Source organism: Shewanella sp. SW1 (genome assembly GCF_025653545.1).
GTDB classification, from domain to species: domain Bacteria; phylum Pseudomonadota; class Gammaproteobacteria; order Enterobacterales; family Shewanellaceae; genus Shewanella; species Shewanella oncorhynchi.
In genome coordinates this window covers 57,672-115,342 of sequence record NZ_JAKKSG010000008.1, presented here as the reverse complement: position 1 = coordinate 115,342, position 57,671 = coordinate 57,672, and the positions used below count along the sequence as shown (strand labels likewise).

The 57,671-nt window shown below is 46.9% G+C and carries 50 protein-coding genes, 1 tRNA gene, 1 pseudogene and 1 riboswitch (1 of these 53 only partly in view); of the genes and pseudogenes, 24 read left to right on the top strand and 28 right to left on the bottom strand.

Annotation, left to right across the window (positions count from 1 at the left end):
* Positions 1 to 137 precede the first annotated feature (137 nt).
* Complete coding sequence (locus L5M71_RS09155) at positions 138 to 1,274, top strand: FUSC family protein (protein WP_131525700.1); 1,137 nt, start codon at positions 138 to 140, stop codon at positions 1,272 to 1,274.
* A 133-nt stretch (positions 1,275 to 1,407) separates the two neighbouring features.
* Complete coding sequence (locus L5M71_RS09150; RefSeq protein ID WP_263207031.1) at positions 1,408 to 3,444, top strand: M14 family metallopeptidase; 2,037 nt, start codon at positions 1,408 to 1,410, stop codon at positions 3,442 to 3,444.
* Between the two features lie 25 nt (positions 3,445 to 3,469).
* Here the strand turns inward: L5M71_RS09150 and L5M71_RS09145 are convergent, their stop codons facing one another.
* On the bottom strand, positions 3,470 to 4,237 hold the full coding sequence (locus L5M71_RS09145; RefSeq protein ID WP_263201182.1) for a class I SAM-dependent methyltransferase: 768 nt from the start codon (positions 4,235 to 4,237) through the stop codon (positions 3,470 to 3,472).
* 270 nt (positions 4,238 to 4,507) lie between these two features.
* On the opposite strand from L5M71_RS09145, the gene L5M71_RS09140 reads away from it, so the two are divergent.
* The 4 genes from L5M71_RS09140 to L5M71_RS09125 all read left to right on the top strand — a co-directional run bounded on the left by L5M71_RS09140 (position 4,508) and on the right by L5M71_RS09125 (position 7,132).
* The gene (locus tag L5M71_RS09140) at positions 4,508 to 5,293 is read left to right on the top strand and encodes a hypothetical protein (protein WP_263201265.1); all 786 of its coding nucleotides are present in this window, start codon (positions 4,508 to 4,510) and stop codon (positions 5,291 to 5,293) included.
* Positions 5,294 to 5,602: 309 nt separating this feature from the next.
* A complete protein-coding gene (locus L5M71_RS09135; RefSeq protein ID WP_263201183.1) occupies positions 5,603 to 6,073 on the top strand; it encodes a hypothetical protein in 471 nt (156 codons plus the stop codon).
* Between the two features lie 122 nt (positions 6,074 to 6,195).
* On the top strand, positions 6,196 to 6,888 hold the full coding sequence (locus tag L5M71_RS09130) for a hypothetical protein (RefSeq protein WP_263183203.1): 693 nt from the start codon (positions 6,196 to 6,198) through the stop codon (positions 6,886 to 6,888).
* Positions 6,889 to 6,961: 73 nt separating this feature from the next.
* Positions 6,962 to 7,132, top strand: a complete 171-nt coding sequence (locus L5M71_RS09125; RefSeq protein ID WP_263220662.1) for a hypothetical protein — start codon at positions 6,962 to 6,964, stop codon at positions 7,130 to 7,132.
* Positions 7,133 to 7,490: 358 nt separating this feature from the next.
* Here the strand turns inward: L5M71_RS09125 and L5M71_RS09120 are convergent, their stop codons facing one another.
* Positions 7,491 to 8,369 (bottom strand): hypothetical protein, encoded by an 879-nt coding sequence (locus tag L5M71_RS09120; protein WP_168826941.1) that lies wholly within the window; start codon positions 8,367 to 8,369, stop codon positions 7,491 to 7,493.
* Between the two features lie 267 nt (positions 8,370 to 8,636).
* Between L5M71_RS09120 and L5M71_RS09115 the strand changes: the two genes are divergently transcribed.
* Positions 8,637 to 8,789 carry a hypothetical protein gene (locus L5M71_RS09115; RefSeq protein ID WP_263201187.1) on the top strand — a complete coding sequence of 51 codons (153 nt, stop codon included), beginning with the start codon at positions 8,637 to 8,639 and terminating at the stop codon, positions 8,787 to 8,789.
* Here the strand turns inward: L5M71_RS09115 and L5M71_RS09110 are convergent.
* The gene (locus L5M71_RS09110) at positions 8,786 to 9,244 is read right to left on the bottom strand and encodes a GIY-YIG nuclease family protein (protein ID WP_263173748.1); all 459 of its coding nucleotides are present in this window, start codon (positions 9,242 to 9,244) and stop codon (positions 8,786 to 8,788) included. The two genes, L5M71_RS09115 and L5M71_RS09110, sit on opposite strands and share 4 nt — an antisense overlap.
* 11 nt (positions 9,245 to 9,255) lie before the next feature.
* Positions 9,256 to 11,391: a S9 family peptidase gene (locus L5M71_RS09105; protein WP_263201189.1), complete on the bottom strand. Its 2,136-nt coding sequence runs from the start codon at positions 11,389 to 11,391 to the stop codon at positions 9,256 to 9,258.
* Between the two features lie 180 nt (positions 11,392 to 11,571).
* A riboswitch (FMN riboswitch) is annotated at positions 11,572 to 11,803 on the top strand.
* 190 nt (positions 11,804 to 11,993) lie between these two features.
* Here L5M71_RS09105 and ribB point away from each other — a divergent pair.
* On the top strand, positions 11,994 to 12,647 hold the full coding sequence (gene ribB / locus L5M71_RS09100; protein WP_263207029.1) for a 3,4-dihydroxy-2-butanone-4-phosphate synthase: 654 nt from the start codon (positions 11,994 to 11,996) through the stop codon (positions 12,645 to 12,647).
* Positions 12,648 to 13,081: 434 nt separating this feature from the next.
* Positions 13,082 to 16,306 carry an EAL domain-containing protein gene (locus L5M71_RS09095; RefSeq protein WP_263207027.1) on the top strand — a complete coding sequence of 1,075 codons (3,225 nt, stop codon included), beginning with the start codon at positions 13,082 to 13,084 and terminating at the stop codon, positions 16,304 to 16,306.
* Between the two features lie 73 nt (positions 16,307 to 16,379).
* Here the strand turns inward: L5M71_RS09095 and ftnA are convergent, their stop codons facing one another.
* Positions 16,380 to 16,916, bottom strand: a complete 537-nt coding sequence (gene ftnA / locus L5M71_RS09090) for a non-heme ferritin (protein WP_105250975.1) — start codon at positions 16,914 to 16,916, stop codon at positions 16,380 to 16,382.
* A 349-nt stretch (positions 16,917 to 17,265) separates the two neighbouring features.
* Here ftnA and glp point away from each other — a divergent pair, with 349 nt between their 5' ends.
* The 4 genes from glp (at position 17,266) to L5M71_RS09070 (ending at position 20,351) form a co-directional block, all read left to right on the top strand.
* Positions 17,266 to 18,519: a gephyrin-like molybdotransferase Glp gene (gene glp, locus L5M71_RS09085; protein WP_263207024.1), complete on the top strand. Its 1,254-nt coding sequence runs from the start codon at positions 17,266 to 17,268 to the stop codon at positions 18,517 to 18,519.
* 10 nt (positions 18,520 to 18,529) lie between these two features.
* On the top strand, positions 18,530 to 19,300 hold the full coding sequence (gene moeB / locus L5M71_RS09080) for a molybdopterin-synthase adenylyltransferase MoeB (RefSeq protein ID WP_263207021.1): 771 nt from the start codon (positions 18,530 to 18,532) through the stop codon (positions 19,298 to 19,300).
* A 128-nt stretch (positions 19,301 to 19,428) separates the two neighbouring features.
* Positions 19,429 to 20,091, top strand: coding sequence for a Bax inhibitor-1 family protein (locus L5M71_RS09075; RefSeq protein ID WP_168826929.1), 663 nt, complete (start codon positions 19,429 to 19,431; stop codon positions 20,089 to 20,091).
* 17 nt (positions 20,092 to 20,108) lie between these two features.
* Positions 20,109 to 20,351, top strand: a complete 243-nt coding sequence (locus tag L5M71_RS09070) for a DUF333 domain-containing protein (protein ID WP_263207019.1) — start codon at positions 20,109 to 20,111, stop codon at positions 20,349 to 20,351.
* An 89-nt stretch (positions 20,352 to 20,440) separates the two neighbouring features.
* Here L5M71_RS09070 and rlmF read toward each other — a convergent pair whose 3' ends face one another.
* Positions 20,441 to 21,541, bottom strand: coding sequence for a 23S rRNA (adenine(1618)-N(6))-methyltransferase RlmF (rlmF, locus tag L5M71_RS09065; RefSeq protein ID WP_263207017.1), 1,101 nt, complete (start codon positions 21,539 to 21,541; stop codon positions 20,441 to 20,443).
* Positions 21,542 to 21,599: 58 nt separating this feature from the next.
* Positions 21,600 to 22,028, bottom strand: a complete 429-nt coding sequence (locus tag L5M71_RS09060) for a flagellar basal body-associated protein FliL (RefSeq protein WP_105250969.1) — start codon at positions 22,026 to 22,028, stop codon at positions 21,600 to 21,602.
* A 170-nt stretch (positions 22,029 to 22,198) separates the two neighbouring features.
* On the opposite strand from L5M71_RS09060, the gene L5M71_RS09055 reads away from it, so the two are divergent.
* Positions 22,199 to 22,774, top strand: coding sequence for a chorismate--pyruvate lyase family protein (locus L5M71_RS09055; protein WP_263207015.1), 576 nt, complete (start codon positions 22,199 to 22,201; stop codon positions 22,772 to 22,774).
* Positions 22,775 to 22,855: 81 nt separating this feature from the next.
* Here the strand turns inward: L5M71_RS09055 and L5M71_RS09050 are convergent, their stop codons facing one another.
* Positions 22,856 to 25,453, bottom strand: coding sequence for an immune inhibitor A domain-containing protein (locus L5M71_RS09050; protein WP_263207013.1), 2,598 nt, complete (start codon positions 25,451 to 25,453; stop codon positions 22,856 to 22,858).
* Between the two features lie 326 nt (positions 25,454 to 25,779).
* A complete protein-coding gene (locus tag L5M71_RS09045) occupies positions 25,780 to 26,373 on the bottom strand; it encodes a YhgN family NAAT transporter (RefSeq protein ID WP_011848195.1) in 594 nt (197 codons plus the stop codon).
* 532 nt (positions 26,374 to 26,905) lie between these two features.
* On the opposite strand from L5M71_RS09045, the gene L5M71_RS09040 reads away from it, so the two are divergent.
* Both L5M71_RS09040 and L5M71_RS09035 read left to right on the top strand, forming a co-directional pair.
* Positions 26,906 to 28,558, top strand: a complete 1,653-nt coding sequence (locus L5M71_RS09040; protein ID WP_263207124.1) for a metal transporter — start codon at positions 26,906 to 26,908, stop codon at positions 28,556 to 28,558.
* Positions 28,559 to 28,619: 61 nt separating this feature from the next.
* Complete coding sequence (locus tag L5M71_RS09035) at positions 28,620 to 29,423, top strand: NRDE family protein (RefSeq protein ID WP_131525674.1); 804 nt, start codon at positions 28,620 to 28,622, stop codon at positions 29,421 to 29,423.
* Positions 29,424 to 29,462: 39 nt separating this feature from the next.
* On the opposite strand, the gene L5M71_RS09030 is transcribed toward L5M71_RS09035, so the two are convergent.
* A complete protein-coding gene (locus tag L5M71_RS09030) occupies positions 29,463 to 29,915 on the bottom strand; it encodes a YybH family protein (protein ID WP_263207010.1) in 453 nt (150 codons plus the stop codon).
* 397 nt (positions 29,916 to 30,312) lie between these two features.
* Here L5M71_RS09030 and L5M71_RS09025 point away from each other — a divergent pair, with 397 nt between their 5' ends.
* Positions 30,313 to 30,876, top strand: a complete 564-nt coding sequence (locus L5M71_RS09025; RefSeq protein ID WP_219254651.1) for a lysophospholipid acyltransferase family protein — start codon at positions 30,313 to 30,315, stop codon at positions 30,874 to 30,876.
* A gap of 26 nt (positions 30,877 to 30,902) precedes the next feature.
* Complete coding sequence (locus tag L5M71_RS09020) at positions 30,903 to 31,526, top strand: LysE family translocator (RefSeq protein WP_263207008.1); 624 nt, start codon at positions 30,903 to 30,905, stop codon at positions 31,524 to 31,526.
* Here L5M71_RS09020 and L5M71_RS09015 read toward each other — a convergent pair.
* The gene (locus tag L5M71_RS09015) at positions 31,523 to 32,791 is read right to left on the bottom strand and encodes a mechanosensitive ion channel family protein (protein WP_263147138.1); all 1,269 of its coding nucleotides are present in this window, start codon (positions 32,789 to 32,791) and stop codon (positions 31,523 to 31,525) included. The genes L5M71_RS09020 and L5M71_RS09015 overlap by 4 nt on opposite strands.
* A gap of 209 nt (positions 32,792 to 33,000) precedes the next feature.
* Between L5M71_RS09015 and L5M71_RS09010 the strand changes: the two genes are divergently transcribed.
* Positions 33,001 to 33,579, top strand: coding sequence for a porin family protein (locus L5M71_RS09010; protein WP_263207007.1), 579 nt, complete (start codon positions 33,001 to 33,003; stop codon positions 33,577 to 33,579).
* A gap of 32 nt (positions 33,580 to 33,611) precedes the next feature.
* Here the strand turns inward: L5M71_RS09010 and L5M71_RS09005 are convergent, their stop codons facing one another.
* On the bottom strand, positions 33,612 to 34,004 hold the full coding sequence (locus L5M71_RS09005) for a DUF1090 domain-containing protein (RefSeq protein WP_263207006.1): 393 nt from the start codon (positions 34,002 to 34,004) through the stop codon (positions 33,612 to 33,614).
* A 233-nt stretch (positions 34,005 to 34,237) separates the two neighbouring features.
* Between L5M71_RS09005 and L5M71_RS09000 the strand changes: the two genes are divergently transcribed.
* Entirely contained in the window at positions 34,238 to 34,867 is a 630-nt protein-coding gene (locus L5M71_RS09000; protein ID WP_263207005.1) for a DUF3157 family protein, read from the top strand.
* Between the two features lie 138 nt (positions 34,868 to 35,005).
* The gene (locus L5M71_RS08995) at positions 35,006 to 36,001 is read left to right on the top strand and encodes a DUF481 domain-containing protein (protein ID WP_263207004.1); all 996 of its coding nucleotides are present in this window, start codon (positions 35,006 to 35,008) and stop codon (positions 35,999 to 36,001) included.
* 3 nt (positions 36,002 to 36,004) lie between these two features.
* Here L5M71_RS08995 and L5M71_RS08990 read toward each other — a convergent pair whose 3' ends face one another.
* The gene (locus L5M71_RS08990; protein WP_113941252.1) at positions 36,005 to 36,436 is read right to left on the bottom strand and encodes a VOC family protein; all 432 of its coding nucleotides are present in this window, start codon (positions 36,434 to 36,436) and stop codon (positions 36,005 to 36,007) included.
* An 18-nt stretch (positions 36,437 to 36,454) separates the two neighbouring features.
* On the bottom strand, positions 36,455 to 37,093 hold the full coding sequence (locus tag L5M71_RS08985; RefSeq protein ID WP_198573375.1) for an MliC family protein: 639 nt from the start codon (positions 37,091 to 37,093) through the stop codon (positions 36,455 to 36,457).
* A gap of 452 nt (positions 37,094 to 37,545) precedes the next feature.
* Here L5M71_RS08985 and L5M71_RS08980 point away from each other — a divergent pair, with 452 nt between their 5' ends.
* Positions 37,546 to 38,874, top strand: a complete 1,329-nt coding sequence (locus L5M71_RS08980) for a M48 family metallopeptidase (RefSeq protein ID WP_263202583.1) — start codon at positions 37,546 to 37,548, stop codon at positions 38,872 to 38,874.
* A 45-nt stretch (positions 38,875 to 38,919) separates the two neighbouring features.
* On the opposite strand, the gene L5M71_RS08975 is transcribed toward L5M71_RS08980, so the two are convergent.
* From L5M71_RS08975 to fdhD, 5 genes are all read right to left on the bottom strand, one after another.
* A complete protein-coding gene (locus L5M71_RS08975) occupies positions 38,920 to 39,144 on the bottom strand; it encodes a sulfurtransferase TusA family protein (RefSeq protein WP_173496978.1) in 225 nt (74 codons plus the stop codon).
* A 20-nt stretch (positions 39,145 to 39,164) separates the two neighbouring features.
* Positions 39,165 to 40,202: a YeeE/YedE family protein gene (locus L5M71_RS08970; RefSeq protein WP_263207003.1), complete on the bottom strand. Its 1,038-nt coding sequence runs from the start codon at positions 40,200 to 40,202 to the stop codon at positions 39,165 to 39,167.
* A 10-nt stretch (positions 40,203 to 40,212) separates the two neighbouring features.
* Positions 40,213 to 40,446: a sulfurtransferase-like selenium metabolism protein YedF gene (gene yedF, locus L5M71_RS08965; protein ID WP_107946196.1), complete on the bottom strand. Its 234-nt coding sequence runs from the start codon at positions 40,444 to 40,446 to the stop codon at positions 40,213 to 40,215.
* Positions 40,446 to 41,660, bottom strand: coding sequence for a selenium metabolism membrane protein YedE/FdhT (yedE, locus tag L5M71_RS08960; protein WP_107946195.1), 1,215 nt, complete (start codon positions 41,658 to 41,660; stop codon positions 40,446 to 40,448). Before yedE ends, yedF begins: the two co-directional genes overlap by 1 nt.
* A 110-nt stretch (positions 41,661 to 41,770) precedes the next feature.
* Positions 41,771 to 42,607: a formate dehydrogenase accessory sulfurtransferase FdhD gene (gene fdhD / locus L5M71_RS08955; protein ID WP_263207002.1), complete on the bottom strand. Its 837-nt coding sequence runs from the start codon at positions 42,605 to 42,607 to the stop codon at positions 41,771 to 41,773.
* 141 nt (positions 42,608 to 42,748) lie between these two features.
* On the opposite strand from fdhD, the gene L5M71_RS08950 reads away from it, so the two are divergent.
* Positions 42,749 to 42,843: transfer RNA gene (locus tag L5M71_RS08950), tRNA-Sec, on the top strand.
* Positions 42,844 to 42,912: 69 nt separating this feature from the next.
* On the opposite strand, the pseudogene selB reads toward L5M71_RS08950, so the two are convergent.
* From selB to hutC, 9 genes and pseudogenes are all read right to left on the bottom strand, one after another.
* A pseudogene (gene selB / locus L5M71_RS23125) lies at positions 42,913 to 44,751 on the bottom strand (selenocysteine-specific translation elongation factor); the annotation flags it as partial.
* A gap of 5 nt (positions 44,752 to 44,756) precedes the next feature.
* Positions 44,757 to 46,178, bottom strand: coding sequence for an L-seryl-tRNA(Sec) selenium transferase (gene selA / locus L5M71_RS08940; protein WP_263202622.1), 1,422 nt, complete (start codon positions 46,176 to 46,178; stop codon positions 44,757 to 44,759).
* A gap of 96 nt (positions 46,179 to 46,274) precedes the next feature.
* On the bottom strand, positions 46,275 to 47,180 hold the full coding sequence (gene fdhE, locus L5M71_RS08935; protein WP_263207001.1) for a formate dehydrogenase accessory protein FdhE: 906 nt from the start codon (positions 47,178 to 47,180) through the stop codon (positions 46,275 to 46,277).
* Entirely contained in the window at positions 47,180 to 47,821 is a 642-nt protein-coding gene (locus tag L5M71_RS08930) for a formate dehydrogenase subunit gamma (RefSeq protein ID WP_105250947.1), read from the bottom strand. The genes fdhE and L5M71_RS08930 overlap by 1 nt, the downstream gene beginning before the upstream one ends.
* Entirely contained in the window at positions 47,818 to 48,729 is a 912-nt protein-coding gene (gene fdxH, locus L5M71_RS08925) for a formate dehydrogenase subunit beta (protein ID WP_263207000.1), read from the bottom strand. Before fdxH ends, L5M71_RS08930 begins: the two co-directional genes overlap by 4 nt.
* Positions 48,730 to 48,731: 2 nt before the next feature.
* A complete protein-coding gene (gene fdnG / locus L5M71_RS08920) occupies positions 48,732 to 51,746 on the bottom strand; it encodes a formate dehydrogenase-N subunit alpha (protein ID WP_173496974.1) in 3,015 nt (1,004 codons plus the stop codon).
* A gap of 675 nt (positions 51,747 to 52,421) precedes the next feature.
* A complete protein-coding gene (gene hutH, locus L5M71_RS08915) occupies positions 52,422 to 53,963 on the bottom strand; it encodes a histidine ammonia-lyase (RefSeq protein WP_173242519.1) in 1,542 nt (513 codons plus the stop codon).
* 52 nt (positions 53,964 to 54,015) lie between these two features.
* Positions 54,016 to 55,683, bottom strand: a complete 1,668-nt coding sequence (gene hutU, locus L5M71_RS08910) for a urocanate hydratase (protein ID WP_263206999.1) — start codon at positions 55,681 to 55,683, stop codon at positions 54,016 to 54,018.
* A 159-nt stretch (positions 55,684 to 55,842) separates the two neighbouring features.
* Positions 55,843 to 56,550 (bottom strand): histidine utilization repressor, encoded by a 708-nt coding sequence (hutC, locus tag L5M71_RS08905; RefSeq protein ID WP_263206998.1) that lies wholly within the window; start codon positions 56,548 to 56,550, stop codon positions 55,843 to 55,845.
* Positions 56,551 to 56,723: 173 nt separating this feature from the next.
* Here hutC and hutI point away from each other — a divergent pair, with 173 nt between their 5' ends.
* On the top strand, positions 56,724 to 57,671 hold the 5' portion of the coding sequence (gene hutI, locus L5M71_RS08900) for an imidazolonepropionase (protein ID WP_263206997.1). 279 nt of this gene lie beyond the right edge of the window; only the first 948 of its 1,227 coding nucleotides appear in the window; its start codon is at positions 56,724 to 56,726; the stop codon falls past the right edge of the window.

The following is a 57,671-nucleotide window of genomic DNA, read 5'->3' as shown; positions in this document are numbered from 1 at the left end:
CGCCATCCACTAAGCTCAATTTGCTAGATTTCGCAATTTACATTTCTTTATGGCGCTATGGCCGCAAGTGACACGGTTTTTCTGCGATACTGCCACCAGATTAACATCGCTAAATTAGCTCAAAGGAATTTTGCCCTATGTCTGTATTTGCCCCAGCCACACCCTTTGCCGACTTTATCTATCGCCATTTCCGCTCAATTCACGCCCTAAAGCTCGGGCTAGCCTTACTCGTTGCTGTCACTATTAATGCCATTTGGGCGCCACCGCATTTTATTTGGAGCATGGTCACGATAGTGATCATTATGATGAGCTTACCTCAGGTAGGCGGCGCGATTGAAAAGTCGCTACAAAGGGCGATAGGCACTTGTTTAGGCTCAGCTTATGGGGTGATGTTAGTTGCCACAGTGGACAGTTATTGGCTAATCATGAGCCTGCTGATCTTAGCCGTTAGCTTGATTTGTTTTATCTCGGCCGGACGTTACAGCTATGCCTATTTAGTGGCTGGATTTACCATCATAATCGTGGTCGGCGACGCCAACCATGACACCTCTGAGGCACTATGGCGCACGGCCAACATCCTCTCCGGCTGCGTGATTGCTATTTTGGTCTCACTGTTCATTTTTCCGATTAAAGCTAAACAAGATTGGCGCTCCCAACTCACCCATGCCATCGACAATATGGCCGAAGTCTTAGCCGAGCATCTTAAGGCGCCCGCCAATCATGAGCTCGATTTTCGCGCTAGACTGGAGGCTGCGATGAAAGCCGTACTCACTCAAAAGAAACTGTTTTTCTCCTTGGAATGGGAAAGTCAAACCCTCAAAAAACACAAAGTGCTACTGTCGCAGTTAGCCAATAAACAAGTGCGCTTAATCACCTTACTCGAACTCTTACCCTTAACCCGCTGGCAGGAAGAAGACAAAGACGCCTATCTGCAGATTAATGCGGTTGCCTCTGAGCTTGCCTTCTATTTGCAACAACTTGCAGAATTTGTAGCGGGTAAAGCTCAACAATTGCCGACACTGCCAGAATGCTTAGATCAAGAATTGCAACACAGACTCCAGCTTGCCCTAGTCGCAGCCACTCAAGCATCGACCGCAGACCCAGTGACAGCCGTAAACGACCAAGTGCCGCAGGGATTTGCGCTCACAGGTTATAGCTGGCTGATTTATCAGCTCGCGATTGCCGTCGAAGCACTTTATAAAGACATTGCCATTATCGACATTGCCTATAACAAGCGGCCAGCTTCTCAGATAACGCCCAACAAAACGGCTTAGTCGATTTTACCATTCCGCTTAGTGCTTAAATCCATGTCAGAAATACCGGATAACCCTTAGCCGCCCTTGCGTTAACGGGGCGTTTAATGAAAAGATACCGTCCTAATAAAAATTCGATAGATGGACTCTTTTCATGCGCTTGTTTTCTTTCTCCGTTATCGCCATTGCCTGTCTCTCTACGGGCAATCTGTACCCTGGGAATGCTTTTGCCAATGATGCGAAAACCACAACCCAAACAACTCCGGCAGCCACTATGGCGCAAGCCTCTACCACCGAAACATTGGCAGTTGGCTCCCCAGTAATCACAACGTCACAGGATGCAAGTCCAGCAGCGAATAGCCAAGCGACTGAAACTGCGACTAATGTACTGGCCGATATCACAGTTGCAGCGCCAGAAGCACAACCAGCGCCCATTCCTGAACGAGCCAACACCTTTGTCAACGATGCGATTTTACCGCCCAGCATCACTTGGCATGGCGCCAGCGAATCGCTCATGTTAAGTGTTGATAGCGCGTGGGCGACTCCCTTTGAGCAAAGTGGCGGTATTGAAAGTCCAAGCTACGATGCCACTATCGCTTGGCTTGACAAACTCGCGGGCGAGACAGATAAATTACAAAAGGTTAGCTTAGGTAAGAGCCCACAAGGGCGCGATATTTGGATGTATATCGCCAGCAGTGAAGGCATTAATGAATCGGCACGCCTCAAACAAAACACTAAGCCGACAGTGCTAGTGCAGGCGGGAATTCATGCGGGAGAAATCGACGGTAAGGATGCCGGCATGATGCTGCTACGTGACATTATCCAAGGCGATAAAAGTGCCCTGCTCGATAAAGCCAACCTCTTGTTTGTGCCTATTTTTAGTGTTGATGCCCATGAGCGCAGCGGCGAATTTAATCGTGTAAATCAACGTGGCCCTGTGAATATGGGCTGGCGCACTACGGCTAATAATCTCAACCTTAACCGCGATTATGCTAAGGCCGACAGCTTAGAAATGCAGCACATGCTGCGCGCCATTAACGTGTGGCAACCGGATCTGTATATCGACGTCCATGTTACCGACGGCATCGACTATCAATACGATGTTACCTTTGGTTATAACCTTGCCCAAGGCTTAAGCCCTGCGAGCTACCGCTGGCTCGAAAACAGCTACAGACCTGCGGTTGAAGCCGCATTAACGGAACAAGGCCATATTCCCGGCGCACTGATTTTTGCCGTGGATAACGCCGATATTAACAAAGGCATGTCGCTGTGGAATCCGAGCCCGCGCTTCTCTAACGGTTATGGCGATGCTCGCCATTTGCCCACCATTCTGGTTGAAAACCACAGCCTAAAGCCCTTTAAGCAAAGGGTGCTCGGCACTTATGTGATGTTAGCGCAAACCCTCAAAACCGTGGGTGAACAGGCGACAAAACTTAAGAGTGCGATTCAAGAAGATAAATACCGTGCCTCACCGCTAATCACCCTTACTTGGAAATTAGCGCCATTAGAAAAAGGCTGGGATTTTAAAGGCATTGATTATCAACTTGAAAAGAGCCCCATCAGTGGCGCTGAAGTTGTGCGCTGGACAGGTGAACCAAAACTTTACCCTAACTTGCCTGTGATGGCTGAAACAGTGCCCGACATTAGGGTCACTCGTCCGAGTGCTTACTATATTCCCGCTCAATGGACTCAAGTGATTGATCGTCTTAACGTGCATGGCATTCGCATGACCACGCTCAAAAAGCCAACCGAGTTGAAATTGCAGCAATATACTCTCAGCAATCCCGTGTTTAACACTAAGGATTTTGAGGGCCGCCAAACGGTCAAAGCCGAGTCAGAGTTAACCAAAGTCAGCACTACTCTGCCCGCTGGCACCATTAAAATCAGTACAGATCAACCGCTAGGCGATCTGGCGATTTTACTGCTTGAGCCGCAATCACCAGATTCTTTACTGCAATGGGGTTTCTTCAATCCTATCTTCACTCGCACTGAATACATTGAAGATTATGCGGTAGAGCCACTGGCGGCCAAGATGCTAAAAGATGATCCTAAGCTACAAGCTGAGTTCGACAAAGCACTGACCAATGCAGAGTTTGCCGCCGATCCTGAGGCACGCCTACTCTGGTTCTATGAACGTAGCCCTTACTACGATAACCAATACCTTAAGTATCCGGTTTACCGTAGTCGTTGATCATCGCGATTACAAAAGGTTGTGATTACGCAGGCTTACGCGCACTGATGCTATACACCAAGGGCACCTTCTGCCCTTGGTGTGTTAACACATAACGACCATCGGCTTGCGCTTCGAGCCCTTCAAAGCAGTTATAGGGGCTGAAATCAAACTCGTGGAAAAACTCCAACACTAAGCCCGCCTGTAATAACGCATTGATCACTTCAGATAAACTGTGCGACCAGCACATTAAGGTTTGCTGATCATCACCGGTATTTTCGGTATATGTGCCTTCCTGCTCTATGTCTGGCTCACCCCGATTAAAATAGCTATAACCATCGAACAACTGCTGCGCAGGATGGAACTCGGCCATGTAAAACTGTCCGCCGGGTGTTAAACAGGCAACCACCGTCTGCGCCCACAGAGTTAAATCCGGCAACCAAACAATGGCACCATAGGACGTAAACACAATATCGTGAGGCTCAACCTTGCTCGCCACACTGTAAACATCGCTACAGATAAACTCGGCGGACAACTGTGTCCGTTCTGCCAGCTTTTGCGCTTCAACAATCGCCACCGCTGACAAATCGACGCCTGTGACTCTGGCTCCCATTCGCGCCCACGACAAGGTGTCTAAGCCGAAATGACATTGCAGATGCAGCAAACTTTTACCTGCAACCTCGAGTTCACCTAGCTCAATTTCCCGCAGCGAAGTCTTACCATTAAGAAAACCCGCCACATCATAAAAATCAGAAGTTAAATGTACCCGAGTGCGCGCATCCCAAGCCGTCTTGTTCGTCGTTAAATAATCCATCTGCATCCCTTCTTATGTTTTTTGTATTTTTGATTCCGCGTGACTTACGGAGCTTAAACTAACTTAATAAATGAGCAATTTCACTAATCTATGAGTAAATCACCCATGTAGCGGACATGTCCGCACAGTGAGTCTCGGACACTTTTCAGCTTAACCAATTGATTATAAATGAAACTTAAAATTGGCATGGGCTGTGCAATGTCTTACACATCGCAAGACGACTCAGCACTCACCCAAAAAATCGAGTGCCAGATAAACAAGGAAGCTAACATGTCACTACGCCCATTTATATTCACCCTCGCTTTTATAGTGTTTTTTACTGCTGGGGTATCGCTCACTGGCTGCATTCTTAATGTGAACGCAGCAGGCATGCCAGACTTAGACCACCAGCAACGCGAACTCACACTCGATAGCCAAGACTTACAAGGCCTGATTGCAGAAACTGGCGCAGGCAGTTTGGAAATTATCGGTGTCGAAGGCCTCAGCCAAATTAAACTCGTCGCCGACATCTATAGCAATAAGGACGGCAACGATGACAGCAAAGTCATTCTCACCCTTGAGAAAAAAGCCAATAAGGCCAAGCTCAAGGCCAACTTTGAGCAAGCAGATTCTAATAATAACTCGCCCTATATAGACCTAAAACTGCAAGTCCCTGCGAACTTTACACTGGATATTGATGACAGCTCAGGGGCTATTTTGATCAGCAAGATGACGTCAGACATGAACATCAAAGACGGTTCGGGTGAACTCACTATCAACGGTGGTAACAATATCAACATAGAGGATGGCTCAGGTGATATTGAAATCAGCCAAATCAACGGCAGCCTAACCATTGAAGATGGCGCTGGTGCCATCAAGCTGACCGATATTCGCGGCAATATCGCAATTGATGACGGCTCGGGCAACATAGAGGTCGCCAATGTGCAAAGTGCTGTAACCATCACAGATGGCTCAGGCAACATTAATGTCTTTAACACTAAGGGATTAACGATTCTTGCGGCAGGTTCTGGCGATGTGAAATTTAACAAAATCGACGGCCCAGTGAGCATGCAATAACGCGCCGTTTTACCACTCTACTCCCAAAGGTTTTACCCACTTCCCGGCGTAGAGGCTGATGTTGCAACGGTTCCCAGCCAAGATGTCAGTCTTCTACCCACCCTTTTAAGCTTATGCCCGACTTATGCATTTATGCCACTAACCCCTTGTAGTGGCATTTTTTTATACCGAAATTAAGCTTGAGTTTGCAGAAATGACGTTGATTTTATTCAGACCGTTACGCTTTAACCTTGTGGATTTGCTAAGATTGTCAGCCTTCCCACTTCAATAGTCGAAAAGTCACACTGTATTGCCAGTAAGGTCGAGAATATGGATCAGTTTTCGGAATACCAAAAAGAAATTGAATCGCTTTCCCTATCGGATAACCCTAGGCAGATAATGGAAGGACTAGGGGATATTTGTTTTGATGGCGAATCTTTTTATCGCAACGGCAATAAAGCCCTAGCCAAACACATTTTCAAGCATATTTACGCCTTAGATGCGCACTCAGACTATTTCTCACACGCCAGAACTGTCGCAAAAGCCTTTCTTATAACCTTGGGAGAAATTCCCCCTATCTCCCTAGGAGAGGTTATTTTGCAGATAAATCATGAGCATGCCTCATTAGCCGCACATCAATTAAATCTGCTGATTGCAAAGCGTCTTTTTAGGGAATTTAGTCACCATCAAGACGCTATCCACATCACTATGCAATATCTCACCAAAGCCGAGGCACTTACCCCTCTGAGCAAGAGTGACCTTCGCTTTAAAGCTTTAGTCAGCTCAAATGAGAGTGAGTAAAGGGATAGCGTGACAGAATAAATCATCAGAATTTAGAGCCGTTTATCAAAAGAAATGCAAAAAATATACCGGAAGAGATCAACGTTCTGAATTCGACAACCCAATTTTAATTAAGTGATAATATGGACATTTCATCTTTTAAGAAATATATAAAGTTAGCACCAGAAAATGTTTCAGAATGGCAGAGGTGGGAAAATTCATTACCTACCTTCGATTCTATATTACCAATATTGGATTATGTATATAACACTGAGTGGCAGCGAGATGATTGGAAAGCCATAATGGCATTCATTCGGAAAGGTTATGTTGAGCAAAATGAATCATCTGAATTGGTTGACGGGATTAAGCATGTAAATATATTCAACTCCAAAGTTATTAATCTAAAAGTTGATGTCGCAATTTCATTAAACTGCTCCATTGTTCGTTCATTAGAGTCAATTAATTTATGCTCAGACTCAGTTGAATCATTAAGTGTGTCCCATGCAAGCAAACTCTCTGAAATTACCGGAAACACCCAGAATTTAAGCTACTTATCTTTAAATAAATGTCAAAAGTTAGATTTTGGTTCTATCATTTCAACGCTTGACAGCGTAAAAATTTTAGACCTCAGTGGAAACCCACAGCTGTCCAGTATTGATGAGTTGCGTGGAAATAAAAATATTTTTGCGTTATATCTTGTTGAAACAAATGTAATCAAGACTAAAGAGACAGTAGAAATCTTGGCTTCGATACCAAACTTGAAAAAACTTTGGATTAAAGCAAACAAAAAGGAGTTGGAACTTTTAAGAGAAGCCCTACCAGGGATTGTAAATTAAGCATAGAAAAAGACCGGACATGTAGTTCGAGAGCGTGAAAAGATCTGTGTAAGTGGCATTCTTAAGCTGTTGAATGGAGTTCAGAATACCAATAGCAGACAAACTTATCGCTCAGCAGAAGAAAAAATCGACTCACCCCAATAATAAATCCGGCAATAAACCGGCCAGTGGCATTTTTTTAACTCTCAATTTCTACTTCTCTAACCCCAATGCAGACCAGTCTTTGGTGACGACTAAAGCTTAACTATTTGATTTATTATGAAAGTTAATCGTTAAGCTATTAAGCACTGCCATTCCAGTGACTCGCCGCCCTTTCGTTTAACAAGAAGTGTCACTATAGGCTCGACCGTGGCATCTGCTGCATACGGAAGTGCAAATGCCGCGATCACATGGATACGAAAGAGCGGCTATGCCGCCAACGGTTACTTCCATGACAGTGCTTAATCTCATTAACCTTTGAGTATACCTGTGGCCAAATTGAACAATGAATGCCTTGATAAACTTCACATATAATGTTGCATTCAAGTATGAGCAACATTGCCACTAGCCCCCAACCTTGAACTAAAAATACCAAGCTTTAGGAATCACTCTTAAATGCTTTATTATCTTAATGACTTTCGACCAAACCTCTCATAATCATGGACAATAGCTTCAAACAGTTTTGAACCTACCACTTTATCCACATTATCAATCACATAATTTTCAATCTTTGCAAGCTGTTCTTCTGGGATTTGCTCGTATAGTTCAGATATTTTATTTGCAGCATCCCTGATATAACCATCAAAACCGTCAGGAAAGACGTACTGTCTTGGGGATATTGTTCCACCGCTAATAGCCACACGGCTAGATCGCATTTGTTTCGATTGCTTTGACTTAATTACACCTATAACAATAAACGAAGGTAACTTCGTATAAATGTACGTGCCTTGTGAGTTACCCACAATATCCATGGCAATAGCACGAAGGAAATACCGATTGATGTTTGTTGGAAGATTATCGAAATTTGTTGACTCAATAACATCAAGAGGAAATATGTGTTGCTCAAATTCGTATAAGTTTGAAGATTTACCAAGTAAGAAGTTGGCTAACCCCTCTTCAGCTTTTGCCAACATTTCTAGGTATTCTTGCGGTTTAGTTTCATGGCTATTTTTGCTGCGAACATAAGTAAGTGTTCGCCAAGACAAAGAGGCTGCAAATTTTGACAACCAATTTCCATACACTGCTACTAAACTCGAGTTTTTCATATAAGGGTGGAATATTTTAACCGAAAAAGTTCTTTCCCATGTTGAAAATAAATCTTCGCAAGCTCCACATAACCAATATTCTTTGGCTATATCTTGCTGTCGTTTACTTACTTGATTTCCATCTCTTAAATAACCCGTAATTGAAGTCTTCTTAAGCCACTTTCCTATAAATTTTGGAATAAAATGACTCAACTCAAGCTTCGCTTCTTGATTACATAATTTGCAAACGCCATGCATATAAAAAAGACCTCCATTAAGATAACCTTTGAATAGTGTGCATGCTCGCTTACCTCATTAGAGCAGAGAAAGCGTGCATCGTTAACTATTTGTATCAAAATAAATTAATCAGATTTCTATCACTTTCCTTACACAACAATCTATCAGACAGAATATCCCATGTGCGAGTTACAAACCTATCATATATTGCAATAGGATCATGCCAACTAAGATAGATAGTTCTGTCTGACATTAGGCTTAAGAGAATGCTCTAGGTAACAGGATACTATGCAGTTAGCCAGATTAAGCACTGACATGGAAGTGACCGTTGACGGCATGGATGCCGTCGTCGAGCCTATAGGGACATATTTACGGCGAGTCACTGGAATGACAGTGCTTAATCTCATTCCTCGTCACAGAACAAGTATGATGCAGTGTTAACGCTCTAGTAATCCACGCCCTGACTCAATCAACACCAACTTTTGACTACGGCTTAACTTTTTAACTGCTATTTCACGGCGCAGTGCATCGCCGTGACTGCCAACCTGCTCTTGATACATCAGCGTTAACGGACCTTTACCGCGCAAATACTTAGCGGATTTGATACCACCCGATTGATGCTCGCTAAAGCGTCGTGTGACATCTGTGGTGACGCCTGTGTATAAATGCCCGTTGGCGCAGCGAACTAGATACAAATACCAGAGGGGTGCTGATTTTATGGGTGTAGGCTTCGGTGGTGCAGGATTTAATGGTACGGGATTCAGCGAAGCTTCTGTAACAACATTTTTGGTTGCGACAGCGCTAGTCACTGGGACAAGTGTGTCTGCCACCAGTGACTCATGTTGCTGTAAAGCGCCTCTGTCAGTATTGCCTAGGTTGACGGCTGATCCAGTCACTTGCGAATGACCTACTTCGCCATACCTAATAGACTCAAGAAGAAGGCATATTCTTGGGCAGTGTCTTGGTACTGGCGATAACGACCACTCTTACCGCCGTGGCCAGCTTCCATATCCACATTGAATAACAACACCTTATCATCCATCTTGTACCACTTATTCTGTACATCGCGCAGTTTAGCGACCCACTTGGCGGGTTCAAAATACTGCACTTGGGAATCATGCAAACCTGTCGTCACTAACATGTGTGGGTATTCTTGCTCAGTGACATTGTCGTAGGGCGAGTAACTCAGCATGTAATCGAAATAGGTTTTCTCGTTCGGATTGCCCCACTCGTCGTACTCATTGGTCGTCAACGGAATCGACTCGTCCAGCATAGTCGTCACCACATCAACAAAAGGTACATGGGCTGCAAGGGCGAAATACTTGTCCGGCGCTTGGTTAGCAATCGCGCCCATTAGCAAACCACCCGCGCTGCCGCCAGAGGCAACAACCTTGTTTTTGTCGCCATAACCTTGCGCCGTTAATGCCGTTGTTACGTCAATAAAATCATTGAAGGTATTCTGCTTATTCAACAACTTACCATTGTCATACCAAGGGCGACCTAGCATTTCTGAGCCGCGCACATGGGCGATGGCATACACAAAACCGCGGTCAAGCAGACTGATAACGGATGAAGAAAAATCGGGTTCTACTGTGTAACCGTAAGATCCATAACCGTATTGATACAGAGGGTTAGTGCCATCTTTCTTGAATTTATCTTTGCGATACACCAAAGAGACGGGCACTTTCGCACCATCGCGGGCCGTCACAAATATCCGTTCGGCACGATACTGGCTGGCATCGAAGCCGCCTAAGACTTGATCTTGTTTTAATAAATCACGTCTATCGGGATTCACCAGCGAATATTCGTATACGGCTTCTGGCGTCGTTAGGCTGGAGTAGAAAATGCGTAACTTATTGCTGTCTTGCTGGGAATTAATCTCTAAACCCATCACATAAGCAGGCTCATCAAAGCTCAACTCGAAGGGCTTTTGACCATTGAGCGGCATCACTTTAATCCGCGTTAGGCCATTTTCACGGGTCTGAATAATCAGATAATCCTTGAGCACCAACTCGTCTTCGATACGGGCATTGGGATTATGCGCAACCACTTCTTGCCACTTAGATTTGTCCGCTGCATCTTTAATGGCGACTTTCATCAAACGGAAGTTAGTCGCCTGCCAGTTGGTGAGAATGTAATAAGTATCACCCAGCTTAGACACACTGTATTCGTGGCCTTCTTCCCGCGCTAATACTGGCTTGAATAAACCCAGAGGATCTTTGGCATCGAGCACCGACACTTCGCTGGTCGTGGTGCTTTCTTGGAACAACACAATTTGCGACTCATCTAAGGTTTTGCCGAGTGAGATATAAAATGAATCGTCTTGTTCTTCATACACTAAGACATCGCTCGATTGCTTAGTGCCCAGCTCGTGGCGATACACTTGATAGCCCAGCAAGGTTTTTAGATCTTTGGCGATATAGAACACATGCTTGTTGTCGTTCGCCCACACTACGCGACCTTCGGTATTTTCAAGCACGTCGGTGATCATGTCGCCCGAAGCCAAGTCTTTAAAATAGATGTGATATACACGGCGGCTGAGGACGTCTTCGCCAAAGGCCAACATGGTTTCATCTGGGCTGACACTGGCGCCGCCTAAACCATAAAACTCATGGCCCTTAGCTCGCTCGTTAACGTCGAGCATCACTTGCTCAACACCATCGGCGCCCTTACGGCTGATCAGCGGATATTCGCTGCCCTCTTGGTATCTGTGATAGTAGCTGTTCTGATGCCATTGGTACGGCACGCTCGACTCATCGGCGACTAAACGCTCTGTTAACTCTTTATAAAGACCATCTTGCAACGGCTTTAATGGTTTGAAATAAGCCGCGGTATAGCGATTCTCAGCGTTGAGATAGGCTAACACTTTAGGATCATTGCGCTCATCATCACGCAGCCAATAGTAATCATCGGTACGTGTTACGCCATGTAAAGTCATCACATGGGGAATTTTTTCAGCAACCGGGGCGGGTACTTGCCCTTTGGAGGTCGAACAAGCGGATAACAACATAACAATACCTAAAGTGAGTAGCAGAGAGCGCATTTATACGTCCTTGTGACGTCCATAACGACCGTCGAAGAATGCGACGGCAAGTCAATTAGCTTATGTGTTCAGTATGATAGTGGTCAGGTGTGCACTAGCGCAAACATTGAACGCGAGAAGTTGCCATTCGCGGTAAATAAGAGCAACATAACCGCGTTTTTGAGCGCAAATGGCTCAAAAGCAAATTCTCAGGGCGGGGTGAAACTCCCCACCGGCGGTAAATGGGTAACGACTAAGTGATTATTTTGCTGAGCGACACCCAAAGCCCGCGAGCGCCCGAAATCACTTTCGGGGTCAGCAGATCTGGTGCCTTAGATTTTGCCTAGTGCAAAACTGACTATTCCAGAGCCGACGGTAATGGACTGTTTGCTTCAATGCCGACAGTGCTGAGTCCGGATGGAAGAGAATGTAAGACAACACCTTGCGGTATTTAAGTGCAACGCGCTTATGTATTGCAGTGTTAGCCTCATGTTTTGCAATAACTTCACCCCAAGTGAAGTGATATTGCTACAGCAAAATCGAGCCTTTTGGTTTGATTACGTTGTATTTCTGCACGCCCTGATTCTGGATATTCCAATGTCGTTTATTTAAGGATATTAACCATGAATCAGTCTTTACTTGCTCCTTTTGGTACTGCTATCGAACGCGTTGAAGCGGGTCTTAATGCCCTGCGTCAAGGCCAAGGTGTGTTAGTTGTCGATGACGAAGATAGAGAAAACGAAGGCGATTTAATTTTCGCTGCCGAGACGCTGACTAACGCGCAAATGGCCATGCTCATCCGTGAATGTAGCGGTATTGTTTGCCTGTGTTTACCCGATGCAAAAGTCAAAGCCCTCGAGTTGCCCCCTATGGTGGAAAACAACTCGAGCCAATACGGCACGGCGTTTACTGTGAGTATTGAAGCTAAAGTCGGTGTGACGACTGGCGTTTCCGCCGCTGACCGCGTGACTACCATTAAAGCGGCGATTGCCGATGGCGCTAAGCCAAGTGATCTCGCTCGTCCTGGCCATGTGTATCCACTTCGCGCCCAACAGGGTGGGGTGTTGACCCGCCGTGGTCACACTGAAGGCACTATCGATTTAATGCAACTCGCGGGTTTAAAAGCCGCTGGCGTATTGTGTGAAGTCACTAACACCGATGGCACTATGGCGCGTTTACCCGAAATTATTGCCTTCGGTGCGCAGCACAATATACCCGTATTAACGATTGAAGATATTGTCGTTTATCGCAAATCATTGCTGGCCAATGTCGGCTAGATAACATGCCAATCGCCTGAATCTAGGGCATTGATTTAAATAGAAGGACGTTTAGCTGCGGCAAACGTCCTTTTTATTTAAGTAGATTTACCGTTAACAATCGCGTTCCACCTAATGCACTAAAAAACCGATGAAAGGTAAAGTTAAACAAGTCATTCTTTCGAATGATGAAATACTGCTTCACATCACAGACAAAGCAAATGCTTGTTTGATAGGTGCAAAATAGGTTAATAAAAATAGTCTCTTAGCATGATATATAACAATTTGCTTAATTTCGTGACCTAGATTAGATATCCATAAACTAAAGGTCGCGGTGGCTGGCCGCCTATGTTAAATATCCTCACCCTGTGCCTAGTCCTATTTGTAACTCGGATTCAACGTTATTACGTTGAATTTTCTTTTTCTGCCTAGGCGAACGAGTGGAGTGATCTTTAATGCCGTCAGCGCTACACCATCTCAGTTTGAAGCAAAAGCTCATTCTGTTTTCGTTAGTCCCATTATTAATGATGAGCTTTTTCATTCTGACGCGCATGCATGACTTGATAAAGGAATCACACTCGGCCAAGCACAACCATCTTGCGGTACAAACGACGGTACAAATCACTGAGCTACTCTATCAGTTGCAAAACGAATATGGTCTAAGTACAAATCAGCGACCAACCGATGAAGTGCTATTACAGCAACAAGCAACTAGGTCAAAAGCACTCGATGCGTTACTGAACAGTGAGCCTTTAGAGCATCTTCTGGAGACGCTCGACCCTAAAAGTATTGAAGCAAACAAAATGAACGCATTGTTGGATGCGCTCAAACTTACAGGCAACAAACTCGCTAACGTTCACCAAAACCACACAGACGAAACACTGAGTCAGTTTACGGAACTCTATAATCAATTCCACACTCAGCTTTTGCAGCTCATTCAGTTATTACAGTTACAAACCAACGAAATCAGTCAGTCCCGTGCCTATACCGATCTATTGAACCTGCTTATGGTGCAGGAGTTGGCCGTAAAAGAACGAAGTGCCATCAATCAATTACTGCTCAGCAAGTCACTCAATATTAATGATTACCGCACCATAATCTCCTTTATGTATGAATATGAGCGAGCCGTGATGCACGCGAGTAATGCATCAATTTCCGATAGAAGGTCCTTACTGCAAAACCTACAAGATTCACCAGAAAATCAACGCATTCTGCAAATCAGCAAGCAAATTGAACAACAAACTCGCATTAGCGCTCTGGCACAAAATATTAATGCCTACTTAGGTTACGGTGGCTTAATGGGCAGTTTTCAGGACTATTTGCTTAAGGGCGATGAGATTTCACTGCAAAAATTTAATGCAGCACTTGCGACGATTCATCTTAATTTGGATGAACTCAGTCACGAGACTCGTTCTCTACCCGAATTTAAGGCAGCGCTGAAAACCATTGAGGACAGCATAGATCAATACCAGTTCAGCATGGTCAAGTTGCAGCAACTGCAGCAGCAAGGTTTGCCGATGACGGAGATCAAAGCCATCGCGCAAGTCCCAGCCAGTGAGGACAAATTAAGCCAAGCGATGAGCCAACTATTAATGCCGCCACATCCAATTGATAGCCAGGAGTGGTGGGATCTCACCACTCAGCGTATCAATCAACTACATTTGCTGGCACAAAATATCACCAAGAACATGGCGCAGCAGAGCGAATATCAACAAAACCACACCTTAATCTTACTCGGCTTATACTTGTTCTCGGCTTTGTTCACCGCGACCATCACACTTTGGCTTGGACAAAAGATCATCCGCAATTTTATGGATAAGATCACTAAGATTGCCAATGACATGCAGCAAATGGCAGCAGATCCACAGCTCAATATTAATATCCAAGTCTCAGGCACAGATGAACTCGCCCGCATGGCCAGCGCCATGAACCGTATGATTAGCGAACGGCAAAAAGCAAACCATGCCCTAAGCCGCGCTGCAGCTGTGTTTGACTATTCTGCCGAAGGCATAATGGTGACAGATGCCGACAACCATATCGAACTGGTCAACCCCGCTTTTTGCCACATTACGGGCTATTCATTGGAAGAAGTAAAAGGCCGCAGTCCCTCCCTACTCAGCTCTAGCCGTCATCCTAAGCACTTTTATACCGCCATGTGGGAATCACTACAAAAAGAAGGGAAATGGGAGGGTGAGGTTTGGAATAAACGCAAAGATGGCCAAGTGTATCCCGAGTATCTAGCGATTACTGTGGTGCGAAATGAGCAAGGTAAAATAATCCAACATATTGGTTTATTTATGGATATCAGTAAGCGTAAGCAATATGAACAGGATCTTTGGTATCAGGCCAACTTCGATGGGTTAACTGGGCTGCCTAATCGTAAGCTGTTCAATGAACGACTGCAGCACGAAATCCATGTGGCGCAGCATGACTCTCGCAAGCTGGCTATCTTGCTGATTGATTTGGATCAATTCAAATATATCAATGATGTACAAGGCCATGCCACTGGCGACTTATTACTTAAAGATGTCGCAAAGCGCTTAGAAGGCATTGCGGGGAAAACAGATTTTATCGCACGTATCGGTGGCGACGAGTTTGTGCTTATCTTGCCACGACTGACTAACGAACTCGCCATCGAACACATGGCAACCCGAATCATTGAAACCTTAGGTATGCCATTTAACTTAAATGACCGCGAGATCCAGATTTCGGCCAGCTTTGGTATTGGCGTCTATCCCGAAGATGGGTTAGATACTGGCTCACTCACCCGCAATACCGAAACCGCCATGTATCAAGCCAAAGACGCAGGGCGGAACAATTTTAAATACTTCACCGCGGGTATGAATCAAGCCATGTTCGCTCGGATGGAGTTAGAACAACGTCTACGCCGTGCCGTGGCACAAAATGAATTTGCCCTGCATTATCAACCTATCGTGGATATGCAAACCGGAAGTGTCTGCAGCGTCGAAGCCCTTATCCGCTGGCAAGACCCCGAGCTTGGGTTGATCCCGCCGGATCAATTTATCCCATTAGCCGAAGAAACCGGATTGATAGAGCCTATGGGCGAATGGGTGCTCAACCAAGCCATGCATGATCTGAGACAATGGCAGAAAAGTGGCTTAAATATCAATGTCGCGATTAATGTTTCCAGCCGCCAATGTATCAATACACGCGGCATGGGGTTCGACCAAGTGTTGCAAGAGTGCTTCAACCGCCACCACGTTAACCCACGAAATGTGCATATTGAGATCACTGAAAGCATGATGATGGGCGATGCCAGCCATTGCTTGAGCACACTCGAGTCTATTCGTCATTTAGGCTCGCAAATCTATATCGATGACTTTGGTACGGGTTATTCTTCCCTGAGTTATCTGAAAAAATTCCCGATTTCAGTGATTAAAATCGACCGCAGCTTTGTGGAAAATGCCCTCGAAAATAACTCGAACGCCAACTTAGTCAAAGCGATTGTCATGATGGGGCAAAGCCTAGAAATGGAGTTAGTTGCTGAAGGCATAGAAACCGAAGCACAGTGGCACTTCCTACGAGATTTAGGTTGCCACTTCGCTCAAGGGTATTTGATCTCCAAACCGCTCCCCTTCAACGAGATCACTCCCTTGCTACGCATCAAGCACACAGCGCTGTTGAATGATGGCTATCAAGATAAATGCGTGAATATCTAAGCTTATAAAAAATAAAACGATAAAGAACAAAAAAGCAGCCTAGGCTGCTTTTTTTGTGGCAAATAAAACGGGTTTAAGCCTGTGGTTGGCCTTGACCGTTCATTATGCTTTCGCCACCCTTAGAGGCTAGCTTAGCTAAATCTTTATCGATAAAGAACAGTGCCTTACCATCTTCGCCCACTAAACGTATCTTATCGACAATCGACTTAAACAGCTTTTCTTCTTCGTGCTGCTCAGCGACATACCATTGTAAGAAGTTAAAGGTTGAGTAATCTTGATTCGAAAATGCGGCATGGGCCAAGGCATTGATCTGACGGGTAATAAGCTGCTCATGCTCATAGGTTAATTCAAACAACGCCAGTAAAGAATCAAACTGTGACTGTGGCGCCGCAATCGCACCTAACAAAGGTAAGCCACCAGTTTCACTCACATACGTGAAAAGACGACGCATATGGCCCATTTCTTCATCCGCATGCTCACGCATAAACTTAGCTGCGCCTTCAAATCCCTGATCTTCACACCACGCACTCATTTGCAGGTATAAATTTGAGGAGAAGAACTCCATATTAATTTGTTCATTCAACTTTTCGATCATAGTTGCAGACAGCATAGTAAATCCTCTTTTGCATTCGAACTGAATCATGGGGGACATTGTCATCAAGGGGGTCGACAAAAGCAACAAAATTTACCTTTGGATTTCTTGCTAAGTTAATGATTCATTGATAAAAATGATTTTCATTTGTTCATCGACTCGCGTTCAACCCTCGAATTAGCGCAGTAAATTGTGTAACTTCTAGCGAGGTTATCACCCAAAGTGGCAGAAAAAACTGACTGGCCTATCACAGAAACTCACATGCAAATCATAGCCATCCCAGATCACCGTGGCATAATAGCCAGTCATAATCAGGTGGAAATTCATTCAGCGTCATTACGACCCATTGCATATAAGGCAGACCCTAATGTCCGTAACAGCCGATCCTTGTTCGCAACCTAGCTTAATGCATCCAGATCAAGCTATTCCCCTTTTGCTCGAGCAAGTTAGCCCAGTGTCAGACACCGAAGTCGTATTGCTTCCCCATGCCCTTGGCCGCGTCCTAGCAGAAGATTTAGCTTCCTGCATAGACCTGCCGCCCTTTAACAACTCCTCTATGGACGGCTACGCCTTCCGTTTTGTCGACTTAAATACGCAAACCAATCAGACCGCATTGCGCCTTATCGGCAGTTCCTTCGCTGGCCATGGTTTTAAAGGTGAAGCCAAACCTAATACCTGCGTGCGGATCATGACGGGTGCGCCTGTGCCTACAGGTTATGACACAGTGCAAATGCAGGAAGAAGCCGAGGTTGAAGGAGAGATTATTCATATCCGCCATCCTAGGGCGCAAGGCGCCAATGTGCGTTGCCGCGGTGAAGAACTCACCCAAGGCACTAAAGTGCTCAGTGCTGGCATTCAAATTGGTGCCGCCGAACTCGGGGTGTTGGCCACGATTGGTGTTAGCCAAGTGCGAGTTTATCGTCAGCTTAAAGTGGCCTTTTTCTCCACAGGCGATGAACTGCGTCCCGTTGGCAGCGAATTAGCCCTAGGACAAATTTACGATTCAAACCGTTACTCGATCCAAGGCTTACTCAGCCGCGCTAACGTGGAATGGCTCGATTTAGGCGTAATAGCCGATGATCCTGAAGCCATACGTCAGGCATTTCGCCATGCGGCCAGCCAAGCCGACATGGTATTAACCTCGGGTGGCGTGTCGGTCGGTGAAGCGGATTTCACTAAACAAATTCTTGATGAGGAAGGCAAAATTACCTTCTGGAAACTCGCCATCAAACCAGGCAAGCCCTTTGCCATGGGCCGTATCGGCAAAGCGATATTCTGTGGTTTACCGGGGAATCCCGTGTCTTCTATGGTGACGTTTTACAAACTCGTTTGGCCAATACTGAACAAGATGCAGGGGTTAACCCCAGTTGCACCTTTGATGTTAGACGCTACGCTCACCACGCCTGTGCGTAAACAACCGGGCCGCGTCGAATATCAACGGGGCGTTTTAAGCCGTAATGCACAAGGTAAACTCGAAGTTGCCATTACCGGTAGCCAAGGTTCTGCCATGTTGACTTCGATGAGCTTAGCAAACTGTTTCGTTTTATTGGAGCAATTCCAAGGTGATACTCCCGCTGGCACCCAAGTGACGGTCGAGCCATTTAACAGCGTGCTTTGCTAGGAAAATCCCAATGAATGTGCCAGAAGATATTCTCAGCGACAGCGAACTCTTAAGATACAGCCGCCAAATATCCATCAAGGCTATGGATATCGACGGTCAAGAACGCTTAAAACAAGCCAAAGTGCTGATGATAGGCGCTGGCGGTTTGGGCTGTGCCGCCAGCCAGTACCTCACGGTTGCGGGTATTGGTGAACTGACACTGGTCGATTTTGATACAGTAGAATTATCCAACTTGCAGCGCCAAGTGCTGCATCAAGATACCAATGTCGGCCAGCCTAAAGTCGAATCGGCTAAACAGAGCCTCATGCAGCTCAATCCCTTTATTAAGATCAATATTATCAATGCCGTATTAGATGATTATGAGATTGACGCCCTTGTCGCCGATCACAATCTAGTGCTCGACTGCACCGATAATGTCAGTGTGCGCGAGCAACTTAATCTCAGCTGTTTTAAGCATAAAGTGCCCTTAGTGTCTGCCGCGGCAATTCGGATGGAAGGCATGGTCACTGTGTTCGATTATCACAGCGAAACGCCTTGTTATCATTGCTTTAGCGCCCTATTTGGCGAGCAACAACTGAGCTGCGTTGAATCGGGTATCCTAGCCCCTGTCGTCGGCATGATAGGTTGTTTGCAGGCGGTTGAAGCCATCAAAGTGATTACTGGCATGGGTAAAACCTTAGCAGGACGCATTTTGATGATCGATGCAATGACGATGGAGTTTCGCGAGATGAAGTTACCGAAACAAGTCCGCTGCAGTGTTTGTGGTACTAAAGAGGCTTAGGTTGTTCTCGCTTGAAAAACGGCTTTATTTACACTAGCTTAATTGCCACCGCTTAATTTGCCGTCATATAGCTCAACACTGATGACGCTTAATGGCCCGTTAAAATAAGGAAATCATAAGGAAAACATATGGATTCGGAAAACAGTGTATTTGACCGCATGACCACAGACGACCCCATAGTTGGCGCAGGTATTTACAACCTCGTTATCGGCCTCACGCTGATTTGGGGTTTTGCCGTTAACTATTGGATGGTCACCAATATCGACCCAGAGGCGATTGCCAGTGTTAATCCTTGGATTTTCTTTATCGGCTATTTCGCCTCCTGTTTCTTTGGGATTTATCTGTTCCAAAAATCGACTAACCCCGTTGTCAGTTTTATTGGCTACAACTTTGTGGTCGTGCCCTTCGGCTTAATAATCAATATGGTGGTTAGTCAATACGATCCCGAATTGGTGACTGAAGCCATTCGTATCACAGGGCTAGTGACCATAGCCATGATGTGTTTAGGCACACTCTTCCCCGCCTTTTTCCAAAAAATTTCCGGCGCCCTCACGATTGCTTTATTGCTCGTTATCGTCGTCGAACTGATTGAAGTGTTTATCTTTAATACTCACCACGGCATTTTAGATTGGATCGTCGTGCTGATTTTCTGCGGTTATATTGGTTATGACTGGGGACGGGCGAATCAAATCCCTAAAACCATAGATAATGCTATCGATAGCGCCGCCGCTTTGTATATGGATATCATCAACTTGTTCCTACGGATCCTGCGGATTTTAGGGCGAAAATAACTCACCAAGGAGTGTCTATGAAAATCCAATTCCTGCTTGTTACTGCTCCACTTCTGGCGAGTCTGGTATTCGTCGGATGCAGTGATACTGAACAAGTAAAAATAGCCAATCCCGCCTCTGAGTATTGTGTCTCCATTGGTGGCAAATTAACAATTGAGAAAACCGCTGAAGGTGAACATGGGATCTGCACCTTACCCAGCGGTGAAGCAATTGAAGAGTGGGCGTTATTCCGTCGCGATCATAAGGAAGAAAAGCCATAGTAACTGTGGCTATTTTTACTTTTAATAAAAACAGGCGCCATTAGCGCCTGTTTTGTTAGCTGTACTTAATTGGGTCATACCCAACAGTCTTAACGGGCTAAGTGTTCACCGCGCCAGATTTTGCGCTTAGCTGCTGACTGGAAACTCCACGCTAAAACCCGCGTAATTTTATTACCCTGCTGCATCTCAATCGTTTTCACAGTATCGACTTTCAACTGCGCTAAGGCTTGATAACAAGGTTTCAGGTTTTCCTTCTTCGACACTAGACTGGTAAACCATAAGCATTGATCTGCAAACATTTGGCTCTCACGGATCATAGTCGCTAGAAACTGTCGTTCACCGCCTTGGCACCAAAGCTCAGCCGCTTGACCGCCGAAATTCAGCTTAGGCGCAGCCTTTACCAAGCCACCCCGATTGAGCTGCAGATTATTCACCTTACGCTTTGTACCTTCGCTCGCCTCAGCCATAGAGGCATGAAATGGCGGATTGCACAGGGTTAACGCAAAACATTCTCCGGCTTGAATGATTCCCTTGAAGACCGCCTTGTCATTTGGCTGTAATCGTAAACTTATCTGCCCTTGCAGCACTGGGTTTTGCTCAATAATACTCTGCACATTACTGAGTGAATGGGCATTAATATCCGAGGCGACAAATTGCCAACCGTATACTTGGCAACCCAATATGGGATAAATACCGTTTGCGCCAGTGCCGATATCTAATACCCTAGTTTTATCCAAAGCAAATACATCATCGCCTTCGGCTAGAAGGTCTGCTAAATAATGTAAATAATCGACTCGACCGGGAATAGGAGGACATAACGCTCCATCAGGAATATCCCAAGATTCAATCCCATAATGGTGTTTCAGTAGCGCCGCATTAAGCATCTTAACCGCTAACGGATCGGAAAAATCGACCGATAAAGCCCCATAAGGCGTGGGTCGAACAAAGGCTTTTAGCTTAGGGAATGAACTCATCAGCGCCGGAAAATCATAGCCGTTCAAGTGTACATTTCGAGGATGCAAAGCTTTTTTGATCTCAGCACTGCGCCTGTTTTTGACCGACTTGGCTTTGCCTTTCACCTCAGTTCTAGCCTGCTTTGGTGCTTTAGTTTTTGCATGACCAATGTTGGCTGTACTCGTTAGGCGTTTCGCAGTTACTAATTGGACGGGTTTAACGGTAGGTTTTGACATAATAGCTCATGTAACGCAATGGGCCGACCTAAGTCAGCCCATAGAGTGAGGCAGTAAATTAATCGTACAGATAAGAGGTAAACAATAAGTTTACGATCAAGGGTTTACCAGCTTCTTTGGTGATCAAATTGTTAACCATTTCAAAGCACTCACGACGAATCTCTTCACGACCCGTGAGCGACTTAATCTTCTCTTCCGATTGATTGCCTAACACTTCAACAATTGCGGCTCGCAATAATGGATTATGGAGCTCAATTGTCACTAGATCATCTGGACTCTTTACCATTAACTCAACGCTAATCTTCACAAAACCCAATTTCTTGCGATTAGAAATATAGTTAGTGACAATTTCGGGTTCGAAACCATAGTAGGCATACTCACCCGTAGGTGGGGTTGCTGCTGCAGGTGCAGCTTCTTTTTCATCGGCCGCATAAACACTGAAAACACTTGTAAACAGGATAAGACAGACTGAGAGTAATTTTTTCATAGCGACTTACGGCTCCCTAAAACAATAATGGTAATGGAAGAAACTTCCCAATCTATATAGCCAAACAACCTGAAGATGCAGTGTCCGTATCTGGAAGTAGCTTGGGTATATATGCTCGCGTCGCGACATGCTAGACTGCCGACGTTTGTTTATATTGTAACGAGTATTTAATGAATGTGACTAGCTTAAGCTTTCCCTATGGTGAATCTATTCAGTGGTTTTCAGCCGATCTAGCCGACAAACTCCCCAAATCGCCCTTGAAAGAATGGTTGCTTGCCACTGGCAGCCTAACGCAAAAACTCAAAACTTGCTGCGCTCAATTTGAAGTAAAGATACTAGGCGAAGGACTGCATGCTCCCTTAGAGGGCGAATATCCCCAGCAAGGTGCTGTATGGATCCGTGAAGTCTTGCTTTGCCTCGACTCGATACCTTGGGTATTTGCCAGAACCTTGATCCCTGAAAAATTAATGGCCGAGCGCAAAATGGATTTCCTTAGTTTGGGTACTCGCCCCTTAGGTGAATTACTGTTTAGCCAAGATAACTTCATCCCCGGTAGAATCGAAGTGGCCAGTTTCGAAACCTGTAGTCGCCTTGCCCACTTAGCTGAAAGTTTAGATCAAAGTGTCGAACATGCACTCTGGGGACGCCGCCGCTATTTCCATCACGGTGAGCATGAAATGATCGTCAGCGAAATCTTTCTTCCAGCGGCCGAGCAAGCTATCCGTCAGTTTGAATCCGAGCTTTAGCCAAAGCTGCACTAATGACTGATGACAAATAAAAATGCCTCTAAATTAGAGGCATTTTTGATCTGCTATCACGCGATTCAATTAGCGAATATTTAACTGGCGACGCCAAGTCAATAAGCCAAGAAAAGCAAGGCTCAACCAACCTAGACTACCACCGCCAGAACTCTCATTCGCCGGCGGAGTCACAGGAGGTGTGACAGGGGGCGTAACTGGTGCAGTAACAGTCACTATCAAACTACTAATATCCTTAATATTTTGCGCATCAGTTACTGTAAGCGTCACAGTATAAGTGCCCGCCTTCGCATAGGTATGGTTTGGCGAAGCCGCTGTACTTGTGGTGCCATCACCAAAATCCCAAGCGTAGGTTAATGCCCCCATACCACCATTAATATTACTGGTGAAGCTTACAACTAATTGATTGACCGTATTAGTAAAACTGACTTTTAACGGCGCTACAGCATCAGAATTTGCATTTGCTAACCGAATCACCGCAGTGCTGTTATTACTGGCTTGCGATAGTACCTGCATCGTCAAACCTAACTGCTGCAATACTATGCCTGACTGGGGTTGTAGCGGCGCGCTGTAATCAAAACTATCATCGAACAGGCTAACAGCATCGAGATTATTGTCACCTGAATAGAAGGTTTGTTTTACTGTGCTAAAGGCTGCATCGCGGATTTGTACCTCGGTAGAGCGAGTGCCAATCAGGTTTTGGTCGGCATCAATCACGCCAATCAAGCCATGGCCCGCATGATCGGAGACATTATTGTCACTGTAACCAAAATCTTCTAACCAGACTAATACACCAGGCTCAAAACTTGCCACGTTTAAGCCAGCATCGACACCGTTATGGCTACGCAGTTGGATAAGATAGCGAGATGCCGCCCCAGGACGTGAGTCCTTAATCCGGCTATAACCGTAAAACGTCACTTTATCCGCGACTTCAGCGTTATCACTATAGAACTCAGCGGTATTTTGTTTAACGCTGATGTTATCGAGAGTGATACCTGACCCTCCGGTATAGTCATCGGTGACATAATTGATCTCGACCGCAATCGTTTTCCCTGAATAGGCAGATAAATCATACTCTAACGTTACCCAAGCATCATTGCCCTCCGCCTGAGCAATCGCAGACGACTCGCCAGTAATAATATGACGAGCGCTATTTACCCCATTGTTAAACTTAGTGTGATTACCCGCAATAGCCTCACCATCCACTTTCACTTGCATGTAGTCATAGTCACGTTCAATACTCCAACTGGCTTTCATACTCAGGATCAGTTTATCTGTCGTGACTGCGGGCAAAGTAACATTGAAATTCATGCTGTTATTCAGCATATCCCCTTGACCAGAATAATACTGATAACTGCCCTGATAAGGTGCTTTAAAGGGGATTGGCGTTGGAGGAAGTGGAATAGAGACTTGGTTAACCGCCTGATGATTAACCGCCTCATTCAAGGTCACATCCATGCCTGATTTAGGAATACTATCTAAGCTGATTTCACGTTCATTCAACCACTTACCTTTATATCTTTCCTGTAGGTAAGAACGCGCATAGGGACTAAAACCACTCGGCTGGGCACCAGCGATAGCGCCAGCCCAACTGCCTCCAGACATCAAAGACCATAACCCCACAGGCGAGCCGTCTTTATTGGTGTTATCAGTGGTATCGTATTCATCTGGCAGACCTAAATCATGGCCAAATTCGTGGGTACATACGCCCGTTGCCGCATCGATAGGCTGAATGGTGTAACCGAATACTTTTTTGTCCGTACCAGGAAGCGCATAGCCATTGGTTACTTGGTCAACAAAAAATCGATGCGACCAAATTGCACTCGCGCCTAAAGCTCCACCACCGGCTTCTTCACCTATGCTAGAGTGGAAAATCATCACATGGTCGATAATGCCATCGGGCTCGTTGTAATTACCGTTGTTGTTCAAATCATTTTGGTCTTCAACATCATAGCTAGTCAACTCTGCAGGAGACATATTCGCGACGGCTTGAGATACGGCTTCTTTTACCAATTGTTCGACCTGTGAATCACTACGAGTATCTGGATCATTAGCACCATAGTATTCGGCATTTTGTGAGGCGGTATACCAACCCTTTACATCCCCAGTAAAGGAGAAAGTTTGCCCAGAAACCGCTTGATAATATTGATACCCAGAATCTAAAGTCTGCCCCTGTGGACCTTTAAATCCCGCAGGCGAAAAGAGTAATTCCTTGTAGTGGGACACAGGATAACTCGGGTAATACATGGCTGTATCGCCCGCTTTTAAGCCATTGTTATCATGTTTTAAATCAGGGAAATCCACTAATACTGTGAGCACTTTAACGGTTTTCTTTACATCCGCATCGGCCTGTAAACGCTGTGCAGGTGAGCGCATCATTTGCGATGATTTAGCTCTTTGTAGACGCGCATGTTCAGCTTCAACTTCGATGCGCGGCGCTTTGGGTTGTGCCAAAGTGGCGCGATGAATATAAGCTTCTATCGCCTCCTGCTTTACGCTATCACTGTCATCGGCGGCCACTTCGCCACGCTTAATCAACCAATATAAAATTCGATCTTTATTAATCACACCCGCATCTGCAGGCGTATGATTCGGAGCCGCAATACTCGCGCCGCTAATCAATGCCAACATCAGTCCAAACGCTGTCACGCCTTTTGCACTTCGCATTTTTAACATCCTTCTGTAACAGCTAACGCCGTTTACGCTATTCTATTTATTGAGACTAGTGTCTCTTTGCATTAAGACAAATTACCTTTAATTAGTAACCTACTCAGGATTTATCCGTCTTCAAGTGATAGAGACAGAGTTTTCGACATTAGCAGTACTGCACCTCAGTAACAACTTGATACACCTGTTCACAGGTAAGATTTGCACTTTTGTCAGCAAATATTCAGCAAACCTCTGTGCTGACTCAATTCCAAGCCAAATCTCAGCCATAAAAAAACCGTATTAACAACGTTAATACGGTTTCGCTTTGATCAAACTAGATAAAGTTAGCCAGCGGTTTTCAGATAGTTTGAAATGCCGTCGAGGAACATTTGCACTGAGATCATGACCAGCACCATACCCATCAAACGCTCGACCGCTGTGAGCCCCTTTTCCCCCAACACACGGGTGAAAAGTTTATAAAACATTAAGATCACCGCACTCGCCCCCCAAGCTGACACTAACGCTATGGTCCAATCGCCCATACGTGAGCTATCGGTATGCGCCAGTAAAATCAAGGCTGCAAGAATCGATGGGCCAGCCATCAAGGGAATAGCCATAGGCACGATAAAAGGCTCTTCTCCCGCGGCTAATCCAACGACACCACCGGGTTGGGGGAAGATCATCTTAATCGCGATCAAAAACAGAATAATACCGCCTGCAATACTCACAGATTCGGAACGAAGATTTAAGAAACTTAAAATGGCTTCACCCGCATAAAGAAAAGACAGCATGATCACTAAGGCGAAAAGTAACTCTCGGATTAGTACCTTACGACGTTTCTTAGGATCGATATGCCGTAGAATCGACGCGAAAATCGGCAAATTCCCCAAAGGGTCCATGATCAGAAACAACATTACCGCAGCAGAAAATATATCCATTTAACGTATCAACACCCAAGCCAACATAAGCCGATATTATATACCCAAACAACCTGAAGATGCAGGATTCAGCGGGAATGTAACGCACTTTAGGCAAGGCCCTTTATTGCTCCTGCATAAATGGCATTCACGCCATCCATGGCGATTGCGGTTATTTGCGGACCTAGTGGGCTAAGTTAAAAATAACCAACACGGCATAAAGTACGTTACAACCCGCCGGAACGGAGCGCCTAGGGAGCTCCACTTCCGTGTTGCAACAATTCAAAAGGTGGCCGACATTCTGTCATTGATGCGCCTTGAATTGAAGCACCCTAGGCGCTCTGAAACTCGTATATTCAGGTAGCTTGGGTATAGTACCTTTTCTCGAGTTAGATCTGAAAATTTCTCCGCAGAATGGCCAAAGTGAATAAAATTCTCACCTTCAAAACACAGTATAAAATGTCAGTTGAGTAAATTGCCTGCAAGTCACTGCTCACTTTGCTTTACAGCTGGTATACTATGGCGTTTTTTCAGCAAATTTTCCGTGGAATCCATGCTCTATCTTCTTGCTAGCTGTATCGCACTCTTAATTGGCCCTCTGTTTTATCGCTACTTCTCATCGAGTAGTGGCTTACAAAAGGGGCTCGATGGTTTTATATTCGTCTCATTAGGCGGATTAGTGCTGATCCACATCTTGCCAGAATTACTCGAGCATGGTGGCATGCTTGCGATCGTCTTTGTACTCCTCGGCATCTGGGGGCCTACCGCCAGCGAACGCCTATTTCACCGTTATTCAGAAGTCACCCATAATTTTACGCTTTTCTTGGGTATTGGTGGCTTATTACTGCATACCATCACCGATGGCACCGCTATGGTTTTGGCGCAGCAAGACGATAACTCCATTCTGCTAGCTCTTGGTGTCATACTCCACCAATTACCCGTCGGTTTTGCAGTATGGTGGATACTTAAACCCCATCTCGGAACACGTTGGACACTTATGATCTTTGCAGCCCAGATGCTATTTACAGGCATAGGCTATTTCGCCGGTGAGCAACTACTTCCTTATTTAAATATCGATGACACTGTCTACTTACAAGCCTTTATTACTGGCACAATACTGCATGTGGTACTACATCAACCCCATGGTCAGCATGAAAGTGATACGCAAGGCAAATATGAATACCAAGCTGGCATAGGTAGTTTGCTCGGCATCGGTTTACTCGTGATATTGCTATTAATGGATTCAGGCGGCCACGAACATGCCCACCATGATCACAGCACAGAGCAATTAATGACTTGGCTATTAAAGCTCGCACCCGTGTTGCTGCTAAGCTATGGTGCGGCTGCGCTGCGCTTTAAATTAGGTTTGACGCCGCAGGATAGCAGTTTAGCCCGTCGCTGGTTCCAACGCTTAGCTGGGCCTGAAGCCTTAGTGATCACAGCTCTACTTCTCGGTCCTTGGTTAGCGTTATTCCAATTGCTTGTAGTGTTTATTCTGAGTGCATATTTAAGCCATGCTAACGTCACCATTACCGATCCACACACTAAATTACCCAGCAATTCACTGCGTTTCGGCTTTGCTCATTTAGTCGATCGCAGCGCACCTTGGATTTTACTTAGCCTAGTATTAGTGAATTTAATTGGCCACCCTTCAATGCCCTTAAGCAATCCATTGCTACAGGTTGTTGTGCTATTGCTTGTATTTTTACCTATGCGTTTCTGCAACTTAGGCGCTGCCGTACTCGCTCTTGCACTGGCTTATAGTGGCTGGAGTCCTATTGCGATTATGATGCCGCTGATTGCAGCACCTGTGCTCAACATAGCTCAGCTTAAGTTAATGACATGGACGCAAAGGGCGATATTACTGAGTATTATTGCGCTGAGCTTAGCCGCAGCATTACGCTTGCCACTATGGTTCTCCTTATTTACCTTGCCTGAAGTCGTGAACTTAATTGCTCTACTGATCCTCTCAGCGTTGTTTGCCGCCAGCTTACTGCGCTTAGGTCCACGTAAATTTTTACGCCGCTTAATGCTTAGCAAACCGGTAGCACATGCGCATAGTCACGCCCATAGCCATTCCCACGAGAATACACATACTCATGAATCTAGTGCTTCGCACACAGACGAGCAGAAACCTGTTGCGACACCTAGTGCCGATAAACATGTACATGAACACGCAAAAACGGATAAGCACTCGCACCACTAACGCTGTTCATTTGTGAGCAGACAGGCTAAGTTAATCTACCTTTGGATTAATTTAGCCTGCTATGTGCATACTCTTTGTCGCCATTAATGCCCATCCTAAGTATCCCTTAATCATCTGTGCCAACCGCGATGAGTTTCATCATAGACCAACTGCGCCAGCGCATTTTTGGCCGCCGGAAGAAAACATACTCGCGGGTAAAGATCTGCAGGCCGGTGGCACTTGGTTTGGCATCAATAAACAAGGACAAATCGCTGGCGTAACCAATCTGCGCGTTCCGCAAAAGAACCCTGAAGCCATGCGTAGTCGTGGCGAGCTAATTACTATGACGCTCAACTCAGGGTCGCTCGTGTGCCCTAATTGGCTCGTTGAACATAGCGACAATTATCAGCCGTTCAATCTCATCTTCGGCCAAGGTACTGACTTATATTGTTTTAACAGTATCAATAAAGACACAGTAAAACTTGCCGATGGATTTCATGCCATTAGCAATGGTGCACTCGATGATATTTGGCCGAAAATGGCGAAGGGACAGCAAGCGTTAGAAGCGGCAATCAGCCAGTCCAGCAGTATCGAAGTGCAAGTACTGTTACAACTAATGAAAGACGATTCCCAGCCGCAAGATAATGAGCTGCCTAATACGGGAGTCGGGATCGAGTGGGAACGGCGTTTAGCTGCGATTTATATTCGTCACCCCGACTATGGCACCCGCTCCACCAGCATTCTGCTCGAAGATGCTGAGGGCGGTATGCATTTCACCGAAGTGAGATACGATGGCAAAGGTAGACAGCTTGGACAGCAGGATTTCCATTTAACTCTGCCCGCCGAGCCGCCCACCAAACCAGACTGTTTATTATCGCAAATCTAATTTGAACTGCTGTGCAACACTGAGTGTAAAGGACACGGTTTAGTCTGAACTGTGGTCCATAGTGATCACCCAACGATCGTCGATTTTTTCAATCAACAGAGTAAACACGCCCGTTGGGGCATCTTTTATCCGCCGTAAATCCCAGCGCCCAACAACCATAGCGGCGTAATTACTGAGCATTTTGATTTCTTTGATAGTGAACTTCAGTTCACCAAGCGCTTCTTTATTTGGATAATTTTTCTTATAGGCAGCGAGAGTTTCTTCCCAGCCAAAACGAAACTTACCATTAGAGACAAAACGCAGTTGATCACTCTTCCAATAGCCTTGCATATAAGCATCGAGATCACCGCGATTCCAGGCGTCTTCTTGGCCTTTGAGCATCTGCGTAATTTCATCCGTCGGCACCGCATTAACATGACAAGTCAGCAAGAGTAACAGTGCCGCAAAAAAACGCTGCCAGATAACCTTGTTTAATAGTCCATTTTTCAACATAGTATCGTTCCCCCCACAATCAATCAGGTTAAACTGTATTATACCCAAGCTACCTCAAGATACGAGTTTCAGAGCGTCTAGGGTACACCAATTCAAGGCGCTTCAATGAAAGAATGTCGACCACCTTTTGAATTGATGCAACACGGAAGTGGGGTGCCCTAGGCGCTCCGTCCCGGCGGGTTTTAACGCATTTTATGCCGTGTTGGCTATTTTTAACTTAGTCCACTAGGTCCGCAAATAGCCGCCTTGCCTAAAATGCGTTCAATTCCCGCTGAATCCTGCATCTTGAGGTTGTTTGGGTATATCGCGAATTAAGTACAGACTATCTTGTTTAAGCCAGTTTAAAATCTAAAAAAGCTAATGATATTATTAATTTTTCGACTCTGGGCACCGAACTATGTTTACACCACTTTGCCGTTGGCTACTTAACACTTCAGGCTGGCAGATAGAAGGCCAACTGCCCGACTGTGCTAAATACATCATCATAGTTGCACCGCACACTAGTAACTGGGACTTCATTGTCGGCATTTTAGCCCGTGGCGCCCTAGGTATCCGCATTCACTTTCTCGGCAAACACCAACTCTTTATCCCGCCTTGGGGCTGGTTTTTCCGCGCCATTGGCGGCAGTCCGGTGGATCGGCGCAAGAACAACAACTTAGTCGATGCCGCCGTGCAGCTGTTTGAGTCAAAATCCGATTACAAGTTAGCGCTAGCGCCAGAAGGCACCCGCGGCCCAGTGACGCGCTGGAAGTGCGGCTTTTATCATATCGCCAGCAAGGCCCAAGTACCCATTACACCCGTTGGCTTAGACTTTAGCCGCCGCACTGTCGTTATCCGCACGCCACTGCAACCCAGTGACGATATCGTGACCGACATGCAAGAGATTTTGAGCTTCTATCGCACCATTAAAGGCCGTCATCCCAAGGTGATCCCTGATTTTATAGCGAGTGCTAAACATTAACATTTATTCCATTTAGAGCAGCAAATATGCAACCCGAAACTTGGTTACTCTATCTCTTCGCCATTGTATTGATTGGGATTTCACCCGGTCCTATCGCTATGTTGTCTATGTCCCATGGGATCCACTTCGGCAAGATGCGCAGCATAGCCACAGGCCTTGGCAGTGTTAGCGCCGCTTTAATCTTAATGATGGCGTCAGCGGCAGGATTGGGGGCGATTATTAGCGCCTCAGAATACGGTTTTACTCTGCTCAAATGGTGCGGCGCGGCCTATTTAGTATTTTTAGGTATTAAGCTGTTATTGACGAAAAACCAAGGTCAAGCCCTTGAAGTTAGCCCGTCAGAGGGCAAAGGTACGCCTTGGCAGCTTTATAAACAGGCGTTTCTAGTGGGGATCAGTAATCCGAAGGATTTACTGTTTTTTGCCGCCTTGTTTCCGCAATTTATCAATCTTGCCGCGCCGCAATTACCGCAACTGACCATTCTTGCAGTCACTTGGGCCGTGGTGGATTTTAGCTTTGTGATGATTTATGCCTGCATGGCCAATATACTTGCGCCCAGCCTAAAGGCGAGCAACAAGCTGCATTGGTTTGACAGAACCAGCGGCGGTGTTTTTCTTACCTTAGCCGCGATTCTGATCAGTCGAGACTAACCCTCGACCTTCACCGATTTTAAACTGCGAATATCATTGCCTGTTGGCGCTTGGAACGCCTGCAGACCAAACTCAGGCAATATTGCAAAAACATGGTCGAAGATATCCGCTTGTATCGCTTCATAAAATGCCCAGCGAGTGTCGTTAGTGAAGATATAAATCTCGATCGGTAACCCTTCAGTGGTCGGCGCTAATTGGCGTACCATTAAGGTCATTTCCTTATGGATTTTATCGTGACGCTGTAGGTATTCCTGCAGATAAGCGCGGAAAGTGCCGACGTTAGTCAAATGTCGGCCGTTCACTTTCATATCGAGATCCGACACTCTGGCATTCGACTCACGAATTTCGTTTATTTTTGCGGGGAAATATTCCTTTAAGCAATTGATCTTACTGAGACGTTCGCGCTCTTCCTCGGTCAAAAACTTTATGCTGTTGATATCGATATTAATCGCGCGTTTGATCCTGCGACCGCCCGACTCAGACATGCCCCGCCAGTTGCGAAACGCATCCGACACTAAGGCATAAGCAGGGATCATAGTGATGGTTTTGTCCCAGTTACGCACTTTCACTGTGGTCAGCGAGACTTCTTCTACCGCACCGTCGGCGCCGTATTTGTCCATCTGGATCCAGTCGCCTTTACTCACCATACGGTTTGCCGCTAACTGAATGCCCGCCACAAAACCTAAGATAGTGTCGCGGAACACTAACATCACAAAACCCGTTGCCACACCTAAGCCGCTGAGGAAGTACACAGGTGATTGATCGGCCAAGATTGAGATAGAAACGATAATCCCAACAAAGAATAAAAATAGCTTAGTTAACTGTACGAAACTCTTAACAGGCAAGCGCCGACTCACCAGATTCACATCTGAAATTTCATCAACCGCATCCATACCTGCATACATAGCGCGGATAATCAGCACCACTAACCAAATACTCAGTAATCGGTCGACTAGCCCGCTTAACAGTGGATGCTCAGTCAGCGCGATTGGCACCAATAGATTAAGTACGATAGCGGGCACAAGCATGGCCAGCTTTTCAAGTACCTTATAACGCATGAATACATCGTCCCACGTCGCCTTAGAGCGCAGGATTACCATATTCACCGCACGAATCACCACGCGTCGGACAATAAAATAAGCGATGCTCGCTAACAGTAAGCAAGCAATGACCATAACTGTGGTCGATATTCCATCAGAGGGTTGGCTATCAATCCCAAAGCCCGCTAACCATGCCGAAATTTCGAGCCTTATTTCCTGATCCACAATTTCACTCCAACGTAGGCGCTAGCGCAACAAACCCATACAAAGGTAACTGCCGAGTTGACCTCGGTTAAATGTCACCCTAGAAAACACTCAAATCAAAACACAAAATATTTACAAATACTTATTTTAAAAGAGATTTTAGCATTTTGAATTGACCCCGCACACAGGAAAATGAACAATATTTCCCCTACCCCTAAGGAAACCATCCCATGTGTCGTCATTCATATACGCTAGCCTGTCTTAGCATTGGACTCCTGAACCTATGCCAACCGCTTCAAGCGGCCGAATATAGCACTTCTAAGCAATTAGTTAAGCCAGATAAATCAGACGAAACTGCCAATACACCTTATATCGCCCTTATGCTCGATTATATTCCCGCCGCAGATAATCTCTATGGCATTACAATCGCCCCCTATCATTTCGATAATAATTACCAACAATGGGGTTATTACCTAGGCTATGCCCGCAGTCGTGAAACCGATATTATCGTGCCAGAACCCGCGCAGTCCTATCGCCAAGAAAGCCTCTTCCGCTTAGGCTTAAGCTACAGCTTAACGGCAGATTTAAGCTTTTATGCCGGCGGCAGTGGCTATATCAGCACAGTGTCTTACACGAATAACATTTCACCCAAAATTGTCGATGGCAAACCCACATGGGAAGAAGATAAAACAACCCGTTGGGGCGCAGAAGCTGGGCTAAGATATCGAATCACTGAGCACTTCATACTGAGTGCCGGTTATAACTCCAGCACAGAATCCACTATTTTAAGCATAGGTTACGCGGGCTAAGCTCCTAGCGATTGGGCTTGAGCTTGAACTATTTATTGCGTTAGCTCGGCTCGCGCCTTCGCAAGATCAGCCTCGACTTCGGCGACTTTATTGCGTTTCTTGTTGATTTTATCCATAGAACGACCTTCTTCTATGGCTTTGGCCAATTCGTTTTGGCGCTCAATGAGTTTTTCCTCTAAGGCCTCAACTTTAGCGACTCGCTCGGCGTATAAGCTATCATCGTCGCAATGGGTTGAAACTTCGTCATAGGCCTTTTCATGTCCCGCGACTTTATGCTTATTACCTGCCGCTTTTGCTTGGGCAAGTTCGGCACTAATGGCATCTAATTTCGCCGCGCAACCCACTTTCGGTGCTTCAGCAGCCAAAGTGACAGTGCTAAATGCCAATCCAATCACTAAGCCATAAATTCCATGTTTCATCTGCATCTTAATCTCCTGTTACTTTATTCATTGAGCATACCGCTCATGTACACCTACATACCGCTCATGTCCCCCCTAATAGTGCCACAGTCAGCTAGCTCAATCTGTACTAGCGTTAAAATCTCGCCATTAATCCACTTTATTCATCAAAACACGACTTAGACAGTGACTAACAGGCGGCAAATTGTTTATGTTAGGGCAGAATATTGACTCAGACGGATATCGGAGCCAGAAAATTAATGCACACTTCATTACGCCTTAACGCACTTAGCTCATTGTTATTGCTAACATCATCGGTTATGGCCGCCGACGTAGCCAATATCACCCTAGAAAATGGCGCCCAAGTCAGGCTCAAAGACGACTTTACCTGGGAATACGTGATCACTGAAACCAAAGCCGCGCCCAATGCCTTAGCCGCTACAGCCGTAGCAAGTGCATCGAGCAATGTTGCCAGTGTCCCAAGTGCCGCAGTTACCACTCAAACTGTTGCTGCGCCAGTCACCACATTGACCGCCACTGCGATTACCCAACCTGAGCTATTAGGCTCAACGGCAAAAGATGGGATCAAAGTCAGCTTTGCTGAAGGTCAATGGAAAGGCGACAAACTCGGACTCAGCTTCGATCTCGCCAGCACCAGCAATGAACACGTTACCTTAGTTGAAGTTGAAGCTAGCTTCTTCGCCGATAATGGTACTTTGCTCAAAACCGAAAAACTCGAAGTGTGGGAAGCCATTTTCCGCATGCCTGAGACCTATCTACGCAAAGGCGAACAGCGTAAAAGCAGCGTCATTTGGGTCGAAGGCATAGATAAACCCCAATGGCAGAAGCAGCTCATTAACCTCAAAATAACCGAAATTAACTCACGCTAACTGGCAAAGAAGTAAGGGATTGCGAACCCGTTTTCAATCCCTTATCAACACTTTTATCAAATGTTATTGCTTTGTAGAGCCTGTGTTCGAGTAGAATGACAACACTTACTCTCCCCTTATTTTGAGCCCACGAGCAAGATGCATAATCTGATATCCAATCCAGCATTGTACCTTGTTGCTACGCTCTGTAGTGTCAGCCCCTTGTGTTATGCCGACACAGTTTTTTTGCTCAATGGCGATAAAATTAGCGGTGAAATTAAAGAGTTTAACGATCAAAATCTCATCATCAACACCAGTTATGCCCCTAAAATTACCATTCAACGCAGTGCCATTCTCAGCCTCGAAGTCACAGATACTAGACCTTGGAGTGTCAGTCGTTCCATACAGGACATAAGAATTCAAGCCTCTAATGAACATGGCATGGTATTAATTAATAACCAGCACACTCCCGTGAGTGAGTTGAGATTTTCGCAGCACTATGCAAACTCAGATTGGAATTTTAACGGTAGTGTAGAAACCACTCTTGATGTCACCAAAAACAAGAAAAATAGTCAGAAGCTACATATCAAAGGCGATATCACAGCGGAAACCTTGCAATGGCGACATAATCTCAAGACCGAAGTGCGCTACGAAACCGAAGATGACGTGACTAAGCGCAACACCCTCGAAGGACATTATTCATTAGACTATCTACTCAATGAGCATTGGTTGTTACGTCAGGAAGATTTTTATGAAGAAGATAAACTCGGCATCGATAGCCATAGCTATTATGCAGCGCTCGGTCCTGGTTATCGCTTTTGGGGTGCTGGGCGCGATAAATTAGACTTCGTCGTAACCTACAACCATTTTTGGCTTGAACAACAGTCCTTTAAACTAGAACTAAATGCTTGGGCGGCCTCACTTAACTATAAACAATATTGGTTTGGTGGCATTTTAGAGTCCTATGCCGATCTGCAAATTGCCTTCCCAGATATGCCTTCGATTGATTACATCTCAAACTCGACAGTAGGACTTAAATATCTGCTAACTCAGCGGATTTATTTGTCATTTAAATATGACTTCAATGACACTAAAACAGTGATAGGCAATACGAGAGATACCAGCTACACCTTAGGATTAGGGGTTAATTTCTAATCCTCACTCCCGATACGCTAACCTGTGAGCCATAGGATGTTCATCATTCAATTGCAGTAAATCCCATAAGTTACCGTAGAGATCTTTAAACACAGCGACTATGCCATAGTCTTGTTCTTGCGGCTCACGCGCAAACTCCACGCCATCGGCGACCATGCGGCGATAATCACGCCAAAAGTCATCGGTATTCAAGAATAAAAACACCCGCCCACCCGCCTGATTACCGATAAAATCAAACTGCTCAGGTTTAGACGCCCGCGCTAACAAGATAGACGCGCCCTTAGAACCCGGTGGGGCAACAACGACCCAGCGCTTATCTTGCTCGGCTTGATAAGTGTCTTCGACTAATTCGAATTTCAATTTATTCACATAAAAATCAATCGCCTCGTCGTAATCTCTTACGACTAAGGCGATATGCACGAGAGCTTGTTTCATGGCGACCTTAAATCAATCCTATTTAGTCACCAGTTTACAGGTCATTTCTGGTGCTTCGTAGCCCCAAACCACTTTAGCTTCGCCTTGATGTTCCCATAGGCTTTCATTGCGGCCTTGATACTTAGCGCCGCTGCCGCTGGGTTGCACAAACATTAATGAAGTACTATCACCATGTTCAGCAATCAGGGTGGCAGGTTCGGTTTTAAAATAAGTCACGACCACTTCGTTAGCTGGATTGCCGTCACAGGCATAAAACACTGGGCCGGTCATATCGACTAAACGATATTGTGCCTGCAGTTCGGCAATGCGGGTTTGATAGCTAGATTCAATACACGCGTGCTTATCGTCGCTCTTCCAGCATTCATTACGGCCTTTCACCCAACCACGTTGAATCGCCTTTAAAGTAGGAGGTTGTTCATTCTTCGCTTTTTCAAGCGCTTGGCTATAAACCTTAGCTAACTGATTATCAAGTTGGTTCAGCCCCGCATCCTTACAGACCATGTCTTCAATACTGCCAGCATTCACTTTCGTGCAGTCAAAAGAAGGTGCATTAGCCGCCATTACTCCCGCACTTAACGCGCTAACCATCACGCCTGCGGCACAATACCATTTGAAACCCAATCGATTACTTATCATCTTATTTGTTAACTTAGCCATCTCAATTCCTTTGTATTTCTGTGGTTTGTTTCAACGCTTGCCATAGCTAACCCTATATAGGCTTAACCGAGCCTGACTCAAAGCACTATGCCTTGAAGAACCATGCCTTAAAGTGCACTCATAGTGATGTGATTTACTTTTATCTCGGTTCTAACTTAAGACTTAACCCTCAGCCGATATGCTGCGAAAACACCTAATTCTAGTGCGCTGCGAGGAAAATGCCCAGAGACTAAGAGCCACTTACCAATCTGTGTCCGCCTGCATAATCGGACTCTCTAGCGCCAAAAAACCACAAAATCCTGATGAAATCGACCTACTCCAATTTGCGCATAGCTGATTAAACTGAATGTCAAAACGGTTAATTTTTTGCTTTGCACACGATAGTGGTTGAATTTTCGAGTAAAATTGACTATTTTCACGCCGTTTGTCTCTTCACAAGGAAAAGGATCAACATGGAACAAGTTATTACCGCAGGGAACGAGAATCCCATTCAAATGACAGATATTGTCTATTCGAAGGAAAAATCGCTGTTCACTCTGTTAGCTATTATTTCTGGGATCGTCTGGGCGGCATTGATCATAGGCACTTTTGGCATGGCGCTGCTCTATGTGTTGATGTTTTTCATTATTTATCTCTTTAGCCACTCCGCCTTTATCAGCTACTTAAAAGGCACGGCTGTCGAAATCAATGCAGAGCAATTTCCTGAATTACATAAACAATATTTAGCGTGTTGCGAACGTTTAGAAATGCGCGAGCCACCACGCGCTTACTTATTGGCAGCTGATGGCATGTTAAACGCACTGGCGACACGCTTCCTCGGTCGCAACTATATAGTGCTATTTTCATCGATTGTGGATGCGCTTGAGTCAGATAAAGATGCGCTCAACTTCTATATCGGCCACGAGTTAGGTCATATTCGCCGCAATCATATAGGTAAAGCGCCCTTCTTAGTCTTCGCCACTTGGTTACCTTTAGTAGGTGCGGCTTATTCTCGCGCCTGTGAATATACCTGCGATCTCCACGGATTACGTTGCTGCAACAGCTTACGTTCAGCCACAAATGCCGTTGCTGTGTTAGCCGCTGGTGTCGAGCAATGGAAACGTATGAATGTGGAGCAATATATCCGCCAAGCCAGTGAGTCGAGTGGTTTTTGGATGTCGCTGCACGAGCTTAATGGCAGCTATCCTTGGTTGACCAAGCGCATGGCGAGAGTCCAAGCCAAAGCACAAGGAGTGGAATATGCACCGCCATCACGCAGTGCATGGGCCTATGTACTCAGCTTCTTTATGCCACGTTTAGGCACAGCAGGCGGTGGATTGATAATCTTCGCTGCGATTATTGGTATTGCTGCAGCAGTCGCGTTGCCAGCGTATAAGGACTATCAAGAGAAGATGGGTGCCGCCACGAGTTATGAGGCGCCAACCACGACCGAAGCCACACCAGCAGCATTGAATGTACCCGATGCGGCACTGGCCATTGCCAGTATCGACCAGCAACATCAAGCACTGGCACCGATCACTGACATCTTAGTCGGCTACTATCAAACCAACAAAGCTTGGCCAACCGAATTGGATGTGCTTGGACTCACGGACGAGCAGATTGCGACATTTAATCTGTACACAGATGGCATAGTCGGTTTTATAGGAAGCGAAGCACTCGGGGATTATCAAGGCTATGAAGTCTATCTATCGCCTCAAGTTGATGAGCAAAATAATATCACTTGGGTTTGCAGCAGCAACGGTATTCCGGATGAATATCTGCCAGTAGATTGCCAAGGCTAAGATCAAAAAGCGCTGCAAATGCAGCGCTTTTTAGTTGAGGACGAGTTAGCCCTTTTGAATCGTCATAGTCCAAGCAGCATCGCCCTTCTGGGCAAAGTGGGTCACCTCATGCCCGGCTTCAGCCGCCCAGCGGGGAATATTCTCAGTTGCTTGGCCACAATCGTAATCCAGTACCACTTTATCGCCAGCCTCAAGACTCGCAATTAAGCGTTGTAACTCAATTAAAGGAAAAGGGCATAGTTTACCCGTTGTGTCGAGATACTGTTCCATATACAGCTCCTTTATAAACGTTAAATCTGCGCAAGACGCATTGGCCTCAGTAGCGCAAAATAGTTAAAGCACCAACTGCCAAATAAAATAGCAGGGATAAATAGCCAGCCTTGCCACGACAAATAAGCCGTGCCAACGAGCGCATTACCAAGCATGCAACCTCCGGCAAGCCCGCTCCCCACACCCATCAACAGGCCACCAATAAACCCAAATAACACCACTTTATGACCTGGGTAGCGCCAGCGCTGCTCAGCACTGCCCCGAGCAGCGATAAAGGCGCCTACAAATAATCCCAAGAGAAAATATCCAGGCCAACTAAAGAACTTAGTGTTACCTGTGGTGACAAGATCCCATAACTGCGCACTCGGGCCACTGATCCCAACACTGCCTACACGACCACTTTCAAGACTTGCAGGCCATGCAAGTAGCGCCAGTAAACCAATCAGCAAAGCACTTACAAAGGGATGCCAGCGCGCTTCAAACAACCAATGAGCTAAACCCGTTTTACGGGGTGCCATCAGTGCAACCGGACGTTTGCGGCGTTTGAGATAACCCAATGCCAACCACAATGTGAGTAATACGAGGACAACCACGATCACCCAAGGGGAAACGCCCAGAGTTTGATAGAGCGTTTGGTCCTCAAGTTGATGCTGTTTAAAAGGTTTAAGTAGACCTTTCAACTCATCGAGACGCACTAATTTACTGGCAGCAATAAAACCGAGAACGGCCATCACACTGGCAGCCAACCCTTCGGCAGCGCGGTAATAGGCGCCAGTGGAACAGCTTCCCGCTGCTGCCATACCCACACCAAACAATACACCACCGACTAAGGTTGCCAACCAAGGGAAATGCCCTTCTGGCAATTTAACCCAACCCCATTCGTAAAACAGGAACAGCCCTAGACTTTGGATGCTGATGGCAATCAAAATAGCGATCACCATGGTAAAGTCCCGTTGCAGATAGGTATCGCGGATCCCGCCCGCCATACAAAATCTCCCCCTTTGCATCACAAACCCCATGGCTAAGCCAATACTTAAGCCACTGAGAATAGTCAACATAGTCCTATCCTCAACGCTGGATCAGATAACGAATAGTCGGACCATTCTGCTCAATTTCCAGCACTTTATAACCATGATTTTTAGCGTCAAGGGGAATGTTGTTAATAGACTGCGGGCAGTCACTAATCACCTCGAGAATTTCACCGGGCTTTAACTTTGGCATAGCCTCAAGGGTAGCCACTGCGGGATAAGGGCAAGGTTCACCCACCATATCGAGTTGATAATCTGGAATATATTGAGCCATTACGCCGCCTCCGCTAGCAATTGTTCATCACGCTTCGCCTTACGAGCAAAGAAACGTTTTTCCCACAGCAACATAGCGCCAAAGGAGAGCCCCAGCAGCACATAGGTCAGCAATAATCCGCCTTTATCGCCAAAGCTGGTCAGTAAATTAACTTTGTCCCAGTTCGTTGCTAATGGCTGAGCGATATCATCCCAGTAATACGCCAGTAAGGTTGAACCCAACACGTTACCTAAGCCCACCCACCAGAAATGCACTTGGCCTTCGACTGCACGATACATCCAACCCGTTTCACAACCACCAGCCAGTACAATACCAAAACCAAACAGTAAGCCGCCGATCACCGCATTAGGGCCAGCCCACATGATCTTAGGTGGCACACCCAGTTGCACATAGCTGTAAATACCTATCGCACTGACCGCCATACCTAAGATAATCGCCTTCGCCATGTGAGTACGACCAGTGATCCACATATCGCGGAACGCTGAGGTAAAGCAGATTTGCGCCCGTTCGATTAATAAACCAAAACCAACACCACAGAGCATAGCAATGCCTAGTTTAGGCGCATTGAACATAGTCAATAACCCCCAACCGACGATGCCTACAAACACCAGCATACCGATACGGAAACGACGTCTAGCTTGGTTTTCGTCCTGCTTGATTGAAGTCGCTTTATTTACCTTTTTCAGTTTTATCGGAATACGGAACATCGGCAGTAAGGTAAATCTTGCACCAAAGTAAGAGCCTGCCGCAGTCGCCAAAGCAAAGAACCAAGCATGTAAAGAGAACTGAGGAATACCCGTGAAGAAGGCGGCAAGGTTACAACCCATAGCTAAACGGGCACCAAAGCCAGCAATAATGCCGCCGATCAGTGCCTGAGCAATACGGATACGGCTCTGTGGCATACGCAGTTTGACGTTATTGGCCCAAAGCGCAGCGGCAATACAACCACCAAACATACCGATAATCATCATGCCGTCGATACGATCTAGAGGAGAGCCCTGCAGACCTATCACTTTGAAATAACCCCAGGTTTCAGGCTCTGCACCTAAAAACTGCAGTAAATGACCACCCCAACGAGTGAATTCCCCAGTAACAGCCCAGAAGGTTCCGGTCAAACCAAAATAGTAAGTAGAAAGGATACCCGCAGCGATAACCGCTGGCATAGGTGCCCAAAAACGGACTAAATATTCTTGTTTAAATTGTTGCCATGTCATGTCATTACCCTAATGAACGAGACTATAAAAAATAAGCGCAATGCGCTTATAACCTGTGTGCCAGAGTGATTGAAGTCGTTCGACAACTTCAATCTCAAGTGGCCTCACGCTTAAATGGCTTTAGCTAAGCTGACACACTGCTGCCCCAACAGGCGATAACCGTGGGTGTAAAGCGTTGCCCTGCCATTACGGCAAAAACCGATAAGCGTGATATTGCTTTTCTCTGCTAATTCCAACGCCAGTGAAGTCACGGCGGACATAGCAAACAGAATTTGGATATTGGCACTAGCGGCCTTTTGCACCATCTCAAAACTCGCGCGACTGGTGAGCAATACGGCCACTGGACGTTCCACATTTTGAGCGGAAAAGGCGCCAATTAGCTTGTCTAGTGCGATATGCCTGCCTATATCCTCATAGGCGGCGATGATCTGTCCTTGATGATTAAGCCCCATGGCCGCATGAGTGGCGCCCGTCAGCTTAAAATGTTGTTGATTATCTTGAATTTGCCCAAGTGCGACCTGTAAGTGTTCGATATCGAATCTGGCATCTGAGTCCACCCGCATCACAGGCTTGACGGCCTCTTCGAGCTGGGCGACGCCGCACAATCCACAACCTGTGCGTCCTGCCATATTGCGCCTTTGCTGCTTGAGTTCCATAAAGCATCGTTGGTTGATTTCCACTTGGATCAACACGCCTTCACTGGTGAACTCGAGCTCCACCCCTTTGATATCATTGATATGGGAAACGATACGTTCAGATAACGTAAAACCAATAGCGAAGGCTTCTAAATCTTGAGGACTCGCCAACATCACGGTATGCGCTATGCCGTTATAGACCAGTGCGACTCGCACTTCATTAGCTAAGTAGTCAGTCAGCTCAGATGCGTGCCCATGTTCTAACAAGACTACGTTTCTTTCTGTCACCACTTCATGTGAATGATATTCCATAGCGCCCCTTTAAAACTATAAAACCAAATAAAAACAATTAGTTTGATGACAATTTAAGACTTGTATCACAAACCCATAAACTAAATAAGAATCGCCTTGAATCATCCTTACGCATTTTCTACTATCCCTAAGTCTTCTATTGGAAGAACGTCGTCTCCGGTGAGGCGTCCGGATTTCAAATCCGGGTAGGGCTGCCAGCAGTCCTGGGTAGGTTCGACTCCTATGTTCTTCCGCCAATTCTCATGGGAAAAAAACAACTCCGCATCCCGAACTTCTCGGCTATTACTTCGATACTTCCTACGGGTAAAACCACTTCTGTCAAAGAACTCAAGCAGTTGAATACTCACCTTACGCCCAAGCCCAACCATGTCTTTAAATTCTGCCGTTTCGAGCTTGCCGTGTTCTGCAATATGAGTACGCACTAAGCTGGCGTAGTAACAGATTTGTTCGCTGAGCAAATACCTGTCTTTCACCACTGCAGTAATAAACCCCTGCTGCACCAGCTGGAAACACAACAACCTTAATTTGGCAGGTTCTAGCGCAAGGTATTCGCCCATTTCGGTGACCCATACGGGGGCGGTTTGCTCGGCAAGCCAAGGCGCAAGCGCCTGCCAACAATGCTGAGCCTCAGCGTCTAGTACTATTTTGTGTTCAGCGAGCTGCAACAAGGCACCACGCAGCACCATGCGACCTTCTTGGCAAAGCGTGTCGAGCACTTTATTGGCTAATTCGGGCGGCAAAGCGCTATGGCTCATGCGTTGCAGGCGATTACGTCCAAGCCCAAGTTGGTCAGGATGCTGTTGATGGAACTCGTGAAGTAAAGTAATAAACTGTTGTTTTTCTTGCTCAAGTAAACTTGTCGCTATAGCAAATGCCCCAAAACGGACTAAACCCGCTTGGGCTAACAGCATAGCCAGCCCTTCGTCGGTTAATTGCCAACGCCACGCGATTTCATCAAGCTCTAGCGCCTGAGTTTGGCCGAGTAAAGCCACCACATGGGCAGGATTATCCAAGCGTGCTAATTGCAGTAATCTCGCGACTCGTTCAGGCGTACGTTTCTTACGATTAGGGACTTTCAGCGCCAACACTCGCCCCGCACCTAAAGTCTGTTTACCCCCAATGTGTCGCAGGACAATTCGATCGTTCTGGCATAGGAGTAGCGGCTTTTCGAGTACTAACTCCGCCAGACAGAAGCCTTCTTCATCAGCTTCATTTAACAGGGAAACTCGACCTAAAGTATGATCGGCGCCATGGTGACAGTGGACATTTTGCCAATGCACTAATGACTCACTGCCTAAAAAATCGAAGGCTCGAATGTGCACAACAGGGCGGCTACAGAGCTCGGCTTGAGGCAAACTGCTCAGCCAATCGCCACGCTCTAGCTCCCTATGGTTATCGACACCCGTTAAATTGAGTGCTACGCGTGTACCCGTGACAGCCCTTTGGGCTTCTTGTCCCTGACAATGTATGCCTCGCACTCTGAGTTTGGCCTTTTGCCCTGAGCTAAAAAGACTATCCCCCACACATACGCTGCCGCTGATCACTGTGCCAGTCACGACACAACCCGCACCTTTCACACTAAAGGCGCGATCGAGCGTCATCCTAAAGCTGCTGGCATCCTCCGCCCGCTTTGACTCTTGCTCACCTAAATCAAGAATATGCGCCTTCAGCGCCGCCACACCATTGGATGCTAAGTCGGCGGTGCCATTCGCCGACACTTCAAAAACACCACTGGCCTCAATGCCATACTCGGCGAGCAAAGTGAGTCCATCGGCGACAAGCTGTGCCGCCGTGCCACTATCAACTAAATCCCGCTTAGTTAGCACTAAGGTCAAACTGTGCAAAGGTAATAGCGCAAGAATTTGCAAATGCTCACGGGTTTGCGGCATTACGCCATCGTCACAGGCCATCACTAACAGGGCGTGTCGAGCATGACTCACGCCCACCAGCATGTTGTTGATAAATTTTTCGTGGCCGGGCACATCAATAAAAGCAAGGCGCGAACCATCTCGAAGTGGCATAAATGCATAGCCAAGATCGATCGTCATACCGCGGCGTTTTTCCTCCGGCAGACGATCGGTATTCATCCCAGTCAAAGCGCGAATAAGCGTACTCTTGCCATGATCGACATGACCCGCAGTCACAATGATCACAACTGCACACCTAAAGTGCTCAACTCGGCGAGGAGTTCGGCTTCACTATCAAGACCGCGCAGATCTAATCTGAGTTGGTCCTGACTCATGCGACCTATGATAGGCCGTGCCGCCTGCTTAAATTGTTGTTCTAACAAACTTAAACTACCGCCATTGAGTGCGGTAAAACACAGCGCCACTGAGGGTAAAAAAGTATCGGGCTGTGAGCCACTGCCGACCTGTGTTTGGCACTCGACTAACTCAATGCGATAACAAGGTTCAAAGTGTGGAACCAAAGCTTGCTGTAAGCGACGACCAATCTGCCATAACGTCTCTTGGCTACGGGCAAATTTCGCCATAATAGGCAGCTCAATGTCTAAGGTTTCAGGATTAAGATAGTGGATCAATGTCGCTTCTAACGCCGCCAAAATCAGCTTATCGCAACGCAGGGCGCGCTTTAGTGGATGACTCTGTAACTGCTTAATCAGCGACTGTTTGCCAACGATCAAACCAGACTGAGGGCCACCCAATAGTTTATCGCCGGAAAAACTCACTAAATCGACCCCATCGGCTAGCATGGCTTGGGGCGTAGGTTCTTGTTTTAGGCCAAAGCGGCGCAGATCCGTCAGTGATCCACTACCAAGATCTGAAATGAGTGATATGCCACGCTCACGGCATAACTGACCCAGCCTTGCCTCCTCCACTGCGGCAGTAAAGCCACTGATATGATAATTACTGGTGTGGACCTTCATTATCGCAGCGGTATTTTCAGTAATGGCCTGCTCATAATCCTTAAGGTGAGTCCGATTGGTGCTGCCGACCTCGACTAAGGTGCAGCCCGCTTGGCGCATAATGTCAGGGATGCGAAACGCGCCGCCAATTTCCACCAACTCACCACGGGAGACTATGACTTCTTTCCCCGCAGCCACCGCAGAAAGCATCAACAAAACCGCAGCGGCATTGTTATTCACAACACAACAAGCCTCGGCACCCGTTAAGCGCTGGATTAAAGCACTGATCGCATTATCCCTGTGACCACGTTCACCTGCCGCAAGCTCAAATTCCAGCGGTGTGGGGTAGCGCATAACAGAAGTCACGGCTCGAATTGCCGCTTCTGACTGCTGCGCTCGGCCAAGGTTGGTATGCAATATGGTGCCAGTGAGATTCCACACAGGTTTTAAGCTGTGGCTATAATCATTAGACAGTTGATCAACCAAACATCTGTGCAATTGCGCAAGCTCGCCACACCATGTCGGCAAACAGTGCTCGCGGCCGATTAAGCTGCGCGCCGCCTTTAACTGGGTATCCAGTGCGGCCTTTACCGCCGCTTTGCCGTAGGACTGCTGCAATACCACAAAACTAGGCTCTGCAAGTAGGCTATCCATTGAAGGCAAAGCTCGGTACAGAACTTGTAGTGTTTCAGGTGCTTGGGTCATCATCTGTGTCATTTTGTTTATATTATTGCCATTGGTTTATAAAAAGCAGGAAGGGATCAGCAACCCGACTCCCTCCCGCATTTGTTTAAGCTATGTGGCTTACGTGGTTTCGTGGGCCAGTAGCAGTGGGTTCAGTGTTGTGGCCCCAAAGCCCTTGGCATTTAGCTCACTGTCTAACATCAAGGTTGCGAGATCGTCTGCCGCCACATCCATAGACGGCGAGTTTTCGACGAACATCATCTTGGTATAGCCATGACATTCATCGCAGCTTTCGATCCGCACTTGAGCCTTGGCATCATCTAGTGACCAAATCGTCATCTCTTTGTCCTGACCGCAACTGGTGCAATGGGCGCGAATGTAATGCCATTCGCTCTCGCACAGACTGCAATGCAGATAGCGCAAACCAGCTCGAGGCTGATCGACAATCACACTCGCCACCGGATGACATCCACACACGGGACACATACTCTGCTGCGCCACCTTGCGCAGATCCATCCGCTTGATGACCATAGGTGCCCAATGCGACCAATAAACGCCCATCGCCGCCCAGATGAATAAGCTAAAACGGGCAGGCACTTCACTGACATGCCCTTGCCGTAGTGAACGCCCCCACGAACTCAGTTGCTCGGGTGATTGCTGCATCAACAAACGCACTACCCGAGCTATGGATTCATCCACCTGCGGCAACAAATCACTTAACAGTTGCTGTAGCAGTCCTTGCCAATAGCTATCTGCCTCTGAGCCCAAAAGGGAAAGCGGAGTCGCCTCATCTTTCCCCCAAGCGAGAAGCTTACCGAAGTCAGCCTCCTGCGCTAACCTGGCCTGTATAGAGACCAAACGGCGACATAGCTCAAAGTAGTCAGCCAGCGGCGAGTCCTTGGCCAATGACAGCAAACGCTGCGCCCTTCTGTGATACACAGCTTGGGGATCTGCCGCTTTTAACGGTTTAAGTTCCAGCGGCGATTCGCTGCCTTGGGCCAGAGGTATCTCGGCTGTATGACTCATTAATGTTTCTCCACGTCCGAATGTTCATCCAACATCACAGGGTGATGTTTGCGGCACCAAGCCTTAGAGACTTTGCCGTAAAGCATGCCCTTAACCGACCCTTCCACCCATGTCGCCATCCAAAAATGTACCATCACAAAAATCAACATGATGAGCGCACAAATGGCGTGCAACAGAATGGCCCAACCCACCACAGTGGCTGAGAAATAGGGCGCAAAGTAAGGCTGCCACATGATGATTCCCGTCACCGTTAAAGTGATAGATGTCAGCACGAAGGCGCGAAACAATACCTTTTGCCCTGGGTTGTAATGGCCGATAGGCGGGATTTTCTCCTCGTTCTCGAACATCACATCCTTAATGGCGAGCATCCAAGCGAGGTCGTGCTTTTCCCATTTGTTGTGTTTGTAGTAACGCACCAACATCAACATCAGCGGTAAGCACATCATCAAGCCCGCAATGGGATGAATAAACTTCGCCAATTGCGGTGTGCCCGCTATCGCCCCAAGCCATTGAAACGACGGATAGAAGAAGGAAAAGCCAGTGAGAAATGTCACTAGGCCAACCGCCACAATGAACCAATGACAGATGCGATCGAACAGCTTGTGACGCACTATCATTTCTTGCTTATCATGCTTGCTCATTTGTCGGCCCCCTCTTCCTGCTTAGCCTCTTCCTCTGGCGGTTGATAACCCGGTTGGTCTTCTTTGACTATGTTGCGACCGACGGTGATCTTGTGCAGACAAGCGACGGCGGCAGTGGCAAGAATGCCCATAGTGCCTAAAGGTTTGACCCAGTCCTGCCACAGAGTGAGTGACAGTGGGATCTGCGGGTTATCAGGCATGTTGTAGCTTTCGGGCTGATCGATATCGTGCAATATCATCATCATACCCGTACCACCTACGCCCTCAGGGTTATAAAGTCCTGCCTTAGCAAAGCCCTTTTCCTTCAGTTCTTCGACCCGTTTTTGCGAGTAGAACAACATGTCCTCACGGGTGCCAAAACGCAGCGCCCCTGTGGTACAGGACTTAACGCAGGAAGGTTCCAATCCCACAGCCAAACGGTCAGAGCACATAGTGCACTTGTAGGCCTTGTTATCCTTAGGATCGATTTTGGGCACATCGAAAGGACAAGCACTGGCGCAATAACCGCAGCCGATACATTTGTCCGAATCGAAGTCCACCACACCATTGGCGTGCTGGATAATCGCGCCCGAGGTCGAACAAGCCGTTAAGCAGGCAGGGTCGGCACAGTGCATACAGGCCGAGTGGGTAAATTGCCAACGCAGCTTGTTGCTTTCCATAACCTCATGGAACTCCATCAGGGTCCAACATTGGCCCGATAGCGACATAGGGTTTTGGTAACTGCCTTGGAAGGTGCCCACCTCTTCCCGTAAATCATTCCACTCAGAACACGCCACTTGGCAGGCTTTACAGCCATTACACTTAGTGGCGTCGAACAGCTTAGCGACCTTTTCTGACGAATTACGCCCCTTTGCCGCAGGCGTCACCGCTGAAGTACCGGAGCGGCGGATAATGTCTTGTGATGCCATAATCAGATCCCCTCCGCTTTAGTGATGTTAACCAAAAATGCTTTGAACTCAGGCACCTGTGTATTTGCATCCCCCACTTCCGTGGTAAGTACGTTACAGGAGTAACTCTTACGAGTGAGTGCATTATGGCTGCCGTGACGGGGTAACCCGACGGTATGGACTAACTGGCCATTTACCTTTAACGGCTGTAGCCGTTTAGTCACTAAGGCTTTGGTTTCAATGCTGCCACGTTTAGAGCTGACAGTGACCCAATCCCCATTAGCGATACCTTTTTCTGCCGCTAACATTTCATCGATTTCGACGAAGGTTTCAGGCATAGAAATCGCAGCTAAACGAGCGTGCGTAGACCAGAAGTTAAAGTGTTCAGTTACACAGTAAGTAGTTGCCACATAAGGGAAGTCCTTATGGGAACCTAAGGTTTCCTTCACACCCGGTAACATACGTACCGCAGGGTTACTGGTGACCTTGTGTAACGGGTTCAACCCAATAGGCGACTCCATCGGCTCGTAGTGCTCAGGGAACGGACCTTCGGCCAATAATTTAAGGGCGAAGAAACGACCCACACCTTCGGGTTGCATGATGAAGGGGCCAGCGGATTCCTGTGGTGTTAACTTCATATTGAAGTCGCCCACATCGATACCGTGCCACTTACCGTCAACCCACTCGACGATAGTGCGTTTTGGATCCCAAGGTTTGCCGTTGATATCGCAAGAAGCGCGGTTATACAGCACACGACGGTTTGCTGGCCAAGCAAATGCCCAACCCGGAGTAACACCTTTACCGGAAGGATCATGGTTGTCACGGCGAGCCATCAAGTTGCCTTCTTCGGTCCAAGAACCCGCATAAATCCAACAGGCGCTGGCGGTACTACCATCAGCTTTCAGTTCAGCAAAACTACTGAGCTGACGTTGAGTCACGAGATCCTTACCGTTAAGCTCGCGAGCGATTTCTTCAGCGTGCGGTGAGTGAGGATTGTGGTAATTCCAGCTCATCGCGTGCACTGGCTCAGGCAGCTTACCGCCCTCTTGTTTGTACAGTTCACGCATTGCCATTAAGACGCCAGAGAGAATCTCAGCATCTGGCTTGGCTTCACCCGGCGGGTTAGCTCCCTTCCAATGCCACTGCATCCAACGGCCAGAGTTGACGATGGAACCTTCTTCCTCGGCAAAACACGTCGTAGGTAAACGGAACACTTCCGTCATGATTTCAGCGGGATTGACTTCATTGAAGCCATCGGCATTTTGCCAGAAGGTTGCGGTTTCCGTTGCCAAGGCATCTAACACCACCATGTACTTAAGATTACTCAAGGCTTTGAGTACCTTATTACGGTTTGGCATAGAGTTAATGGCGTTAACACCTTGGATAATGTAGCCATTCACTTCGCCGTGGAAAGCCATATCTAAGTGTTTAGTAAAGTCGTACTGCTTGTCCCATTTCGGCAACCAGTCATAACCAAAGTCATTTTCAACCGTAGCGTTATCGCCCCAAAAGCTCTTCATTTGTGAAACAAAGAATTTAGGGTAATTTTGCCAATAGTTGGTTTGGCCCGGACGCAGAGCGACAGGGGTATAGTTGTGGAGATAGGTTTTAAGATTAATGTCTTTTTCGTTCGGCAACTTGAGGTAACCGGGCAAGCTTTGACACAATAAACCCATATCGGTCGCGCCTTGCACGTTCGAGTGTCCGCGCAGAGCGTTAACACCACCGCCCAACACCCCAATGTTACCCAGCAGCAACTGCACCATGGCCATAGAGCGAATGTTCTGCGCCCCTTTACTGTGGTGAGTCCAACCTAAGGCATACATAAAGGTCGCGGCTCTATCGTGGGTATGAGTGCTACCAATTTGTTGGCAAACGATCTCATAGTCCGCAATCGGCGTACCGGTAATATTGCTTACTGTTTCAAAGTCATAGCGTTCTACATGTTGCTTCATTAAGTTCCACACACAGCGTGGATGTTCGAAGCTAGGATCGATTTTCGCGTAACCCTGTTCGTCTAACTCGTAGTACCAAGACTCTTTATTGTAGCTATCTGTTTCTTCATCGAAACCGCTGAACAGACCTTCACTAAAAGAGAAGTCTTCGCGCACTATGTAACTGGCATTGGTATAAGCCTTCACATAGTCGTAGTTCACTTGTTTGGTTTCAATAAGATAGCGGATCACCCCGAGCAGGAAAGCGATATCTGTGCCCGAGCGGATCGGCGCATAGTAATCGGCCACAGCGGCGCTACGGGTGAAGCGAGGATCGACCACCAAAAGTTTAGCGTTGTTATGTTGCATAGCTTCTGTAACCCAGCCGAATCCGACAGGGTGAGCCTCTGCAGCATTACCGCCCATAATAATGATCAAATTAGAGTTTTTAATATCGATCCAGTGGTTGGTCATGGCACCACGTCCAAATGTCGGAGCAAGACTTGCTACCGTTGGAGAGTGTCAGTTACGCGCAATAGTATCGATTGCAACTAGGCCCAGTGCCCGTGCAAATTTCTGGGTGATATAGCCGCCTTCATTCGGCATCGCCGACGAGGTCATCATCCCAGTGCTAAGCCAACGGTTAACCGTCATCCCAGCAGAATTCTTTTCAATCAAGTTAGCATCACGGTCATTCTTCATCAGACGGGCGATGCGTTGGTAAGCTTCAGTCCAGCTGATACGAGTCCATTCATTACTGCCTGGCGCACGGTACTCAGGATATTTAAGACGATTAGGGCTATTCACATAATCCACTAAACCAGCGCCCTTAGGACACAAGGCCCCACGGTTGACTGGATGGTCTGCATCCCCTTCGATATGGAAAATACTTTGTTCGGCGTTTTTGCCGTTACTTCCTTTGCTGTACATCAGCAATCCGCAACCCACTGAGCAATAGCAGCAGTTATTGCGGGTTTCTTTCGCGCTAATGAGTTTGAATTCTCGAACGGCCGCATAGGCCTTTTCGGACATCAATCCCAACGCTGAAATTGCTGAGGTGGCAGCTCCGGCAGCACACAGTCTAAAAAACTGGCGTCTGTTCATTGCGTCCTCTCACACTCTTGTCGTTATGAGTCTAGTGGTTGCTGTGGTAAAAATGGCAACCGATTGAGTGAGTCCTACTAAAGACCACACTTAATTTAAGATTATCCCCAAAGAAGAAATAGATAACAAATAATGACATGAGATCAAGATCCCAAATAAACAACCACAGAACTTAACTCCAAAAAATATTACAAATAAAGAATTAAAACCCAACTAATAATAATCAAAGAACAATAAAAGGAATTAAAAACCAAAAAACCACAAAGGACAATTTGTCCAACATTGCGAGCCCATATTGTCCCATATCATAGGGTTGTGGTTATTAAAAATGATTAAATACATTCAAATATGCATAATGATGGCGGATAAAAACACAAAGGTAACGGTTTCTAGAGGGATAGACAGCCACAAAAACTGACAATGTAAAGATTAGGGTAAAAATTGCAGAGTCTGCGGTGTTAAACACACCAAAATGGCAAAGACAAAGATCGAGGAAAAGCAGGAAAAAACCAAATAAAAAGGCACAAGCAATCTGCCTGCACCTTAAATTTTGCCTTTTAACGCTTATTTTTAGCACATTGAGGTGCAAAATCTGGGCGCGATAACAAAAGCGCCTCAGTGCAGCCTATTCCCGCGGAGTAAACACCTGTTCAGCCATTAAACTAAAACAAACGCCTAAAAGCTGGCTAGCGTTCCTGCAGGCAGATAAGTGTTAAAGCTCGCTGTATACAACAAATCGGTCGCGGCTTCGATATCTGGCGCGAAGTATCTGTCTTTATCGTAATAGGCGACGACTTCACGCAATTCGGCTTTAGCCTTAGCCACTGCAGCACTTGGGGCTAAAGGAGCACGAAAATCTAAACCCTGAGCCGCCGCTAACAATTCAATTGCCAGTACACCACGGGTATTTTCGCTCATATCGCGCAAGCGGCGGGCAGCAAAGGTCGCCATAGAAACATGGTCTTCTTGGTTAGCCGATGTTGGCAAGCTGTCAACTGATGCCGGATGTGCGTAGGTTTTGTTCTCGGACGCCAATGCCGCCGCCGTCACTTGGGCGATCATAAAGCCTGAGTTAACGCCACCGTTTTTCACCAGGAAAGGCGGCAATTTTGACAGGCTAGAATCGATTAGCAGTGCAATACGACGCTCGGCAATGGAGCCCAGTTCAGCAATTGCAATCGCCAGATTATCCGCCGCCATAGCCACGGGTTCGGCGTGGAAGTTACCGCCCGAAATGATATCGCCCGTGTCTTGGAACACCAGTGGATTATCGGTTACGCCATTGGCCTCTGTGCCTAACACATCGGCCGCGTGACGAATTTGGGTCAAGCAAGCACCCAGCACCTGTGGCTGACAGCGCAGTGAGTAAGGATCTTGCACCTTTTCACAGTTAGCGTGACTTAAGCTTATCTCAGACTCTTCACCCAGTAGATGACGGAAGACCATGGCCGAATCGATTTGACCTTTCTGACCACGCGCCGCATGGATGCGAGGATCAAACGGGCTACGGCTGCCCATAGCCGCTTCGACGCTCATGGCACCGATCACTGAACTTGCTGCGAACAAGTCTTCGGCATGGAACAACCCTTCCAGCGCCAGCGCAGTCGACGCTTGTGTGCCGTTAAGCAAAGCCAGCCCTTCTTTGGCCGCTAAATCGATTGGCTTGAGACCAGCAATTTCTAAACCTTCGGCGGCAGAAATTAACTCGCCTCGATAGCTCATTTCGCCTTCGCCCAGCATAGGCAAACACATGTGCGCCAGTGGCGCTAAGTCACCCGAGGCGCCGACTGAACCTTTTTCAGGCACGCAGGGATAAACTTCGGCGTTCACTAAGCTGATTAAGAAGTTAATCACTTCTAAACGAATGCCTGAAAAACCACGGCTTAATGAGTTGATTTTTAACACCATCATCAAGCGCACTGTGGCATCTTGCATGTATTGCCCCGTGCCAGCGGCGTGTGACAACACGATAGAACGTTGCAGCAATTGCAGATCTTCGGGCGCTATCTTGGTATTGGCCAACAAGCCAAAGCCCGTGTTGATGCCGTAAACGGTGCGGCCTTCATCCAACACTTTTTGCACGATTTGCGCACTGGTGTTGATATCAGTAATCGCCTCTGGTGCGAGTTCCAGTGTCAACTTATGACGGCTGATTTCGCGCAATTGCGCTAGGCTCAAGCTGCCCGGCGTTAACACTAAGTGATTCACAGATTTCATATTTTTAGCTCCAAGCTTTTAGTTATTATTGTTATTGAGTCGTTAGCATCGGCTAGTCTTGCATAGGTAAATCGAGGCCCTGCTCCTTGGCGCAGTTTTTCGCAATCTCGTAGCCCGCATCGGCATGGCGCATCACGCCTGTCGCTGGGTCATTCCACAACACGCGGCCAACCCGTTTTGCCGCCGCATCTGTGCCGTCACACACAATGACCACACCCGAATGTTGGCTAAAGCCCATGCCGACACCGCCGCCGTGGTGCAAAGACACCCAAGTTGCGCCGCTGGCGGTGTTGAGTAGTGCGTTCAGTAATGGCCAATCGGATACTGCATCAGAGCCGTCCAGCATAGATTCGGTTTCCCGGTTCGGGCTGGCCACTGAGCCAGAATCTAAGTGGTCGCGACCGATTACCACGGGCGCCGACAACTCACCGTTTTTAACCATTTCGTTGAAAGCTAACGCCAAGCGAGCGCGATCTTTTAAGCCCACCCAGCAAATACGCGCAGGCAGACCTTGGAAGGCAATACGTTCGCGCGCCATGTCTAACCAATTGTGCAGGTGTGGATTATCTGGGATCAGTTCTTTGACTTTAGCGTCGGTTTTGTAGATATCTTCGGGATCGCCAGATAACGCCACCCAGCGGAACGGGCCAATGCCTTCACAGAACAGTGGGCGAATATAAGCAGGTACAAAACCTGGGAAATCGAAGGCATTTTCAACGCCCATTTCAAACGCCATTTGGCGAATGTTGTTACCGTAATCGAGCGTGGCTGCACCCGCGGCTTGCAGGTCGAGCATGGCTTGTACTTGCACCGCCATCGAGGCTTTCGCCGCTTTCACTACGCCCGCTTCGTCGGTTTTACGCATGGCGGCGGCCTCAGCCATAGTCCAACCCTGCGGTAGATAACCGTTTAATGGGTCGTGTGCCGAAGTTTGGTCAGTCACGACATCTGGGGTAACGCCGCGTTTAACTAATTCAGCAAACACATCGGCGGCATTCGCTAATAAGCCCACTGATACTGGCTTGCCAGCTTGGTTCGCTTCTTCAATCATCGCCAATGCTTCATCGAGCGAAGTGGCTTTTTTGTCAACATAGCGAGTACGCAAACGGAAATCGATGCGGGTCTCGTCGACTTCACAGGCTAACACAGAGAAGCCAGCCATAGTCCCCGCCAGCGTTTGTGCGCCGCCCATACCGCCTAACCCGCCGGTGAGGATCCATTTGCCTTTAGAGATACCCTCAAAGTGCTGTTTTGCGACCGAGACAAAGGTCTCGTAGGTACCTTGAACTATGCCTTGAGTACCGATATAGATCCAAGAACCAGCCGTCATCTGACCGTACATGGCCAAACCGAGCTTGTCTAACTCGTTGAAATGCTCCCAGTTCGCCCAATGTGGCACTAGGTTTGAGTTAGCAATCAGCACGCGCGGTGCATCAGTATGGGTGCGAAATACGCCCACAGGTTTGCCCGATTGCACTAATAAGGTTTCGTCGCCTTCGAGGCGTTGTAAGACTTCGATGATTTTGTCATAACAATCCCAATCGCGGGCGGCGCGGCCGATACCGCCGTAGACGACTAAGTCTTCTGGGCGCTCGGCGACATCGGGATGTAAGTTGTTCATTAACATACGCATTGGCGCTTCTGTGAGCCAACTCTTACAGCTTAATTGTGTGCCATGCGGTGCAATAATGCGGCGGCTTGGGTCGTGGCGCTTATCCATTGAATTTTCCTCTTTCAACCTGTGGTGCTAACTCGTATTCGCTAAGTCGCTAATACGGGTTAGCACTATTGTTTTTATTGTGTTTTTATCTATCTATTTGTCGAAATAATCTAATAGGGTAAAGCTGTTAAGGTTACTGATTTAAATCTACATCTAACGTTACTTACTAAAGGTTAAGTGGCCGCCGAGTTTAAAGCGGCTACCTGGATGAACTAATTTTGCAAAACTCACGACGCCTTGGCGTGACCAAGTGCGGCGTAAAATCTGTAAACAGGGCTCAGTGGCGGGGATTTCGAGCCTTTGCTGTAATGCTTCACTGGCGATAATCGCTTCAATCGTGTGATGCGCCTCGGTCAGCGGTGCCACTTGGGACAAATATTCGTGGGGTGTCTGCTGGGTAAAATCCTGCAATAAATAATCAGGTACCAGCTCAGGATTCACATAACGCTCTTCAACTTGCAACGGTAAGCCCTGCTCGCAATGCACTAAGATCGAATGGAATACTGTCGCACCGTGCTCAAGCCCAAGGGCAATGGCGATACTCTGACTCGCCGCGACTTGTTCTAACACCCATTGCTGCACGCTATAGCCGTGGCCGCGGTCTTTTATCTCATCGGCAATATTGCGGATCGCCAACATAGACGACTGGGATTTACACCCAGCGACGAAGGTGCCTAGCCCTTGAGAACGCTCAAGCACACCGCTATCCGTCAGCTCGGTTAGCGCACGTCGCGCCGTCATTCGGCTGCAGGTAAACAAATCGGCAAGCTGATTCTCAGAAGGCACGCGAGCATGCTCTTCCCACTCACCCGACTCGATAGAGGAGATAATGTATTGCTTAATTTCTGCAAACTTAGGTGTAGCCAAAACATTTCCTCAATATAAAGCGCTAGAATCTAGGTGCTATTCACTCTTTCAAACGTTCAAAATTGCGGCTACAATCCTAGCTTGTATATACAAGTAAATACAAGCCAGCTCACATAAATTTAATAAACCGTTAATCACTTGGTTAACATCTGCCAGCACAGCGAGGGGAATACATGTCTTGGGATCAGGTTTGGATAGACGTTAACTTAGCCACAATGGACCCTTCCGTATCAGCACCTTATGGTGCGATCACCAACGCGGCCATCGCAGTAAAAGATGGCAAAATTGCTTGGCTTGGCCCCCGCAGCGAACTGCCCGCCTTCGATGTGTTGTCAATTCCCGTTTACAGGGGCAAAGGCGGCTGGATCACCCCAGGATTAATTGACGCCCACACCCACTTAATCTTTGCCGGTAATCGCGCCAATGAATTTGAGTTACGCCTACAGGGCGCCAGTTACGAAGACATTGCTCGTGCAGGTGGCGGCATTATTTCAACCGTTAAAGCTTGCCGCGAAGCGGATGAAGCAGAATTATTTGAACTCGGCCGTCAGCGTTTAAACGCGCTGGCCAAAGAAGGAGTGACTACGGTTGAGATAAAATCGGGTTACGGCTTAGATACTGAAACTGAATTGAAAATCCTGCGTGTCGCCCGCGAGCTCGGCAAGCATCACCACGTAGATGTGAAGACCACATTCCTTGGCGCCCATGCAATTCCGCCAGAATATAAAGACAATAGCGACGGCTATGTCGACTTAATTATCAATAAGATGCTACCCGCGGTGATCGCCGAAAATCTTGCTGATGCAGTGGATGTATTCTGCGAAAATATCGCCTTTAACCTTGAGCAAACTGAACGGGTACTCTGCGCAGCCAAAGCGGCGGGCTTAGAGATTAAGCTCCATGCCGAGCAGTTAACTAATATGGGTGGCAGCGCACTGGCCGCACGTCTTGGTGCTAAGTCTGTGGATCATATCGAATATTTAGATGAGGCAGGCGTAAAAGCCTTAAGTGAAAGCGGCACCTGCGCCGTACTGCTGCCGGGCGCCTTTTACTTTTTGCGGGAAACCCAAAAACCACCTATCGATTTACTGCGCCAATACGGCGTACCTATGGTGCTCGCC

Bases quoted from the DNA above. Each gene is read 5' to 3' on its own strand.
- yedF (WP_107946196.1), bottom strand. From the start codon at position 40,446: ATGGCTCAATATATTCCAGATTATCAACTCGATATGGTGGGTGAACCT.
- L5M71_RS09070 (WP_263207019.1), top strand. From the start codon at position 20,109: ATGAAAATCCAATTCCTGCTTGTTACTGCTCCACTTCTGGCGAGTCTG.
- L5M71_RS09020 (WP_263207008.1), top strand. From the start codon at position 30,903: ATGCAACCCGAAACTTGGTTACTCTATCTCTTCGCCATTGTATTGATT.
- ftnA (WP_105250975.1), bottom strand. From the start codon at position 16,916: ATGCTGTCTGCAACTATGATCGAAAAGTTGAATGAACAAATTAATATG.
- selA (WP_263202622.1), bottom strand. From the start codon at position 46,178: ATGATGACCCAAGCACCTGAAACACTACAAGTTCTGTACCGAGCTTTG.
- moeB (WP_263207021.1), top strand. From the start codon at position 18,530: ATGAATGTGCCAGAAGATATTCTCAGCGACAGCGAACTCTTAAGATAC.
- L5M71_RS08930 (WP_105250947.1), bottom strand. From the start codon at position 47,821: ATGAGCAAGCATGATAAGCAAGAAATGATAGTGCGTCACAAGCTGTTC.
- L5M71_RS09135 (WP_263201183.1), top strand. From the start codon at position 5,603: ATGGATCAGTTTTCGGAATACCAAAAAGAAATTGAATCGCTTTCCCTA.
- L5M71_RS09045 (WP_011848195.1), bottom strand. From the start codon at position 26,373: ATGGATATATTTTCTGCTGCGGTAATGTTGTTTCTGATCATGGACCCT.
- L5M71_RS09005 (WP_263207006.1), bottom strand. From the start codon at position 34,004: ATGCAGATGAAACATGGAATTTATGGCTTAGTGATTGGATTGGCATTT.
- L5M71_RS08990 (WP_113941252.1), bottom strand. From the start codon at position 36,436: ATGAAACAAGCTCTCGTGCATATCGCCTTAGTCGTAAGAGATTACGAC.
- L5M71_RS09010 (WP_263207007.1), top strand. From the start codon at position 33,001: ATGTGTCGTCATTCATATACGCTAGCCTGTCTTAGCATTGGACTCCTG.
- L5M71_RS09130 (WP_263183203.1), top strand. From the start codon at position 6,196: ATGGACATTTCATCTTTTAAGAAATATATAAAGTTAGCACCAGAAAAT.
- glp (WP_263207024.1), top strand. From the start codon at position 17,266: ATGTCCGTAACAGCCGATCCTTGTTCGCAACCTAGCTTAATGCATCCA.
- L5M71_RS09050 (WP_263207013.1), bottom strand. From the start codon at position 25,453: ATGCGAAGTGCAAAAGGCGTGACAGCGTTTGGACTGATGTTGGCATTG.
- L5M71_RS09105 (WP_263201189.1), bottom strand. From the start codon at position 11,391: ATGCGCTCTCTGCTACTCACTTTAGGTATTGTTATGTTGTTATCCGCT.
- yedE (WP_107946195.1), bottom strand. From the start codon at position 41,660: ATGACATGGCAACAATTTAAACAAGAATATTTAGTCCGTTTTTGGGCA.
- L5M71_RS09000 (WP_263207005.1), top strand. From the start codon at position 34,238: ATGCACACTTCATTACGCCTTAACGCACTTAGCTCATTGTTATTGCTA.
- L5M71_RS09145 (WP_263201182.1), bottom strand. From the start codon at position 4,237: ATGGATTATTTAACGACGAACAAGACGGCTTGGGATGCGCGCACTCGG.
- L5M71_RS08985 (WP_198573375.1), bottom strand. From the start codon at position 37,093: ATGGCTAAGTTAACAAATAAGATGATAAGTAATCGATTGGGTTTCAAA.
- L5M71_RS09075 (WP_168826929.1), top strand. From the start codon at position 19,429: ATGGATTCGGAAAACAGTGTATTTGACCGCATGACCACAGACGACCCC.
- L5M71_RS09155 (WP_131525700.1), top strand. From the start codon at position 138: ATGTCTGTATTTGCCCCAGCCACACCCTTTGCCGACTTTATCTATCGC.
- L5M71_RS09115 (WP_263201187.1), top strand. From the start codon at position 8,637: ATGCAGTTAGCCAGATTAAGCACTGACATGGAAGTGACCGTTGACGGC.
- L5M71_RS09055 (WP_263207015.1), top strand. From the start codon at position 22,199: ATGAATGTGACTAGCTTAAGCTTTCCCTATGGTGAATCTATTCAGTGG.
- fdxH (WP_263207000.1), bottom strand. From the start codon at position 48,729: ATGGCATCACAAGACATTATCCGCCGCTCCGGTACTTCAGCGGTGACG.
- L5M71_RS09040 (WP_263207124.1), top strand. From the start codon at position 26,906: ATGCTCTATCTTCTTGCTAGCTGTATCGCACTCTTAATTGGCCCTCTG.
- fdhD (WP_263207002.1), bottom strand. From the start codon at position 42,607: ATGGAATATCATTCACATGAAGTGGTGACAGAAAGAAACGTAGTCTTG.
- L5M71_RS09125 (WP_263220662.1), top strand. From the start codon at position 6,962: ATGGAGTTCAGAATACCAATAGCAGACAAACTTATCGCTCAGCAGAAG.
- L5M71_RS09035 (WP_131525674.1), top strand. From the start codon at position 28,620: ATGTGCATACTCTTTGTCGCCATTAATGCCCATCCTAAGTATCCCTTA.
- L5M71_RS08970 (WP_263207003.1), bottom strand. From the start codon at position 40,202: ATGTTGACTATTCTCAGTGGCTTAAGTATTGGCTTAGCCATGGGGTTT.
- L5M71_RS08995 (WP_263207004.1), top strand. From the start codon at position 35,006: ATGCATAATCTGATATCCAATCCAGCATTGTACCTTGTTGCTACGCTC.
- L5M71_RS09140 (WP_263201265.1), top strand. From the start codon at position 4,508: ATGTCACTACGCCCATTTATATTCACCCTCGCTTTTATAGTGTTTTTT.
- fdhE (WP_263207001.1), bottom strand. From the start codon at position 47,180: ATGAGTCATACAGCCGAGATACCTCTGGCCCAAGGCAGCGAATCGCCG.
- L5M71_RS08975 (WP_173496978.1), bottom strand. From the start codon at position 39,144: ATGGAACAGTATCTCGACACAACGGGTAAACTATGCCCTTTTCCTTTA.
- L5M71_RS09030 (WP_263207010.1), bottom strand. From the start codon at position 29,915: ATGTTGAAAAATGGACTATTAAACAAGGTTATCTGGCAGCGTTTTTTT.
- L5M71_RS09060 (WP_105250969.1), bottom strand. From the start codon at position 22,028: ATGAAAAAATTACTCTCAGTCTGTCTTATCCTGTTTACAAGTGTTTTC.
- ribB (WP_263207029.1), top strand. From the start codon at position 11,994: ATGAATCAGTCTTTACTTGCTCCTTTTGGTACTGCTATCGAACGCGTT.
- hutU (WP_263206999.1), bottom strand. From the start codon at position 55,683: ATGGATAAGCGCCACGACCCAAGCCGCCGCATTATTGCACCGCATGGC.
- L5M71_RS09025 (WP_219254651.1), top strand. From the start codon at position 30,313: ATGTTTACACCACTTTGCCGTTGGCTACTTAACACTTCAGGCTGGCAG.
- L5M71_RS09095 (WP_263207027.1), top strand. From the start codon at position 13,082: ATGCCGTCAGCGCTACACCATCTCAGTTTGAAGCAAAAGCTCATTCTG.
- rlmF (WP_263207017.1), bottom strand. From the start codon at position 21,541: ATGTCAAAACCTACCGTTAAACCCGTCCAATTAGTAACTGCGAAACGC.
- L5M71_RS09150 (WP_263207031.1), top strand. From the start codon at position 1,408: ATGCGCTTGTTTTCTTTCTCCGTTATCGCCATTGCCTGTCTCTCTACG.
- L5M71_RS08980 (WP_263202583.1), top strand. From the start codon at position 37,546: ATGGAACAAGTTATTACCGCAGGGAACGAGAATCCCATTCAAATGACA.
- hutH (WP_173242519.1), bottom strand. From the start codon at position 53,963: ATGAAATCTGTGAATCACTTAGTGTTAACGCCGGGCAGCTTGAGCCTA.
- L5M71_RS09120 (WP_168826941.1), bottom strand. From the start codon at position 8,369: ATGCATGGCGTTTGCAAATTATGTAATCAAGAAGCGAAGCTTGAGTTG.